This window comes from Niallia sp. MER 6 (assembly GCF_023714395.1).
Taxonomy (GTDB): Bacteria; Bacillota; Bacilli; order Bacillales; family Cytobacillaceae; genus Niallia.
In genome coordinates this window covers 115344-173014 of the sequence record NZ_JAMAUK010000001.1, presented here as the reverse complement: position 1 = coordinate 173014, position 57671 = coordinate 115344, and the positions used below count along the sequence as shown (strand labels likewise).

Genomic DNA, 57671 nt, shown 5'->3' with positions numbered 1-57671 from the left:
ATAGAGGCGAGTTTGTCGATGACTTATTTCAAGTTGGTTGTATCGGTCTAATGAAATCTATTGATAATTTTGATTTAAGTCAAAACGTAAAGTTTTCCACCTATGCTGTCCCGATGATAATTGGTGAAATTCGCCGTTACTTGCGTGACAATAACCCGATAAGGGTGTCCAGGTCCTTAAGGGATATAGCTTATAAAGCATTGCAAGTCAGAGAGCGATTAATGAGCAAGACATCAAAGGAACCAACAGCTGAGGAAATTGCAAAAGAGCTTGATATTCCCCATGAGGATATCGTCTTCGCATTGGATGCAATTCAAGATCCAGTCTCTCTTTTTGAGCCGATCTATAATGACGGTGGCGATCCAATCTATGTGATGGATCAATTGAGTGATGAGAAGAACAAGGATATACAGTGGGTGGAAGAACTCGCCCTCAAAGAAGGAATGCGAAGATTGAACGATCGGGAAAAACTTATTTTAAGAAAGCGTTTTTTTCAAGGGAAAACGCAAATGGAAGTTGCTGATGAAATAGGTATCTCCCAAGCTCAAGTATCAAGACTGGAAAAGGCTGCTATTAAACAAATGAATAAAAATATCCAAAGCTAGTAGTGAGCTTGTACATGAGAACTGCCGAAAAAATGTTTCGGCAGTTTTTTTATGGGCAATTATCTCCCTGACGTACGAGAATTTGTACTAATTATCGTAATTGGCAACATATATTTTTATAAAGGCTATCCTTGCATTCAGTGATTATTATATAGGAGTGGGAGCAATGCTTAAAATTTCTGATTTTCAAATAAAAGATGTCGTCAATGTAGCGAATGGGAAAAAGCTTGGTAATATTGGAGATATAGATATTAATTTGCAGACAGGAAAGATTGAATCGATTATTATTGGCGGGCCAGGAAAGGTATTAGGATTCTTCAATAGAGAAGCAGATATTGTGATTCCATGGAGCAATATTTTAAAAATCGGAGAAGACGTAATCTTAGTTAAATATACAAAGTCGCTCGAGCTCACAGAAGTGGAAGAATAGGGCGAAATATTATTGGTTTTTTTATGACCAATGCACAAGTCTATGGTAAACTATAAAAAAAAGCTGAGGTTATAAAAAATGGAACCTTTCTTATTACATGAAAATGAATATTTTACCATTCAATCATGGTGTAAAGACTACCCGCAATTAGCAGCAGGATTCACTACAAAAAACGGCGGCACAAGCATTGGCCATCATAAAGGTTTAAATATGGCCTATCATGTTAATGATTCAAATGAGAAGGTAACAGCAAATCGCCAAATTGTCGCAAATAAACTCCATTTCCCGTTGAGAAATTGGGTTGGTTCTGAACAAACCCATAAGAACAACATTTGGGAAGTGACAAAAGCAGATGTAGGTAAAGGGGCGTGCGACTATGAAAGTGCATTGCCAGATACAGATGGCTTATTTACAATGGATGAAGGCATTTTATTGACCCTTTGCTATGCTGACTGTGTTCCGCTGTATTTCATCCACAGGAAAACGAAGGCGATTGGCATTGCCCATGCCGGCTGGCAAGGTACTGTTAAGAAAATTGCCAACAAAATGGTCGAGGTGTTCAAATCACACGGAATTGATTCGAGTGAAATTGAAGTAGCCATCGGTCCATCCATAACTGACGAACAATACATAGTAGACGGGCGTGTCATAAACAGAGTTGAAGATGCGTTAGATAAAGATGATGATAAGCCATATGTGCTTGTCTCCCCGAATCAATATTCATTGAGTTTACAAAAGCTGAACAAACAGCTGTTAATAAAGGCAGGTATTCAGGAATCCAACATTTTGGTGACTGGCCTTTGCACAAGTGTTCAGGAGTCATACTTTTATTCCCACAGGCGAGATCAAGGGAAAACAGGAAGAATGATGAGCTTTATTGGCTGGAGAGAGGATGTTTAAAGTAAGATGCAAGTAAAGGTTAATTTGCAAGAAATTAGGGAAAAGATGAAATTGGCTTGTGAAAAAGTCAATAGATCTGTTGAAGATATCACCATTATCGCAGTGACAAAATATGTTACAATAGAAAGGGCAAAAGAGGCAGTAGAGGCAGGTGTGACCAATCTTGGCGAAAACCGGGAAGAAGGCTTGCTTGCCAAGCGTGAGGTGCTGATGGACGAGCCGGTTTGGCATTTTATCGGTTCCTTGCAAACGCGTAAGGTGAAGAGCATTATTGATCATGTGGATTATATCCATTCCTTGGACCGCTTATCCTTAGCCAAAGAAATTAATAAGCGTGCATCCAAAAAGATCAAGTGTTTTGTTCAGGTCAATGTATCGCAAGAAGAATCTAAGCACGGCATTGCCCCTGAGGAGACAATTGACTTCATCAAAAGCCTCGATGCATTTCCAAATATCGAAATAGTCGGCTTAATGACAATGGCGCCATTTACAGATAACGAAGAGTTTCTGCGCAGCTGCTTCCGTAACTTAAAAGCACTGCAAACAGAAGTTCAGAGCTTAAAAATCAGCAATGCCCCGTGCACGGAGCTTTCCATGGGAATGTCTAACGACTACTCGATTGCCATTGAAGAAGGTGCAACGATGATTCGTATCGGCACAGCACTCGTTGGCAGCGATAAATAGGAGGTTTAGAAATTGAGTATAAAGTCGAAAATAAAAACATTTTTTTTCTTAGAAGATGAAGATTATGAGGAAGAAGAGTATGAACAGGAGCAGGAGCCAGTGAGAAATCAACAGAGACAGCAGCCAACACAGTCCTATTTTCAACAGCAGCAACAACAGCAACAGCCTGTTCAGCAGCAAAAACAAAATGTTGTCAGCTTGCAAAGCGTGCAAAAGTCGTCCAAAGTATTTTTGGTTGAGCCAAGAGTTTATGCAGAAGCACAGGATATTGCGGACCAGTTAAAAAATAGACGTGCAGTTGTCGTGAACCTGCAAAGAATTGATAAAGAACAAGGAAAACGAATCGTCGATTTCTTAAGCGGAACTGTTTATGCAATCGGGGGAGACATCCAAAAAGTGGGTACAGATATCTTCCTATGCACACCGGATAATGTCGAAGTATCAGGGAACATCTCCCAAATACTTCAAGAAACTGAATTTGAAAATGCGAGGTGGTAATCTTAGATGGATTTGGTCTTTTTAATTATTTCAAGAGTACTAACTTATTACTCTTATGCGCTGATCATTTATATTTTCATGTCATGGATACCTAATGCAAGAGAAACTGGAATCGGAATCTTCCTTGCCCGTATTTGTGAACCGTATTTAGAGCAGTTCAGAAAGATAATTCCGCCAATCGGTATGATTGATATTTCTCCGATTGTGGCTATCTTTGTTTTGAATTTAGCAGGCAATGGTGTTAGACAGTTATTTCTATGGTTTTAAAATCAGGGCTTACATTAAGCCCTTTTTTCATGCAGTCATTTAGATACATCTATTAAAGGAGTTTGTAATATGTCGATATACCAGCATTTTCGGCCAGAGGAAAAGGAATTCATTGATCAAGTGCTTAATTGGCGTCAATATGTGGAGGATGCTTATGCGCCGAAACTGACAGATTTTTTAGATCCTCGCGAACAGAAGATTGTTAATACAATTATTGGACAAAATGCAGATGTTTTAGTATCGTTTTCTGGCGGGACGAGAGCTGCTGAAAGAAAACGGGCATTGCTGTATCCTTCCTACTATGAAGTAGAGCAAGCGGACTTTCAGCTGTCCTTACAAAATATCGAGTATGCGAAAAAGTTTGTTACGATTGAGCATCCGCAAGTGCTTGGTAGTATTATGTCATTAGGATTATCGCGCAGTAAGTTTGGGGATATTCTCATTAAGGACGGCGATGTTCAGCTGATTGTAGGTAAAGAAGTAGAAGACTACATCCGCTTGCAGCTTGACTCTATCGGAAAAGCAAAGGTATCGTTACATCCAATTCCTTGGGAGAGGGCAATTGCTATAGAGGAAGAATGGGTTGAAACAAGCACAACACTTACCTCATTAAGGCTTGATGCAACGATTGCTGCTATTTACAATATTTCGAGACAAAAGGCCCAAGGCTACATTGCAGCAAGTCATGTGAAAGTAAACTGGGGTACTGTGGAAAACATCTCTTTTACTTGTGAAGAAGGAGATGTTATTTCCGTCAGAGGACATGGCAGGTCAATCATTAAATCACTCGAAGGTAAAACAAAAAAAGATAAATGGCGGATTGTTATCGGCAAATTAAAATAATCAGTCATTTGTTTTACAAACACTAATAATTTTCATGTCATTCCAAAATTCCATAGTTATTTATATATTATCTATGTTACAATATTTTCAACAGTATAATTTGTCTCACTTCCTGTTTTTTTGGCGTTTTCTCTTTGGAAATGCAGGAATACTAAAAAAGCTGTCGAAAAAAATACATAAGAAATTGAAGTTTGGGAGGTGGCATTATGCCATTAACACCGTTGGATATTCACAATAAGGAATTCAGCAAAGGATTTCGCGGTTATGATGAAGATGAAGTAAATGAGTTTTTAGACCAAATAATCAAGGACTATGAAAATATAATTCGTGAGAAAAAAGAACTAGATGCAAGACTTAGTGAATTAGATGATCGCATCGGGCACTACAATAATATAGAAGAAACATTAAATAAATCAATCGTTGTTGCTCAAGAGGCAGCTGAGGAAGTAAAGCGAAACGCTCAAAAAGAAGCAAAGCTGATCATTAAAGAAGCAGAAAAAAATGCTGACCGCATTATCAATGAATCACTTTCTAAAGCAAGAAAAATAGCATTGGAAATTGAAGAGTTAAAAAAGCAGTCAAAAGTGTTCCGCACACGCTTCAAAATGCTGATCGAAGCGCAGCTTGATATGCTGAACAACGATGATTGGGATCATTTGCTTGAATATGAGCTTGATGCATCAGAGCTTAACTCAACGAAATAATTGCAGAGAGCTTGACGAAGCATCTGTTAATAGCCTATAATTTGTACACAAAACAATATTCATGCGTACGTTGATAGGGACAGTACAATTACTGTTGGCTTATTTTAAGCGAGCTGGGGACGGTGGAAGCCTGGCATAAGCGGGAATTGGAATATCACCCTTGAGTCCTTTTCTGAAAGGCTTTTTAGTAAGAAAAGGCGGTTCATAACCGTTAAAAAATGCTTAAGTGGATAGTCTAACTATCTATAAGGGTGGTACCGCGGGAGAATAAACCTTCTCGTCCCTTTTTGGGATGAGGGGTTTTTTTATTGTCTAAAAACCACAAGATACATCCCTAACGCATCAAAAAACCATGAATTTAGAACATTATTTGGAGGATTTTTAATGGAATATAAAGATACCTTGCTCATGCCGAAAACGGCTTTCCCGATGAGAGGAAACTTGCCAAACCGTGAGCCTGAAATTCAAGCAAAATGGAATGAAATGAATATTTATGAAAAAGTTCAAGAACGCACTAGCGGCCGTCCGCTTTATGTTTTGCATGACGGACCTCCTTATGCGAACGGAGATATCCATATTGGACATGCATTGAATAAAATTTTGAAGGATTTTATTGTGCGCTTTAAGTCGATGACTGGTTTCCAAGCACCATACGTTCCTGGCTGGGATACACATGGATTGCCGATTGAACAAGCTTTGACTAACAAAGGTGTTAAACGTAAGGAAATGACAATCGCTGAATTCCGTAAGCTGTGTGAAGAATACGCTCTTGGCCAAATTGACAGCCAAAGAGAGCAATTCAAACGCCTAGGTGTACGGGCTGATTGGGAAAATCCATACATCACATTAAAGCCTGCATACGAAGCACAACAAATTAAAGTGTTCGGGGAAATGGCGAAAAAAGGCTATATTTATAAAGGTAAAAAGCCGGTTTATTGGTCTCCTACAAGTGAATCTGCTTTGGCAGAAGCGGAAATTGAATACCAGGACAAACAATCTCCATCCATCTATGTTGGCTTTAAAGTAAAGGATGGCAAGAATGTGCTTAGTGAAGATGTACAAATTGTCATTTGGACAACAACACCATGGACAATTCCTGCAAACCTTGGTATTTCTGTTCACCCTGACTTGACATATGTTGTAGTGGAAGAAAAAGGTAACAAGTATTTAGTTGCTAAAGACTTGCTAGAAGCAGTTAAAACAGAAGTGGCATGGGAAGAAGCAGCTATCATCCAAGAGGTTCAAGGTTCTGAATTGGAATACATTAAAGCACTTCATCCACTATATGACCGTGAATCATTAGTAATGCTTGGCGAGCATGTAACAACAGATGCAGGTACTGGCTGTGTTCATACTGCACCAGGACATGGTGAGGATGACTTCATTGTTGGTCAAAAGTATAATCTCGAAGTTCTTTGTCCAGTTGATGACAAAGGTGTTATGACAGACGAGGCGCCAGGATTTGAAGGTTTATTCTATGATAAAGCTAACAAGCCGATCACAGAAGCATTAGAAGAAGCGGGAGCTTTATTGAAGCTGAAATTTATCACACACTCCTATCCGCATGACTGGAGAACGAAAAAACCGGTTATTTTCCGTGCGACAGCACAATGGTTTGCGTCTATTAAAGATTTCAGACAAGACTTGCTTAACGCAGTCCAAGAAACAAAATGGGTTCCGGCATGGGGAGAAACAAGATTATTCAATATGGTTCGCGACCGCGGTGACTGGTGTATTTCCAGACAGCGTGCATGGGGTGTTCCGATTCCGGTATTTTATGCTGAAAATGGTGACAGCATCATAACAGACGAAACAATTGAGCATATCTCTAACTTGTTTAGAGAGCATGGTTCAAATATCTGGTTTGAAAGAACTGCAAACGAACTTCTTCCAGAAGACTTCACACATCCTGGCAGCCCGAATGGAAACTTTACAAAAGAAACAGATATCATGGATGTTTGGTTCGATTCTGGTTCTTCTCATCAATCTGTACTAGAAGAAAGAGAAGAATTGCAAAGACCTGCAGACCTTTACTTGGAAGGTTCTGACCAATATCGCGGGTGGTTTAACTCCTCCCTATCTACAGCTGTAGCTGTAACAGGCAAAGCGCCATATAAAGGTGTATTAAGCCATGGCTTCGTTTTAGACGGTGAAGGCAGAAAAATGAGTAAGTCTCTTGGAAACGTTATGGTTCCTTCAAAAGTAATGAATCAGCTTGGTGCTGATATCTTGCGTTTATGGGTAGCTTCTGTTGATTTCCAAGCAGACGTGCGTGTATCTGATGCTATCTTGAAGCAAGTAACAGAAGGTTACCGCAAAATCAGAAACACATTCCGTTTCTTACTTGGAAACCTTGCTGACTTCAACCCAGCAGAAAATGCTGTTGCGTATGAAAACTTGCGTGAAGTAGATCAGTATATGTTAGTGAAGCTGAATAATCTAATCAAAAATGTTACAGTATCCTATGATAAATTTGAGTTCTCAACTATTTACTCAGATATCAACAATTTCTGTACATTAGACTTGAGCTCCTTCTACCTTGATTTCTCAAAAGATGTCCTTTATATTGAAGCGCCAGATAATCATGAAAGAAGAGCTATTCAAACTGTATTGTATGAAAGCTTGATTGCATTAGTGAAATTGATGGCGCCGATTCTTCCGCACACAGCAGAAGAAGTTTGGGAGCATATCACATCTGTTAAAGAAGAAAGTGTGCAGCTGACAGACTTCCCAGAATATGTGGAATATGACAACGCACAAGCTTTAACAGAAAAATGGAGCAAGTTCCTAAACTTGCGCGATGACGTGTTGAAAGCTTTAGAAGAAGCCCGCAATCAAAAAGTAATCGGTAAATCACTTGCGGCGAAAGTTTCCCTGTATGTACGTGAAGATGCGAAAGAATTGCTGGATTCCATCGAAGAGAACTTGAAGCAGCTGTTCATCGTGTCAGGCTTTGAAATTGCTGGTAAGTTTGAGGAAGCTCCAGACAATGCGCTGAAATTAGAAAATACTGCTATTGTCGTTGCAAAAGCAGAAGGAGAAACATGTGATAGATGCTGGACAGTAACACTTGATGTTGGAACTGTTGAAGAACATCCAACATTATGTGCTCGCTGTGCAACAGTAGTACAAGAAAATTATTAATATGTTAACATTCCGGCGAAAGCCGGAATGTTTTTTTTGGTCAGTTTTCCCTTCAGCTAAAAAAAATTCCACCTCCGTAAATTGTTGTTATGCCTGTTAAATCTTAAGCCGGTTTTTGAACATCAATTTGGAAAAGCTATCTGTAACAACATAGAAACGGAGGAATTTAGCCATGAACCTTGATGTTGAAAAGCTTTATACAGAACTCCGTATGACACAAATAGAACTACAAGCCACACTTAGAGTGAAAAGATCTTCAAAAATAAACCACTATATTGAGGCAGAGCTGCTGGATGTGGAAGAATCAATGCGCAGGCTGGAAAATGGCCAATTCGGAACATGTGAAATTTCAGGAGAATTAATGCCTGCAGAATTATTGCAGCTTGTGCCCACCATCAAATCAAAAAAAGATTTGGAACAAATGCAAACCTACTACAGAAAGTCCTTGCACTAAAGAAAACTTACATTATTTGAAGGAACCCTTAGAAAAATAAGCTTCAAGACGGCACAAGCTATCGTTTTTAAGTAGTTTATGCTAAAATGCTAAAGGAGACTCGAGAATTGGAGGAAACTTTAGTGTTTTATTACATAATTGCACTTATAATCATTGCATTGGATCAATGGACAAAATGGCTTGTGGCAACGAAGATGGAACTTGGAGAAAGCATTACTGTCATTGAGAATTTCTTCTATATAACATCCCATCGCAACAGCGGTGCTGCTTGGGGGATTCTGGAAGGGCAAATGACATTCTTCTATATCATCACAGCAGTTGTTATTGTCGGCATCGTTTATTTCATCCAGAAAGGTGCAAAAGGCAAGTTGCTTTATGGAGTTTCCTTAGGCCTGATTCTTGGCGGGGCTATCGGAAACTTTATTGACCGCGTCAGACATCAGTATGTCGTGGACTTTGTAAATACGTATATCTTCAATTATGATTTTCCTATATTTAATATTGCAGACTCATCTTTAGTAATTGGTGTTATATTGCTTATCATTGTGATGCTAAAGGAGGAAAGAGAAGCAAAGAAGGAGAAAGAAAATGGAAAAAAGGGAACATATCATTCAGAGTGAACAAGTAAGTGAAAGAATAGATAAAATCGTTTCAACTATCAACAAAGAATGGTCGCGCACACAAGTGCAGCAATGGATTAAGGACGGCCATGTGACTGTGAACGGCAATGTGGTAAAGACAAAGTACAAAGGCATCTTGAATGATGTTGTTACAATTGAAATTCCAGAATTAACAGAGCTTGATGTTCTGCCAGAGGAAATGGATTTGGAAGTGTATTATGAGGACAGTGACGTCATTGTCGTCAACAAACCAAAAGGGATGGTTGTACATCCTGCCCCTGGTCATGTAACAGGAACACTTGTAAACGGCTTGATGGCCCATTGTAAAGATCTTTCTGGAATTAATGGTGTCATGCGTCCAGGGATTGTCCACCGCATTGACAAAGATACGTCCGGTCTATTAATGGTTGCCAAAAATGATGCAGCTCATGAAAGCCTTGTGAACCAGCTTGTTGCAAAAACAGTAACAAGAAAATATAAAGCACTTGTTCATGGAAGCATACCTCATGATTACGGAACAGTGGATGCACCGATTGGCAGAGACCCTAAAGACCGTCAAAAAATGGCAGTTGTTGATAACGGCAAGCATGCTGTCACTCATTTTCACGTATTAGAGCGCATCGGTGAGTATACATTCATTGAATGTCAGCTAGAAACAGGAAGAACGCACCAAATCCGCGTTCATATGAAATACATCGGTTTTCCGCTGGCAGGCGATCCTAAGTACGGACCGAAAAAAACGATCGACATCGGCGGCCAGGCGCTTCATGCTGGCATCCTTGGATTCGACCACCCAAGAACAGGTGAATATATTGAATTTGAAGCACCGCTTCCGAAAGATTTTGAAGAGTTGCTAGATAATATTAGAAATAATCGTTGACAAAATTCGAGCTTTATTATAAGATTAACTCAATTAAATAAGTCCTTTAAGTCAATCCTGTGAGGTTGAGAAGGTATCGGATTTGTTTCTTTAGATAGCCATGAACGGCTATCGGTCTGTCCTCTCACTTAATAGGTGGGAGGATTTTTATTTTAAGAAAAAGGTGATGCAGATGTCACGTAAGGCACAAGTCCTTGATGACCAAGCGATTCGAAGAGCATTAACGAGAGTTGCGCACGAAATCATTGAAAAGAATAAAGGTATTGAGAACTGCGTATTAGTCGGTATTCGCACGAGAGGAATTTATATCGCAAACCGCCTTGCAGAAAAAATCTCGCAAATTGAAGGCAAAAGCATAACGGTTGGAGAATTGGATATTACATTATACCGTGATGACTTAAGCAAAAAGACAGAGAATCAAGAGCCGCTTGTTAAAGGTTCAGATATCCCTACAAGCATTGAGGACCTTAAGGTAATTCTTGTGGACGATGTCCTGTACACAGGAAGAACAGTCCGCGCAGCAATGGATGCCTTGATGGATGTGGGAAGACCTGGGTCGATACAGCTTGCAGTCCTTGTAGACAGAGGACACAGAGAGCTTCCGATTCGCGCTGATTATGTTGGCAAAAACATTCCGACTTCAAGCTCAGAAAAGATTGTAGTAGAGCTCGTAGAAGTTGATGGTCAAGATGAAGTAAATATATACGAAAATTAAATATAACCCTTTTTAAATGACAGTCCAGAGAGGCTTCAAAGGGGGAAATGGAATACAGGTGTGTTTTCACCTGTCCAAAAACCCCTTTTTGCCATGCGAAAAGGGGTTTTTTATTGGAATTGCGTATACTAACAACATGAACTAAGTACATGCACCATAGATGGAAAGAGGGAAAAATATGAATCAAACAAAGCCAATACTCGGCATAAAAGATAAACCAAATGCATCCCAATGGATTACATTAAGCTTACAGCACTTATTCGCCATGTTTGGATCAACTGTGTTAGTACCATACTTAATCGGCTTGAGTCCAGCAATTGCATTGATTTCAAGCGGACTGGGAACACTAGCTTTCCTCCTCATTACGAGATTTAAAGTTCCTGCCTATCTAGGCTCATCCTTTGCCTTTATCGCTCCAATGATTGCGGCACAAGAGCTTGGCGGACCTGGAGCTGCGATGATTGGAACCTTCATAGCAGGTCTTGTATACGGAATAGTCGCATTGATTATTAAAAAAGGTGGCTATCGCTGGATTATGAACTTGCTGCCGCCAATCGTTGTCGGACCAGTAATCATGGTAATCGGGCTTGCACTTGCTGGAACAGCAGTCGGCCAGGCGATGTATGAAAATAACGGAACACCAGATCAAACTTACAGTCTCTTATATCTATCAGTAGCATTAGTAACATTGCTTGCGACGATATTATTCACGATTTTCGGTAAAGGAGTATTCAGCTTCATTCCGATTCTTGCAGGGATTATCGTTGGCTACGTTTACGCATTATTAGTAGGAGTTGTTGATTTCCAAGGTGTCATCGATGCTAAATGGCTTGCAATGCCAGAATTCATATTCCCATTCAGGGATTATGACCTTACGATAAACAGCGCCATCCTGGCATTGTTCGTGCCAGTCGCAGTTGTAACACTTGCAGAGCATATCGGTCATCAGCTTGTATTAAGCAAAGTTGTCGGTAAAGATTATATTAAAGACCCAGGACTTCACCGCAGTATTTTAGGTGATGGTACAGCAACCTTAATTTCCTCCTTAATGGGTGGACCGCCAAAAACAACTTACGGTGAAAACATCGGAGTATTAGCAATAACAAGAGTATATAGTGTATATGTTCTTGCGGGAGCAGCAGTATTTGCCATCCTGTTCGGATTCATCGGGAAGATTACAGCACTTATCCAATCGATTCCAACACCTGTAATGGGGGGAGTATCCATTCTGTTATTCGGAATCATCGCATCCTCTGGATTGAGAATTTTGGTAGATGCAAAAATGGACTTCTCGAAAAACAGAAATCTTGTGATTGCATCAGTAATTTTGGTTACTGGAATCGGTGGAGCTTCCATTCATATCGGTACAGACTTTAAACTAGAAGGAATGGCACTTGCAGCAATTCTAGGCATCATCTTAAACTATGTGCTTCCAGGAAGAGAAAAGTCCACAGGCGACTTGTTCGAAGAAGAAGCAGTAAAAGAAACTAAATAGTTACACCTTTTAAACAAGTACAGAGAGACTTATAAGGGTGTTGAAGGTTAGGCGAAGGAATCCGCTTATTTAAGCAGGCTTAAATAAGGATCTTTAGCCAAGAACATTCAACTTTTAGCACCCATTTTTCAAAGATGGGTGCTTTTTTTGCCCGAAAAACATTGACGATAGCAGAAAAAGTCCATGAAGGAGGCAATAAATAATGGAAAACTTATTAACAACCTCGGAACTGACAGTGCTTGAAATAAAAGAAATACTGGAGGAAGCACAAGCCTTTGCAGAAGGGAAGGAGTGGAAGCCAGCCAAGCAGTTATTTTTAGCAAACCTGTTCTTTGAGCCTAGCACAAGAACGAAGTGCAGCTTTGAAGTAGCAGAAAGAAAGCTGGGTCTTGAAGTCATTCCTTTTGAAACGACTACTTCTAGCGTTGTTAAGGGAGAAACATTATATGATACCGTCCGGACATTGGAAAGCATCGGTGTGAACGGTGTTGTTATCCGCCATAACGAGGATAATTACTTTCAGGAACTAATCGGGAAAGTTAAGATTCCTGTTATCAATGCGGGAGACGGTTGCGGGAATCATCCGACACAATCCTTGCTTGATCTTCTGACAATCAAACAGGAATTTAAATCTTTCCATGGTTTGAAAATCAGCATCATCGGTGATATTCGCCACAGCCGTGTGGCTAGGTCGAATGCAGATGCGCTGACAAGGCTTGGTGCAAATGTAGTTTTCTCCGGGCCGAAAGAATGGTTTGATGACAGCATCCTGAAAGAAGCAAACTATGAGGATATTGATACTGCGATTGAAACCTCCGATGTTGTCATGCTGCTGCGTATTCAGCATGAACGGCATGAAAGCGGAGCCTCTTGGACAAAAGAAGATTATCATCAAATGTATGGTTTGACTACAGAAAGAGAAAGACGCATGAAGCCAGGCAGCATTATTATGCACCCTGCTCCTGTTAACAGGGATGTAGAAATTGCAGATGAGTTAGTAGAATGCGACCGGTCCAGAATTTTTAAACAAATGGAAAATGGAGTATTCATCCGCATGGCAGTATTAAAAAGATCTTTACAATCAGTTGAGGGAGGAAATGTACATGTCAATGATTATCAAAAATGGCCAGTTGCTTAATGAAAAAGGGGAACTTATTACACAGGATATTCTCATTCAAGACGGAGTCATCGCTGAAATCGCTCCACAGATTAATACAGCAGCCGAAGAAGTGATTGATGCTAAGGGCAAGCTGGTAGCACCAGGTTTCATTGATGTCCATGTGCATTTGCGCGAGCCTGGCGGAGAGAAGAAGGAAACAATTGCGACCGGAACAATGGCTGCTGCTAGAGGCGGATTCACAACAATCGCCAATATGCCTAATACTCGTCCAGTCCCGGATACAGTCGAGAACTTTCAAAATTTAATGAATCGCATTAACGAAACAGCAAATGTTCATGTTCGTCCGTATGCATCCATTACAATCAGACAATTAGGTGCAGAGCTGACAGATTTTAAAGCTTTAAAGGAATTAGGAGCATTTGCATTCACAGATGATGGTGTTGGTATTCAAGAAGCAGGAAAAATGCTTGAAGCGATGAAGCTTGCAGCAAGCCTTGATATGGCCATTGTAGCTCATTGCGAAGACAACAGCCTTATAAATAAAGGGTCAGTTCATGAAGGGAAGTTTTCTAAAGAGAACAACCTAAATGGCATTCCATCTGTCTGTGAATCTGTACATATAGCAAGGGATATCTTGCTTGCAGAGGCAGCAGATTGTCACTACCACGTTTGCCATATCAGCACAAAGGAATCTGTCCGCGTAGTAAGAGACGCGAAGCGAGCAGGCATTAACGTAACAGCAGAAGTGTCACCGCATCATTTATTACTATGTGACGAGGACATCCCTAGCATCGACACAAACTATAAAATGAACCCGCCTTTAAGAGGAAAAGCAGACAGAGAAGCATTAATAGAAGGCTTGCTAGATGGAACAATAGATTTCATTGCAACAGATCATGCTCCGCATACAGCAGAAGAAAAAGCACAGCCAATTGAGTTAGCTCCATTTGGAATTGTCGGCTTGGAAACAGCATTTCCGCTTTTATATACACACTTTGTAAAAGAAGGCATCATGACCTTGCAGCAACTAGTCAGCTTTTTGACAAATAAACCGGCAGAAACATTTAAGCTGGAAGCAGGAACAATTGCAGTCGGCAAAACTGCAGATATTGTCATCGTAGATTTAGAAGATAAGGAGACTATCAATCCAGAAAACTTCTTATCTAAAGGGAAAAATACCCCGTTTGCAGGATGGGTTTGTCAAGGATGGCCTGAAACAACGATTGTGGCCGGAAAAATCGCTTGGAGAAAGGAAAGTGTACACGCATGAAAAAACAGCTGATTCTCGAAGATGGTACCGTATTTATCGGGCAAGGTTTTGGAGCAGATACTAATACTATTGGGGAGGTAGTCTTCAATACAGGTATGACAGGGTATCAGGAAATTTTGTCAGATCCATCATACTGCGGTCAAATTGTAACTTTAACATATCCATTAGTAGGCAACTATGGAATTAACCGAGATGATTTTGAATCAATCGCACCAGCAATTAACGGATTTATTGTGAAGGAAGTTTGTGATGCTCCGTCTAACTGGAGAAATGAGCTGTCATTGGATGAGTTTTTTAAACAAAAGAACATACCAGGACTTGCTGGGATTGATACAAGAAAATTAACAAGAATCATTCGTAAATACGGTACATTAAAAGGAGCAATCTGCAGCATGGAAGAGAATGTAGAAGATGTTATTAGACAGCTGCAATCTTCCGAGCTGCCGACAGACCAAGTACAGCAAGTGTCAACTAAAAAAGCATATCCAAGTCCAGGCAGAGGAAGCCGGGTCGTGCTAGTTGATTACGGCATGAAACATGGAATCTTAAGAGAGCTGAATCAGCGTGACTGTGATGTCATTGTTGTGCCTTATAATGCGACAGCTGAAGAAATTCTGTCTTTAAGTCCAGATGGTGTCATGCTGTCAAATGGACCTGGAGATCCAAAGGATGTTCCAGAGGCGATTGAAGCGATTAAGGGCATTATCGGCAAGGTTCCACTATTCGGTATATGCTTAGGCCATCAACTGTTTGCATTAGCAAGCGGCGCAAACACAGAGAAAATGAAGTTCGGACACAGAGGCTCTAACCACCCTGTAAAAGATTTGCTGACAGGCAAGGTTTCCTTAACTTCCCAAAACCACGGCTACACAGTGAATGAAGAATCTATTGAACAAACAGACTTAGAAATTACTCATTTAGCACTAAATGACGGGACGATTGAAGGATTGCAGCATAAACAGTATCCAGCATTCACCGTGCAATACCACCCAGAAGCTTCACCAGGACCAGAAGATGCGAACTATTTATTCGATCGATTCATGTCCATGATACTAACACAGAAAAAGGATGGTGCCGCATATGTCAAAGCGTAAAGATATTAACAGCATACTAGTTATAGGATCAGGTCCAATCATCATTGGTCAGGCAGCAGAATTTGACTATGCAGGAACACAAGCATGTATGGCCTTGAAAGAAGAAGGATATCGTGTCATCCTGGTCAATTCCAATCCGGCAACAATCATGACAGATACAGAAATGGCAGACAGTGTCTATATTGAACCACTGACACTAGAATTCGTAAGCAGAATTATCCGCAAGGAAAGACCTGATGCGATTCTGCCGACACTTGGCGGTCAAACAGGCTTAAATCTCGCTGTCGAACTATCAGAGGCTGGAGTTCTTGAAGAATGCGGCGTGGAAGTTCTCGGAACGAAGCTTTCTGCCATTCAGCAGGCAGAGGATAGAGACTTATTCCGCAACTTAATGAATGAACTTGGTGAGCCAGTTCCTGACAGTGAAATTATTCATAACATGGATGAAGCTAAAGCGTTTGTGGAACAAATCGGTTATCCAGTTATCGTTCGTCCTGCCTTTACATTAGGAGGAACTGGAGGCGGCATCTGTCATAATGATGATGACCTGAACGAAATCGTGACAAGCGGTTTGAAAAACAGCCCGGTTACACAATGTCTGTTGGAAAAAAGCATTGCCGGATTTAAGGAAATCGAATATGAAGTAATGCGCGACAGTAATGATAATGCAATCGTAGTCTGCAACATGGAAAATATTGATCCTGTCGGCATTCATACTGGGGATAGCATCGTAGTTGCACCAAGCCAAACATTAAGCGATAGAGAATACCAGATGCTGCGAAATACATCATTAAAGATTATTCGTGCACTAAAAATCGAGGGTGGATGTAATGTGCAGCTGGCACTGGATCCAGACAGCTTCCAGTACTATATTATCGAGGTAAATCCAAGGGTAAGCCGTTCGTCCGCTCTTGCCAGCAAAGCAACCGGCTATCCAATCGCGAAGCTTGCTGCTAAAATCGCTGTTGGCTTAACATTGGATGAGATGATGAACCCAGTAACAGGAAAAACATATGCAAGCTTTGAGCCTGCACTCGACTATGTAGTAAGCAAAATCCCTCGCTTCCCGTTTGATAAATTTGAATCTGCTAAAAGAAATCTAGGCACGCAAATGAAAGCGACTGGCGAGGTTATGGCGATTGGCAGAACATTTGAGGAATCGCTTCTAAAAGCAATCCGTTCATTGGAAGCAAAGGTTTACCACTTTGCATTGAATTCTGGCGAAAAAGTTAGTGATGAACTTCTGGAAAAAAGAATTCGAGTTGCAGGTGATGAAAGATTATTCTATGTAGCAGAAGCATTAAACAGAGGCGTTTCCATTGAAACAATCCATGACTGGAGCAAAATAGACTTATTCTTCCTGCATAAATTAGAAGGTATTATCAAGTTGGAAAGACAGCTTGCAGAACATCCGTTTGATTTGGAATATGCAAAAATCGCTAAAGAAAAGGGCTTTGCTGATATACAGCTTGCAAAATTATGGAATACGACTGAACTTGAGGTGTACAACTGGAGAAAAGACAACAAGCTTGTGCCAGTTTACAAGATGGTTGATACATGTGCAGCTGAATTTGAATCCGAAACACCATACTACTATGGCACCTATGAGGATGAGAATGAATCTGTCGTAACAAACAAAAAAAGCATCGTCGTATTAGGATCTGGTCCAATCCGAATCGGACAAGGAATCGAGTTCGACTATGCAACAGTCCATTCTGTCTGGGCAATCAAAGAAGCAGGCTATGAAGCGATTATTATCAATAATAACCCAGAAACTGTGTCTACAGATTTCAGCGTTTCTGACAAACTGTATTTTGAGCCACTGACAATTGAAGATGTTATGCATATCATCGACTTAGAAAAACCAGAAGGTGTAGTTGTGCAATTCGGCGGACAAACAGCAATCAACTTAGCTTCAGAGCTGGCAAACAGAGGAGTTAAGATTCTTGGAACTTCCTTAGAAGATTTAGATAGAGCAGAAGACAGAGATAAATTCGAATCCAGCCTGCACGCATTAGGCATTCCACAGCCTGAAGGAAAAACGGCATTGACAGTAGAGGAAGCAGTAAAAGTAGCAGACTCTATCGGGTATCCGGTGCTTGTGCGCCCATCCTATGTGCTGGGTGGAAGAGCAATGCAGATTGTATATAAAGAAGAAGAGCTGATTCCATATATGGAAAAAGCGGTAGAGGCAAGTCCAGGACAGCCGATTTTGATTGACCGCTACCTAACTGGTAAGGAGATTGAAGTAGATGCAATCTGTGATGGGGAAGATGTAGTGATTCCAGGCATCATGGAGCATATTGAAAGAGCAGGGGTTCACTCAGGTGATTCTATCGCGGTCTATCCGCCGCAAAGCTTATCAGCGGAAATTAAACAAACATTGATTGAGTATACAACGAAACTAGCAAAAGGATTAAATATCGTAGGGCTTTTAAATATCCAGTATGTTGTTTCAAAAGGCGAAGTGTTTGTACTGGAAGTTAACCCGCGCTCAAGCAGAACGGTTCCTTTCTTGAGCAAAATCACAAATGTGCCAATGGCAAAAATCGCTACAAAGGTGATTCTGGGCAACAGCTTGAAAGCGCAAGGTTATACATCCGGGCTTGTTGAAGAAAAGCAGGGCGTATTTGTTAAAGTTCCAGTCTTCTCGTTTGCGAAGCTGCGCCGTGTGGACATAACGCTTGGACCTGAAATGAAATCAACTGGAGAAGTAATGGGTAAAGACATTACTTTGGAGAAAGCTTTATATAAAGGATTGATTGCTTCTGGCATGAAAATCCAGACATTTGGAACAGTTTTGCTTACAATCGGTGATAAGGACAAGGAAGAAGCATTGCTGCTTGCGAAGCGTTTCGTCAATATTGGATACAGCTTAATGGCAACTAGCGGAACAGCAGAGTTTTTGCAGGACAATAATATTCCAGTCAAAGTGGTGGATAAAATCGGCGGCGAAGGCACGACATTGATTGATGTCATCCGCGATGGACAGGCGCAATTTGTGATCAACACATTCTCTAAAGGAAGCCAGCCAGCTCGCGATGGTTTCAGAATAAGAAGGGAATCAGTTGAAAATGGAATTCCATGCCTAACCTCTCTTGATACAGCAGAAGCAATTCTGCGAGTTGTAGAATCAATGACATTCTCTGCTGAAGCGATGACACCAGCAGGCAAGCAATGGGAGGCGGTCCTTGCATGATCAAAAATGAAAAATGCACCGTGATTTCACACAAGGAAATAGCAGAAAACATTATGGAGCTCACCTTAAAAGGTGAGCTTGTTCATGAAATGAGCGCGCCAGGCCAGTTTGTACACATTAAGGTCGCAGACGGCTTTGATCCTTTATTAAGAAGACCTATAAGCATATGTAATATCAATCACGAAGAGAATACCTTCACAATGATATACAGAGCGGAAGGAAAGGGGACGAAGCTGCTTGCACAAAGAAAAGAGCAGGAGCTGATCGATGTCCTTGGCCCTCTTGGGAATGGCTTTCCTGTAGATGGAGCTAAACGAGGAGAAACCGCTTTGCTTGTTGGAGGCGGAATCGGTGTTCCGCCATTATACGAGCTTGCCCAACAATTGACAGCAAAAGGAGTAAATGTCGTCATTGTCCTTGGATTCCAAACAGCTTCAGCAGCTTTCTATGAACAGAAATTTGCTGCAATGGGAGCGACTTTTGTAGCAACAGTGGACGGAACAATGGGTGTAAAAGGGTTTGTTACAGATGTAATTACACAAGAAGATATCCAGTATGATGTTCTTTATTCATGCGGGCCGACACCAATGCTAAGAAATCTGGAGAAAAACTTTGCTAAAGAAAGAGCCTATATTTCTTTAGAAGAACGAATGGGCTGCGGCATTGGCGCATGCTTTGCATGTGTGTGTCATACGAAAGAAGACCCAACAGGCATCTCCTACAAAAAGATTTGCACAGACGGACCAGTATTCAAAGCAGGGGAGGTAGTAATATGAACAGATTGAATGTCGAGCTTCCAGGCTTGAGTTTAAAAAATCCAATTATGCCTGCATCAGGCTGCTTCGGATTCGGGCGGGAATACAGCAATCTTTATGACCTGAGCAAATTAGGCGCAATAATGATTAAGGCGACAACGGTAGAGCCAAGATTCGGAAATCCGACACCGCGTGTTGCAGAAACTAACTCTGGAATGCTGAATGCGATCGGTCTGCAAAACCCTGGCTTAAAAAAGGTAATGGGCGAAGAGCTGCCGTGGTTAAGTGGCTATGATGTGCCGATTATCGCAAATGTGGCAGGATCGTCTGAAGAGGATTATATAGAGGTCGCAAGAGAAATATCAAAGGCGCCAAATGTGGCAGCATTGGAGCTTAATATATCTTGTCCAAATGTTAAGACTGGGGGCATTGCCTTTGGTACCATTCCAGAAGTGGCAAAAAGCTTGACGAAAAAGGTGAAGGAAGTTTCGGGAAAACCTGTTTACGTAAAGCTGTCGCCTAACGTCACTAATATAGTGGAAATGGCAAAAGCGGTAGAAATGGGCGGTGCAGACGGCCTGACTATGATTAACACATTGCTAGGAATGCGCCTTGATTTAAAGACAGGCAATCCTATCCTTGCCAATAAATCAGGAGGATTATCAGGACCTGCCATTAAGCCTGTTGCTATTCGCATGATTTATGAAGTGAGCCAGCATGTAAAGCTCCCGATTATCGGCATGGGCGGGGTTTCCAGTGCAGAAGATGTCCTTGAATTCTTCTATGCTGGCGCAAGTGCTGTTGCAGTCGGCACAGCAAACTTTGTAGACCCATTCATCTGTCCTAATATCATTGAGGACCTGCCGGCATTACTGGACAAATACGGAATAGACCACATCTCAGAATGTACAGGAAGGAGCTGGGGAAAGAATGAACAACTCACTTATCATCGCGCTTGATTTTCCCGACAAAACAGAGGTTTTCCGCTTTTTAGACCGCTTTAACGAGGAAAAGCTGTTTGTTAAAGTAGGCATGGAGCTTTTCTATCAAGAAGGCCCGAATATCGTACGAGAATTAAAGGAACAAGGCCATCAAGTGTTCCTTGACTTAAAACTCCATGATATACCAAATACAGTGAAGAGCGCGATGCGCAATATCGCAGGACTGGGTGCAGATCTTGTCAATGTCCATGCAGCAGGAGGAATCCGCATGATGGAAAGCGCTCTTGAAGGCCTCGAGGCTGGAACAACTGCAGGACAAAAAAGACCATACGCAATAGCTGTAACACAACTCACAAGTACTTCACAGGAAGAAATGCAAACATGGCAGCAAATAAAGCTTCCATTGCATGAATCTGTTGCTCAATATGCGGCGATTACAAAACAAGCAGGCATGGACGGTGTCGTTTGTTCGCCCCTTGAAGCGAGCATGATCAGAGAACAACTTGGAGCAGACTTTTTGACAGTAACACCAGGCATCCGATTGGCACAAGCTGATGTTCAAGACCAGGTGCGTGTGGCCACACCACACTCAGCTAAAGAATCAGGGGTATCGGCCATTGTTGTCGGCAGACCAATTACACGCGCACAAGATCCGTATGCAAGCTATCAATTGTTCAAAACAGAATGGGAAGGTGTAACATTATGAAAGAAAGAATTGCAGAACAGCTACTAAAAATAAAAGCGGTATTTTTACAGCCCAATGATCCATTTACATGGTCTTCAGGATTAAAATCACCAATTTATTGTGATAACCGTTTAACATTGTCTTATCCAGAAGTACGTAAAGAAATCGCTCAAGGATTGGCAGACTTAATTAAAGAAAACTTCCCTGAAACAGAGATAGTGGCAGGAACAGCTACTGCTGGCATTCCTCATGCTGCATGGGTAAGTGATGTGCTTGATTTGCCAATGGCATACGTCCGTTCAAAGGCAAAGGAACATGGCAAAGGCAACCAAATTGAAGGAAAAGCGGAAAAAGGCCAAAAGGTCGTTGTGGTAGAAGACTTAATTTCGACAGGAGGCAGTGTAATTACTGCTGTAAACAGTCTGCGTGAGGCCGGCTGTGAGGTGCTCGGAGTTGTATCGATCTTTACATACGAGCTGCCAAAAGGAAAAGAACTGTTGAAGGATGCAAATATAGAAAGCCATTCTTTAACTGGTTATACAGCGCTTCTGCATGTGGCACAGCAACATGGCTACATTAAGGAAAGTGATGTTGCAAGCCTGCAGGCATGGAAGGAAAACCCTGCTGAATGGGGCAAGTAAACAAAAGGAGGATAATCCCGGCTTAACCCGGGATTATCCTCTTATTTTTTTAAGGAAATAACCGTTTCTTCGTCTGGTGTAACATAAACTGTCTGCTGATTATCGTAAATTACAAAGCCAGGCTTTGCCCCGCTTGGTTTTTTTACATGGCGGACTAGTGTATAGTCAACAGGAACGGAACTCGATTGTCTAGCCTTGCTGAAATAAGCAGCCAGTTTTGCCGCTTGCAAGATTGTTTCCTCTGAAGGGTTTTTGCTGCGGATAACCACATGACTGCCTGGTATATCCTTCGTATGCAGCCAAATTTCATCTCTTGCTGCGACTTTATTAGTTAAGTAATCATTTTGCTTATTATTTTTCCCTACTAATATTTCTGTTTCATCATAAGTATACTGGTCAAGAACAGGCTTCGCATTTTGCGGCTTTTTGGCTTGTTTTTTCTGTCTTTCTCTTAAATAGCCTTCCTCTATTAATTCCTCGCGTATTTCCTGGATATCTTTCGGAGAGGCAGTCAATATTTGGTGATACAAGGCCTCAAAATATTCTAGCTCCGTTTTTGCAATAGCAATCTGTTCCTTAATGATATCAATAGAGTTTTTCGCTTTTTGATAGCGAGTGAAATACTTTTGGGCATTCTCAGATGGTGATAGTCTTGGATTCAATTCAATATCCATGCTGCTTCCGTCAGGGTCGTAATAATTGATAACTTCAAGCTTTTCCATCCCTTTTTTAGCAGCATATAGATTGGCGGTCAGCAGTTCACCAATGAGCTGGTAATGATCAGCATTTTCTGCTTCAGATAAAGTTCTTTCCAGCTTGCTGATTTTTTTGCTGTTTTTATCCCGCTCATTTTGAATAAAACGCTCTAAATCATTGCTCTGCTGCTTAACACGATCTCTTTCGGCTTTCCCGAAATAGAAGCGGTCGAGCATTTCACTTAATGTAGAAAAGCTTTTTGCTTCACCGCCGACATGTTCAATCGGCACGAAATAAAAGTATTCCTTGTTTTCAGTCATCATGATTGCAGGCTCGAATTTTTCGGTTTTCACGATGGTCATCGCTGCTGCAAAGGCTGCGGGTAGAGTCGTTCTATTCGCTAGCCCTGCTTTGTATACGATCTCCTTAGCGATGAGCGGTGATAGGCCGGAAAAATGCTGAACAAGCTGCTTATCGAGCTTTCCGCTATTGAAATCAACCTTTTTGAGTACATCTTCTTCCGTTGCTTCAAGAGGGTTGCTTTTTTCTTGAGCTGGCGGTGAGATATATTCATAACCAGGCAAAATGGCCCGATGGCTGTTAACCGCATAGGAGACATGCTTAATGCTGTCCAAAATTGTTTTTTTCTCTTGATCCACTAAGATGATGTTGCTGTGTCTTCCCATGATCTCAATGATCAGCTTTTTATAGGAGATATCACCGATTTCATTGCGTCCTTTTACTTCAAGGACAATGATCCGTTCATTTTCGACTTGATATATATTTTCGATAAAGTAGCCTTCTAAATGCTTGCGCAGAAGCATACAGAACATAGGCGGTTCTTTAGGATTTTCATATGATTCTTGAGTGAGCTGAATTCTTGCATAGCTTGGATGAACGGAAAGAAGCAGCTTTTGGTTTTTGCCGTTTGCCCGGACAATTAAGACAATTTCATTCGTAAAAGGCTGCTGAACCTTATTAATTCTTCCCCCTTTAAGATTTTGCGATATTTCCGAAGCCATCGCTCTAGTAAATAAACCATCAAATGACATAATAAACATTCCTTTTCTTTACGAGTAAAAACATAAGTACCTTCTATTAATGTACATGAAATCTCTTTTATTATAAAGCATCAGCCTCTATTAGGGAATTTACGGCTTGTGAGGGGCTTTTTATGCTTTTCCAATTATTAATAGCATTATTTCACAAATGCATGAATATGATTTCTTATATAGTGGTGTGGGACAACTATGTAGGTTTGGCAGGTGTTCGAACGACTATAATTTCTTCGCCTTTTTAAGTGGCGAGCCTGATTTTAGAAAAGGGGGAAGTGAGATGGCCGGATGAACTATCATGAAATGAATGAGAACGAAGTGGAAGAAGCATTGAATACCGATTTTTCGGCTGGATTGTCGGATGATGATGTCGGCAAGCGCGTAAAGCAATTCGGATCAAATGAGTTGGAGGAAGGAGAGAAGCAAAGTGCTTTGCTCTTATTCTTCAACCAGTTCAAGGATTTTATGGTTCTGGTGCTTTTAGCAGCAACGTTGATTTCAGGTTTATTAGGCGAATATATCGATGCGATTGCAATCATTGCAATCATCATTCTCAATAGTTTTCTTGGTTTTTTCCAGGAGAGAAGGGCTGAAAAATCACTTTCTGCATTGAAGGAGCTTTCGCAGCCGCAAGTCCAAGTGCGAAGAAATGGCGAATGGATAAAGGTGCTGTCAAGAGAGCTTGTGCCTGGAGATGTAATCAAGTTTTCCAGTGGTGACAGAATTGGTGCAGATGTTCGTGTTATCGAATCACGGAGCTTGGAAGTAGAAGAGTCAGCTTTGACAGGTGAGTCAGTGCCTGTGCAAAAAGTGACTAACTCTATAAAAAATCCCAATTTGACTTTGGGTGATATGGAAAACATGGGCTTCATGGGAACAATGGTCACAAGAGGAAGCGGCATGGGGGTTGTCATTGCTACAGGGATGAAAACGGCTATGGGCCAAATTGCAGATCTTTTGCAAAATGCAGAGTCACAAACGACACCGTTGCAGCGCAGACTTGAACAGCTCGGAAAAATCTTGATTGTCACAGCGTTGTTCTTAACGGTACTTGTTGTTGGTATTGGTGTGCTGCAAGGCAATGATCTGTATACAATGGTGCTTGCAGGTGTATCTTTAGCTGTTGCAGCTATCCCAGAGGGACTGCCAGCAATTGTAACTATCGCACTGAGCCTCGGTGTACAAAAAATGATTCGTAAAAATGCTGTTGTCCGGAAGCTTCCAGCTGTAGAGACGCTCGGCTGTGCTTCTATAATCTGTTCAGATAAAACAGGAACATTAACACAAAATAAGATGACAGTAACTAAGATTTGGAGCAGCGGGCGTACTTGGTCTGTGGACGGTGCAGGCTATGAACCGCAAGGGAATTATTATGAAAAAGATCAAGTTATTGATCCTAAAAACGAAAAAGGCCTGCAGCAGCTCCTCACATTCGGGATGCTCTGCAATCATGCAGAAATTGAACAAAAATCGGGTGAGTATGTTTTGAATGGTGACCCAACAGAAGGAGCGCTAATCGTTGCCGGGATGAAGGCCGGATTTACGAAAAGCCAGCTGTTGAGTCAATTCGAGATAGTAAAGGAATTCCCATTTGATTCAACAAGAAAGATGATGAGTGTCATTGTTAAGGATTCTACTGGAAGACAGTTTGTTGTAACAAAAGGCGCCCCAGATGTGTTAATTGGACAAAGTAAGACAATCTTGATGGGGAATAGAATGGAGAACATCGGCAGTCGGGAGAAGTCGGTCGTACAAGCTGCCATTGATGGACTTGCATCCCAAGCATTAAGAACAATTGCCATCGCTTTTAAAGAGATTTCTGCTAACACTATTATTTTGCATGAAAAAGAAGCAGAAAGCGAGCTTGTGTTTATTGGACTGCAAGGAATCATCGATCCTCCGCGTCCAGAAGTGAAACAGGCCGTAAAGGAATGTAAGGAAGCTGGAATTAAAACGGTTATGATTACAGGTGACCATGTGATTACAGCAAACGCCATTGCTAAACAGCTTGGCATTGCTAACAGCCAGTCAAAAGTGCTTGAAGGTAAAGAGCTTTCAAATATGAGTGTGGAAGAATTAGAGGATGTTGTAGAGGATGTTTCTGTGTTTGCTAGGGTTTCACCTGAGCATAAGCTGAAGATTGTTCAGGCCTTCCAAAACAGGGGTCATATCGTGGCAATGACAGGTGACGGAGTCAATGATGCTCCAGCTATTAAGACGGCTGATATCGGGATTGCGATGGGCATTACAGGCACAGATGTAGCCAAAGAAGCTTCTTCCCTTGTTTTAATGGATGACAACTTCGCTTCTATTAAAGCAGCGATTATAGAGGGAAGAAATATCTATGAAAATATCCGCAAATTTATCCGCTATTTGCTAGCATCCAATGTTGGTGAGATTCTAGTGATGCTTTTTGCAATGATATTAGGACTGCCCCTGCCGTTAGTGCCAATCCAGATTCTTTGGGTTAACCTAGTCACAGATGGTCTGCCAGCGATGGCGCTTGGATTAGACAGACCAGAAGATAATGTCATGAAGCGTGATCCGCGCAGTCCGAATGAAGGTGTATTTGCAAGGGGACTTGGCTGGAAGGTTATTTCCAGAGGTTTTCTAATCGGGTTATCAACTATCGCGGCCTTTATGTTCGCATATAATGAAAATCCTGATAATCTTGCATACGCCCAGACAATTGCCTTTGCTACATTAGTAATGGCACAGCTGATTCATGTTTTTGACTGCCGCAGTGAAAAATCAATCTTGTCCCGCAATCCATTTGGAAATATGTATTTAGTTTGGGCGGTTATTTCTTCCTTACTGTTAGTGCTTGTCGTTATTTACGTACCAGCATTGCAAAGCATTTTCCATACAGTAGCCATCGTTCCAAAGGATTGGCTAATGGTGATAGGTCTAGCTTCTGTTCCAACTTTTTTACTAGCAGGATCATTTTTGTTAAGTAAATCAAAATAAAATATGTTATAATCCAAAAGGTACTAGAGATAACTCTATGCCTTTTGTTTTTTTTTATGTGGATATCTCTTAATGAGCAAGTGATTAAATGGCAGCAGCAAAGCGAAATGCCAAAACATTTGGATGTGTTGATATATGGTGAAAAGCATGACGGGCTATGGGCTAGGTTCCCGAAACGGTGAGGGCATTACCATAACTGTCGAAATTAAGACTGTTAATCACCGCTTCTGTGAACAGACTGTCCGTATGCCGAAACAATATATACTATTGGAAGATGCAGTGAAAAAGACAATAGCAGCTTATATACATAGAGGAAGAGCAGAAATATTCATCACGATTGAAGGCGATAATGCCAAAAATCAAAAGATGGTCGTTGATTGGCAATTGCTTGATGAGTATTACCGAGTACTTGAAGAAATGAAAGCCAGGTATGGCATCAGCCAAGCGGTGTCGATTCATGAGCTGTTGCAAAACAAAGATTGCTTTAAAACATTGGACGATTCCATTAATGCTGCAGTACTGGAGCCGCTCCTATTGGATGCTGCAGGTGAAGCTGCACAGCATTTGTCTGTAATGAGACAAGCGGAAGGACGGTTGTTAAAGGCCAGCATAAGCATATTGCTCGAAAACGTCCGCCAAGTCACAGACCAGTTGAAGGAACTTGCGCCAAAAGTGGTTGAAAGCTACCGGGAGAGGCTCAAGGAAAAGCTGGAAAGCTATACAAATGGTCTTTTTGATGAGAGCAGGCTTTTGACAGAAGTTGCAATATTTGCTGACAAAGCCGATATTTATGAAGAATTGGTGCGCATGTATAGCCATATTCACCAATTTACTTCTATAATAGAGGAAACTGGACCTGTTGGCAGAAAGCTTGATTTTCTTTTACAAGAGATGAACAGGGAAGCGAATACCGTCGGCGCAAAAGGCAATGCGGCAGATATAGCCTCTGTTGTAGTGGAGCTGAAAAGTCTCTTAGAGAAAATAAAGGAGCAAGTCCAAAACATTGAATAAGGAACGTTTAGATTAAGTCTAACTCGTCAAAAATAATACAATATGATTGGGGTAGAATTATGTCCATCAAGCTAATTAACATTGGTTTCGGTAATATTGTTTCTGCAAACCGGATCATTTCGATCGTAAGTCCTGAATCAGCTCCAATTAAGCGAATTATTCAAGATGCTAGAGATCGAGGCTCACTTATTGATGCAACATATGGCCGGAGAACAAGAGCCGTAATTGTGATGGATAGCGATCATGTTATCCTGTCGGCTGTTCAGCCTGAAACAGTTGCACATCGATTAAATGACCGTGATGAAATTTTGGATGAAGGGTAGGAGAAAGATTTGGTAGATAAAGGGCTTTTGATTGTTTTGTCAGGACCTTCCGGAGTAGGTAAAGGAACGGTCCGCAAGGAGATTTTCTCTCAGGAAAATACTTCTTTTGAATATTCCATTTCCATGACAACAAGGCTTCCGCGTACTGGTGAAGTGGATGGAACTGATTATTTCTTTAAGACTAGAGAAGAATTTGAAGATTTAATCGAGCAAGGGAAGCTGCTGGAATATGCTGAGTTTGTCGGCAATTATTACGGCACGCCTGTCGACTATGTCAGAGAGACAACAGACAGAGGGAAAGATGTTTTCCTTGAAATAGAAGTGGAAGGTGCAAGGCAAGTAAGGGAGAAATTTCCTGATGGCCTGTTTATATTCTTAAGCCCGCCGAGTTTGTCCGAGTTGAAAAACCGCATTGTGACAAGAGGTACAGAAACAGAAGAAATCATTAATAACCGTATGAATGTGGCAAGAGAAGAAATTGAAATGATGCACTTGTATGACTATGTAGTTGAAAATGATACAGTTGAAAATGCATGTGAAAAAATAAAAGCAATTATTGTTGCAGAGCATTGCAGAAGAGAAAGAGTAGAACCAAAATATAAAAAAATGCTGGAGGCTAACTAATCTATGCTAAATCCATCTATTGATTCTTTATTAACTAAAATTGATTCAAAATATTCATTAGTGTCTGTTGCTGCTAAAAGAGCAAGAAAGCTTCAATTAAACGCAAAACCGCAATTGGATAAATATATTTCACACAAAAACGTAGGAAAAGCGCTAGAGGAAATCAATCATGATCAGCTGACATACCGTGTAAACGACCCAGCTGAAACAGAATGATCTATTAGATTCACGTTTAGAAGAGTGAATATCAACAAAAAAAGACTGGATCTTTCATCAGATCAGTCTTTTTTCATGGAGTGGACAAAGTTTGTAAACTCACGAGTTACCTCAGGTGAAAAATCTTTTAATTTCTTGCATAATAAGAAGTACTAAAGAAGAGAAAGAAGTGGATGCAAATTGTTACAAGGTAAAAAGATTCTATTATGTGTGACAGGGGGTATCGCTGTCTATAAGATGTGTGCGTTGACTAGCAAGCTTACCCAAAAAGGTGCAGAAGTCAAAGTAATCATGTCTGAATCGGCTATGCAATTTGTGTCCCCGCTCACATTTAAGGCGCTTTCGAAAAACGAGGTGTTCACAGATACTTTTGATGAAAAAGATCCAAAAGTCATCGCGCATATTGACCTTGCAGATTGGGCGGATTTGATTTTAGTCGGACCGGCAACCGCTAATATCATTGGGAAGTTGGCGAACGGAATTGCTGATAACATGATTTCCACAACACTGTTAGCGGCAACCGCTGAGGTGTGGATTGCTCCAGCAATGAATGTGCATATGTATGATCATCCAGCTGTGCAAAAAAATATAGCAGTATTGTATGATTACGGGTACCGTTTCATTAATCCAGGAGAAGGCTATTTAGCATGCGGCTATGTTGGAAAAGGCAGATTAGAAGAGCCGGAAAAAATCATTGAGCATATGGAGGCTCATTTTCAAGGGGAAAAGAAGCTGCTCGAGGGGCAAACGGTTTTGGTAACAGCAGGACCTACCCGGGAAAAAATTGACCCAGTGCGGTTTGTTTCCAACCATTCAACTGGAAAGATGGGTTACAGTATAGCGAAGCAGGCAATCAAAATGGGAGCAAAAGTAATTCTTGTTACAGGACCTACTCATTTGACACCTCCTAAAGAAGCGGAAGTATTTCCTGTCGAAAGTGCGGAGGAAATGTACGAGCGAGTTATGGAAAACAGCAATCATGCCGATATTATTGTGAAAACTGCTGCAGTCAGCGACTATAAGCCTGTCTTGGCACATGAGCATAAAGTTAAAAAGAAAGACGGCACAGAAATGATCGAGTTTACGAGAACAAAGGACATTTTGCTGGAGCTGGGAAAACGAAAAACCAATCAAGTGCTGGTCGGCTTTGCTGCTGAAACACAGAGCGTTGATGAATATGCCCGTGAAAAGCTCAACCGGAAAAATGCTGACATGATTGTAGCCAACAATATAACTGCTGCAGGAGCGGGGTTTGGCACAGATACAAATCTAGTGACCATCTATAAACGCAATGGCGAAAAGGATGAGCTGCCTCTTATGACAAAGGATGAGGTCGCAAAAAAGATTCTCGAGCAAGCTTATAAAATAAAGGAAGAGATTTAAAATGAGTGTTGCAAAGGTAATTGTGGACGTGCCTGCAAAGCAAACGGACAGGCCGTTTGACTATTTAATACCAGAGCACTTGGAAGAAGTCATTCAGCCAGGAATGCGGGTGATTGTGCCGTTTGGACCGAGAAAGGTGCAGGGATTTGTTGAATCCATAGAAGAGACATCATCCTTTAAGTCACTGAAAAAAGTGATTGAACCGATGGATGTTGTTCCAGTGTTAAATGAAGAGCTGCTATTGCTTGGGGACTGGCTTTCCAAAACAACATTATGCTATAAAATCTCTGCCTATCAGGTAATGCTGCCACCTGCATTAAAAGCGAAATACGAACGAAGCCTTAAACTTATAAAGGAAGACAGGGAACTTTTGCTGTCTGAAGGACTAAGACAGCTTTTTAAAAACGAAGAGACAGTGCTTTGGGAGGAAGCGATAAAGCATGTTTCCATTCCTGCGATTCAGAAGCTTGTTAAAGACAGTATTGTGGAAGTTCAATATAAAGTCCAATCAAGGGGAAAGCAGAAAAAAACAAAGCATATCATTCCACTGATGAGTGCAGATGAAATGCAAAGATATGCAGATTCTTTGTCTAAGCAAGCAAGTAAACAAAAGCAAGTGGTCGAGTTTTTTATTGAAAACAGAGATCCGATTGAACAAAAGCAATTGCTTGAAAGATTACAAATTTCAAGTTCTGCAGTAAAAGGCCTTGTGGAGAAGCAAGTCTTAGCTGAAAAAAACATGGAAATCTACCGTGATCCCTATGAGCAAAGGCAATTTGCCAAAACAGAGCCACTTACCTTAACAGCCGAGCAGGCAAAAGCAATCGAGCCAATCCATTCATCCATTAGGAATGATAAGCATGAAGTGTTTTTGCTGTATGGCGTTACAGGAAGCGGCAAAACAGAGGTTTATCTGCAGTCCATTCAAAATGTCCTTGAAAAAGGAGAAGAAGCCATTGTTCTCGTTCCAGAAATTGCTTTAACTCCGCAAATGGTTAATCGTTTTAAAGGACGGTTCGGCGACCAGGTAGCGGTCCTCCACAGCGGATTATCTGTCGGAGAAAAGTATGATGAGTGGAGAAAAATCCAACGTAAAGAAGTGAAGGTAGTAGTAGGTGCCAGATCCGCGATATTCGCTCCGTTTGAGAATCTTGGAATTATCATCATTGATGAGGAACATGAGATGACGTATAAGCAAGAAGAAAACCCAAGATATCATGCAAGAGATGCAGCGATTGAAAGAGGAAAACGTCATGGCTGTCCTGTTGTTCTTGGCAGTGCTACACCGTCACTGGAGAGCTTCGCCCGAGCGCAAAAGGGTGTCTACACCCAATTGTCCCTTCCGAGCAGAATGAATAACAGACCGCTGCCGCAAGTTGAAATTGTCGATATGCGGGAAGAGCTTAAAGAAGGAAACCGCTCCATGTTTTCACGGGTGCTGTTAGAAAAGCTTAAAGTGCGCATTGAAAAACAGGAACAGACTGTATTGTTCCTGAATAAACGGGGTCATTCTTCGTTTGTCATGTGTCGTGATTGTGGTTATGTGGTAAAATGTCCTCATTGTGATATCAGCTTAACTTATCATCGCTTTTCTAATCAGATGAAATGCCATTACTGTGGTTATGAAGACCAGACGCCGCTTCAATGTCCTGAGTGCAACAGCGAGCATATTCGCTATTTCGGCACAGGAACGCAAAAAGTTGAGGAAGAGCTCGTTAAAGTGCTGCCAGAAGCAAGAGTTATTCGCATGGATGTTGATACAACAAGTCGCAAAGGTTCACACGAGAAGCTTTTAAGAGAGTTTCAAGAGGGCAATGCAGACATATTGTTAGGAACACAGATGATTGCCAAAGGGCTGGATTTTCCGAAAATCACGTTAGTTGGAGTGCTTTCAGCAGACACGATGCTGCATTTGCCTGATTTTCGATCTTCAGAAAAGACATTCCAGCTTCTAACCCAGGTCAGCGGGCGGGCTGGCAGGCATGAATTGGCAGGGGAAGTAATCTTTCAGACATACACACCGGACCATTACAGTATTGAATTGGCAAGCCAGCAAGATTATGACAGCTTTTATCAGAGTGAGATGATGATAAGAAGAAACCACTCCTATCCTCCTTACTATTATATAACACTAATAACTGTCAGCCATGAGGAACTGATGAAAACAGTCGCCGTAACGGAACAAATTACGAAAGTCGTGCGACATAAGCTTTCTCCTAAGACGGTCGTATTAGGACCAGTTGCTTCCCCTATTTCCAGAATAAAAAATAGATATCGGTATCAGTGTCTGATAAAATACAAACAGGAACCAAACCTGAAAGAGGTATTGAAGTCGATTTTAGATCACTATCAAGGTGAAATGAGCACAAATGGTTTACAAATTTCGATAGATGTTAATCCTTATATACTAATGTGATAGCATTATTAAAATAAAAAAGTATTTTTAGATATAAAAGTTATTGGAGGAAAAGCAGTGTCTGTAAGAAAAATAGTGCTGTCTCCTGATCCGGTTTTAGAACAGCCGTGTACGGAAGTAACAGTTTTTGACAAAAAGTTAGCAAAATTACTAAATGATATGTATGATACAATGCTAGAATTTGACGGTGTTGGGCTAGCAGCTCCGCAAATTGGCATAGGAAAACGCATTGCAGTTGTTGATATTGACGATGGTTCTGGAACGATTGAACTTATTAATCCTGTGCTGCTGTCTGCAGACGGTGAACAAACTGGACCAGAAGGCTGCTTGAGCTTTCCAGGCCTTTTCGGTGAAGTAAGCAGACCATACTCCATTAAAGTCCAAGCACAAAATCGCAGAGGGAAATGGTTTACGATTGAAGCAGAGGACTTTTTGGCAAGAGCCATTTTACATGAGATGGATCATTTGGACGGAGTGTTATTTACTTCCAAAGTATCTAGATATTTAGAAGAAGATGAACTTGAAGGAGTGGAGAGCTGATGACGAAAATAGTATTTATGGGAACGCCTGACTTTTCCGTGCCGGTTTTGCAGCGCATCATTGGGGACGGTTATGAAGTTATTGCCGTTGTCACACAGCCTGATCGCCCTGTTGGCAGAAAAAAAGTGCTTACTCCTCCACCAGTAAAAGTTGAAGCATTAAAGCACGGTATACCTGTTTACCAGCCAGAGAAAATACGTCAATCTGAAGAATTAGCGCAAATAATCGCTTTGAATCCTGATTTAATTGTGACTGCTGCTTTCGGTCAAATTTTGCCGAAAGAGCTTCTTGATGCTCCGAAACTGGGCTGTATTAATGTCCATGCGTCTCTGTTGCCTGAACTTAGAGGCGGAGCGCCAATCCATTACAGCATTATTCAAGGGAAAGAGAAAACTGGTATTACCATCATGTACATGGCGGAAAAACTAGATGCGGGAGACATCCTGACTGTTGCAGAAGTGCCGATTGAGGAAGAAGATACAGTTGGTACATTGCATGATAAACTAAGTGAAACAGGCAGTGAGCTCCTGTCCAGCACCTTACCTAAGCTGATTGCCGGTGAATTAACACCGATTCCTCAAGATGACGAGAAGGCGACATTTGCACCAAATATAAAAAGATCTGATGAAAGAATCGACTGGTCGTCATCAGGAGAGCAGATATACAATAAAATTCGCGGCATGAATCCGTGGCCCGTTGCCTTTACAGAATACGAAAGTAAGCCGATGAAGATATGGGGAGCAAAAAAAATAGCTAGACAGACAGATGCTCTTCCAGGCACGATTGTAAGCATTGAGGAAGACGGTCTAATCGTAGCAACTGGCAGCGGTTCGTTCATAAAGATTACAGAACTTCAGCCAGCAGGCAAGAAAAAAATGACAGCTGACGTTTTCCTGCGTGGTGCAGGTGCGAAGCTTGCTGTCAAGGAAATATTAGGAGTTATCAATGAAAACTAAAAAGAAAAACGTCAGGGAAGCAGCACTCGAAATTTTAGAGAGCATTAACAGCAACCAGGCATACAGCAACCTGCTGTTGAACAGCAGCATTAAAAAAAATGAAATACCGCAAAAGGATATCGGGCTTTTGACAGAAATCGTCTACGGCACACTGCAGCGGAAAATGACCTTGGACTTTTACTTGGATACCTTTTTGACAAACAAGAAAAAGATGGAAAGCTGGGTCATTACACTTTTGCAAATGACTTTATATCAGCTCGTATTTCTGGATCGTATTCCAGATCATGCTGCTATCAATGAGGCAGTTGAGATTGCAAAAAGAAAAGGTCATAAAGGAATAGCAGGTCTTGTAAATGGTGTTCTTCGCAATATCCAAAGAAAAGGGCTTCCTGCCTTTGATTCCATTAAGGATCCAGCCGAAAGGCTTTCCATTGAGATGAGTCATCCTTTGTGGCTTGTTAAACGCTGGATAGATCAGCTTGGTTTTGAAGACACAAAAAAAATGTGCGAAATTAACTTAACTGCTCCTGTGCAGACAGCACGGGTCAATACAACCAAAACAACAGTCGGTGAATGTTTGCGTATGTTAGAGGAGGAAGGCTATCAAGTTGCAGCAAGCGACATTATTCCTGAAGGCATCCAAGGACTAAAAGGCAATCTCGCTAATTCTGACTGCTTTAAGCAAGGCTTGTTGACAATTCAGGACGAGAGTTCTATGATTGTTGCCTATGCTCTTAATGTGGATGGAGACGAAACTGTCCTGGATGCATGTGCTGCACCAGGAGGCAAATCAACTCATATAGCTGAAAAGCTTCAAAATGGTGGCAATGTGCTGTCTGTTGATTTGCATGAGCATAAAGTGAAACTTATTCAGCAAAATGCCCAAAGACTTCATTTGGATAATATTAACACAAAAGCGATGGACAGCCGTCGTTTGCCTGAAGTATTGGAGAAGGAATCCTTTGACAGAATTCTGCTTGACGCCCCTTGCTCCGGTTTTGGGGTAATGAGGAGAAAGCCTGATATTAAATACGCAAAAAAAGAAGAGGATGTCAGCCGTCTTCATACGATACAGCTTCAGCTCCTTGAATCATTATCTCCATTGTTAAAAAAGGGCGGTACAATGGTTTACAGCACTTGTACTGTTGATAAAGCGGAGAATGAAGCAGTGCTGGAACAATTTTTGCAAACAAATAACCAATTTGAAAAAGATACAAGTTTAGTGGAACGATTGCCCGCATCTATTCAGAAATATGCAAATGGGCATGAACTGCAGGTATTACCACAATATTTTGGCTCTGATGGCTTTTATATTGCGGCATTAAGAAAGAAGGTGCAATAAAATGGAACAAGTAAAATCATCAAGAAGAAAACAAACAGCAGAACCGACAATCCCATCCATCTACTCTTTGCAATTGGACGAGTTGAGAGAATGGTTAAAAGAGCATAATGAAAAAGCGTTTAGAGCAGAACAAATCTTTGAATGGCTTTATAAAAAAAGGGTTACTTCCTTTGAAGATATGTCTAACTTGTCGAAAAATCTCCGTTTGCTTTTAGAAGAGAATTTCACAATTACAACATTAAAAACGATTATTGAACAAACATCAAGTGATGGTACTATTAAATTTTTATTTGAACTTCATGATGGATATTCCATTGAAACAGTTTTAATGAGACATGATTATGGTAATTCTGTATGTGTAACGACACAAGTCGGCTGCCGTATCGGCTGTACATTCTGTGCTTCTACCCTTGGTGGATTAAAAAGAAACCTAGAAGCAGGAGAAATTGTTGCTCAAGTCGTAAAAGTACAGCAAGCCCTTGATAAATTGGATGAGCGTGTAAGCTCTGTCGTAATCATGGGAATTGGTGAGCCTTTTGATAACTTCAACAGCATGCTCAGCTTCTTAAAAATCATTAACCATGATAAAGCATTAAATATCGGTGCTAGACATATCACGGTTTCGACAAGTGGTATCATTCCGAAGATCTATGAATTTGCCGACCAGAACATGCAAATCAACTTTGCCGTTTCTCTGCATGCTCCAAATACGGAAATTAGAAGCAGACTTATGCCAATCAACAGAGCGTATAAGCTTCCTGAATTAATGGATGCTATCCGTTATTATATTAATAAAACAGGACGAAGAGTAAGCTTTGAGTATGGTTTATTCGGAAATGTTAATGACCAGGTAGAACATGCGGAAGAATTGGCTAAACTTGTAAAAGGGGTTAAATGCCACGTGAATCTAATACCTGTTAACTATGTTCCAGAACGCGATTATGTTCGCACACCAAGAGATCAAATTTTCTTGTTTGAGAAAACGTTAAAAGACCGTGGTGTAAATGTAACAATCCGCAGAGAACAAGGTTCAGACATTGATGCTGCTTGCGGCCAGCTTCGCGCGAAGGAGAGACAAGAAGAGACGAGGTGATAACTTTTGAGTCAAATATTCATGACAGATAAAGGGAAAGTCAGACAGCATAATGAAGATAGTGGAGCGATTTGCTTCAACAAAGCCGGACAGCGCCTTGCCATCGTAGCCGATGGTATGGGCGGCCACCGTGCTGGTGATGTTGCAAGCCGTTTAACTGTTGAAAATCTAGCTAACTTTTGGGAGAATGCGGAAGCAATCATAACAGCAGATGCAGCTGAAAACTGGTTAAAATCGCATATTCTTGAAGTCAACAAGATTGTTTTGCGTTATGCCCAAGAAAACCCGGAATGTGATGGGATGGGGACAACGATTATAGCTGTTATCAGTACAGACAGTTTTTCTACGATTGCCCATGTCGGCGACAGCCGCTGTTATCTCTATAACGAGGACGGCTTTAAGCAGCTTACAGAGGACCATTCCCTTGTGAATGAGCTAGTAAGGATGGGACAGATCACGAAGGAGGATGCTGAGCATCATCCGCGAAAAAATGTTGTGCTGCGGGCGCTAGGCACAGATGAGCAGCTTGACATAGACGTGATTACGATTGTTTTTGAACAGGGAGATGTTATTTTCATTTGTTCGGACGGCTTATCTAATAAAGTGGGAGACGAGGAGATTAAGGAAGTGCTTGGAGCTCCAGAAACTTTAGAACGAAAGGCTGAGTATTTAATTGAAACAGCCAATAAAAATGGCGGCGAAGATAATATAACAGTCATTATCCTTGAATTTTTTGACGGTAATAAAGCAGGTGAAGCAAGATGATGATAGGCAAAAGGATAAGTGGTCGCTATAAGATAATTGATATGATCGGCGGCGGGGGAATGGCCAATGTTTATCTTGCCCATGATATGATTCTTGACCGTGATGTAGCAGTGAAAATGCTGCGTCTGGATTTCGTCAATGATGAAGAATTTATCCGTCGTTTTCACAGAGAAGCACAATCGGCCACCAGTTTGGCTCATCCGAATATCGTCAATATTTATGATGTCGGCGAAGAAGGAAACATCTATTACATTGTCATGGAATATGTGGCAGGAGACACCTTAAAACAATACATACAAAAACATTCTCCCGTGCCTATTGAAACAGCATTAGATATCATGAGACAGCTGACATCCGGAATTTCTCATGCCCATCAAAACAATATTGTCCACAGGGATATAAAGCCCCATAATATTTTAATTGATAACCATGGCAATGTTAAAATCACAGATTTTGGCATAGCGATGGCATTGAGTGCAACGAGCATTACGCAGACAAACTCGGTACTCGGATCTGTCCATTATTTATCACCAGAACAGGCGCGAGGCGGGATGGCCAATAAAAAGTCGGATATATATTCACTGGGGATAGTCATGTTTGAGCTGCTGACAGGAAGACTGCCGTTTTCAGGCGAATCAGCAGTTTCCATCGCCTTGAAGCATCTCCAGTCAGAAACGCCGAGTGTCAGGAGATGGAACAGTGAGGTTCCGCAAAGTGTGGAGAACATTGTCTTAAAAGCAACTGCAAAAGATCCATTCCACCGCTACAGCAGCATGGAAGAAATGCAAGAGGATTTGCGGACAGCACTTGACCCGGAACGGATAAATGAACCGAAATTTCATGTCCCGGTGGATGATGAAGCAACGAAAGCTATTCCGATTATTACCGATGACCGCAGCTTTCCTAACTTAGACGAAACAATTGTACATGCGAAGGAAGAAAAGCATGCAAAGGAAGAACCGAAGGAGAAGGCAGGCAAAGAGAAAAAGCAAAAAAAGCCGAAAAAGAAAGGGAAAAAGCTGACGATTGCGTTAGTTTCTACATTTTTGGTTTTAGTTATTCTCGCCATACTGACAATCACACTTTTTCCGGCCATTTACATTCCTGAGGAAGTTGCGGTCCCTGATGTTGCAGGTTCGACAAAAGATGAAGCAATATCAGAACTCGAAGCAGCTGGTTTTAAAATCGGAGAAATCAAGACACTAAATGATGAAGAAGTGGATGCAGGTTCTATAATCCGCACAGCACCGAAAGCAGGCAATAATGCGAAACAAGGTGCATCAATCACCCTTTATGAAAGCTTAGGGAAAGAGAAGTATGAACTGGATGATTACGTCGGCAGGGAATATGAAGATGTTGTGAAGCTGTTGGAAAAGCAGGGCTTTAAGAACATCAGCAAAGTGGAGGAATTCGATGAATCACAGCCTTCTGGAACTATCCTTGAACAAGATTTTGAAAAAGGAGACGAAGTCGTTCCGGAAGATGCTGAGTTAGAATTTACGATCAGCAAAGGAGCACAGTTTATTAAACTGACAGATTTGGCTGGTTATACAAAAAAAGAAGTCAATGATTATATTGATGAACAAGATTTAGCGGTGACCTTCACGGAGGAATACAGCGACACCGTCGATGAAGGAAAAGTCATTTCTCAAACACCGGCAGCGGGTACAAATGTGCGGATTAGCGCACAAGTTTCTGTTGTGCTTTCAAAGGGTAAGGAAGAAGTGCCCCCTAAAGAAGTAACACAGGAAATCACGATACCATTTGAACCGACTGAAATGACAGAAGACGGACAGCCGAAAGCGCAAGAAGTAAAAATATATATTGGCGATTTGGAAAATAATATGACAGAGCCAATAGATACCTTTTCTATAACGGAAACGACAAAAAAGACAATTACACTAAGAATTCCAGAAGGCGGAAAGGGCTACTATCGCGTGTTTCGTGATCAAAGTGTCATCATTGATGAAGAAGTGCCATATCCAGGTTAAGGAGCGTTATAATCTATGCCAGAAGGCAAAATCATTAAAGCATTAAGCGGTTTTTATTATGTGATTAGCGATGGAGAGATTACACAGTGCCGAGGCAGGGGTGTATTCCGCAAGAATAAAATCACCCCATTAGTAGGCGACGAAGTAGTATTTCAGGCAGAGAATGTGACAGATGGTTATATTTTGGAGGTAAAGGAGCGCAAGAATGAACTGATTCGGCCCCCGATTACCAATGTTGATCAGGCAATACTTGTATTTTCCAGTGTGGAGCCTGATTTCAGCACTGCATTGCTGGATCGTTTTCTTGCATTAGTCGAATTCAACCGGATTGATCCTGTTATTTGTATCACAAAGATGGATTTGACGAGTGAGGAAGAAGCAAACAGGATGAAAGAATATGCTGCTTACTATGAGCAAGTCGGCTATAAGGTCATCCTTACTTCTTCTGAAACAGAGCAGGGTATTGAAACACTGCTCCCTGAACTAAGTGGAAAAATATCCGTATTTGCAGGCCAATCAGGTGTTGGCAAGTCGTCTCTTTTAAATGCAATCCGTCCAGATTTAAGTTTAAAAACAGATGAAATATCATCCCATTTAGGAAGGGGTAAACACACTACCCGCCATGTGGAGCTCATAACTGTCGGAGATGCTCTAGTAGCAGATACGCCGGGCTTTAGTTCCTTAGAGTTTGAGGATGAAATGGAGCTGGAGGATTTAAATTATTGTTTCCCTGAAATAGAAAGCACAAGCGCAGCTTGCAAGTTTAGAGGCTGCTTGCATCTGTCTGAGCCGAAATGTGCTGTTAAGGCGGCAGTCGACGCTGGTAATATTCAAGAGTACCGCTATGAGCATTATAAAGACTTCTTGCAAGAACTAAAAGACAGGAAGCCGAAATATTAATCAAATTAATAAAGAGCATGGATGTAATTCCCATGCTCTTTTTTTGCTAACTAAAGGGAGGAACTAACGTGAAAATTAATATTATGGCAGGCGGTCCAGCCGGTCTAATACCGTCATTGCCTGGATATATGGAAGATAACAGCAAATGGGTAGGTGTGGACAGGGGAGCTCTATATTTAGTGGAAAGAGATATTCCTATCTTTGCATCGTTTGGCGATTTTGACTCTGTAACAGATGCCGAAAGACAACGGATTAGCAGCCATTCACATGAGTTAAAAACCTTTAAGCCGGAAAAGGATGAAACAGATATGGAACTTGCAATCAACTGGGCTATAAGCTTCGGTGCGTCCACTATAAGGCTATTTGGAGCAACTGGAGGGAGATTAGACCATACGATTGCGAATCTCCAGTTATTGCTTAAGTATTTAACCGAGCATCCTGATGTAACGATTGAAATAATAGATAAGAAAAATATCGTCACAATAGTCAATGCAGGCACTTATAAATTAAAAAGAGAGGAAAGCCGCCGCTATGTGTCTTTTTTTCCGTACGGATCTGAAATAACTGGTCTAACTTTACAAGGCTTCAAATATCCTTTAAATGATAGGGATCTTCCTGTCAGCAGCACATTGTGTATCAGCAATGAAATTATTGAGGATTATGGTACTTTTTCATTTGCGAGCGGCATATTAATGGTGGTAAGGAGTCATGATTAATGATGGAAAAAATATGTACTCATTTTGGATTTTTTGAATAGCATGTAGTGTGTTGTAGCGAGTTTGCGGTTTTTTGCTAATGTTGAAGGAGGGACGGTATTCATGAGATTTTATACCATTAAATTGCCTAAGTTTTTAGGCGGGCTTGTCCGTGCAATGTTAGGAACATTCAAAAAAGAATAAACACCAGTATGGGAAGCATTTCTTTTTTGTACAGACAACCTTTCATTTTTAGATTAGTGTTGTCTGTACAAAATAGACCGACTTCATTTGAAAATTTAGACAAAAATAAAAAAGGACAGCAATGTGTCCTTTTTTATTTTCGCATTATACGCGTTCAACTTTACCAGATTTAAGAGCTCTAGCAGAAACCCAAACACGTTTAGGTTTACCGTCTACTAAAATACGAACCTTTTGAAGGTTTGCTCCCCAAGTACGCTTGTTAGCATTCATCGCATGGGAACGAGCATTACCTGTAGTTGTTTTTTTACCAGTTACAACACATTTACGTGGCATGTATATTTCCCTCCTTATAACCAAAACTCATCATAAACGAGCTTTAAAAATTCATAGATAGCATTAATCTTGAGAAATATCCTAAATAGTCCTCACAAAGATACTTTAATAATTTATCATACAACGGACATGAATGCAATAGCTGTGATGGAAGGTTTCAAGAAAATTTCCTTGACATGTTTTTTACAGGGAGAAAAAAGCAGTGTGTATATTGTTGTAATCTAGTGAAACAATAGAAGAAAAAAATATAATTGGAGAGCGCGAAATCAGATTAAACAGACAAAAAAACGCTAAGTCTGTTGCATTAATTTCCAAATAGTAAAAGGCTGGAAAGCTTTTTATAGCCAGAAATAAAAGGTTTTCAACAATAGCTTTCAAAAAGCAGTGTGTTATAGTAAAATGTCATTAGTCAAGGAGCAATTCCAAAGGGGGAACACTCATGTCCATTGAACTAAAAACAAATTTCGGACAAATTGATATTTCAACAGAAGTAATCGCAACAATCGCAGGAGGAGCTGCTGTTGATTGTTATGGCATTGTTGGGATGGCATCAAAAAATCAAATTAAAGATGGATTAACAGATATTTTGCGAAAAGAAAACTTCACTCGCGGAGTTATGGTTCGAAAAGTAGATGATGAAGTGCATATTGATATGTATATAATTGTAAGTTACGGAACGAAAATTTCCGAGGTTGCGCACAATGTTCAATCTAAAGTGAAATATACACTCAATAAAACAGTTGGACTTGCCGTTGACTCGGTTAATATTTACGTTCAGGGAGTTCGTGTCACGAACCCGTAGTGAGGAGGAAATCTTAGTGACAATTACAGTCTTAGAAGGAAAGCGATTTGCCGAAATGGTAATCCAGGGAGCAAACCATTTATCCTCTAATGCTAATTATGTAGATGCGTTAAATGTTTTCCCAGTGCCCGATGGAGATACAGGAACAAATATGAACCTGTCGATGACATCTGGTGCAAAGGAAGTTCAAAATAATATTCAGTCCCACATCGGCAAAGTCGGAGTATCCCTTTCAAAGGGACTGCTTATGGGAGCCAGAGGGAATTCTGGTGTTATTCTTTCCCAATTATTCCGCGGCTTCTCAAAATCAATTGAACAAAAAGAGAGCATCACTGCGCAAGAGTTCGCAAATGCCCTCCAGTTCGGCGTGGAAACCGCTTATAAAGCAGTAATGAAGCCGGTTGAAGGAACGATTTTGACTGTTGCAAAAGATGCGGCGAAAAAAGCAGTTAAATCAGCAGAAAAGACAGATGATATCACAGAAGTTTTGACAGATGTTGTTACAGAAGCAAAAGCGTCTTTAAACAGAACACCTGAACTGCTGCCTGTGCTGAAAGAAGTTGGCGTTGTGGACAGCGGTGGCCAAGGTCTTGTTTTTGTCTATGAAGGCTTCTTGTCTGTCCTGACTGGAGAAGAGCTGCCAGAGACAGTACAGCAAACAGTTTCTATGAACGATCTTGTTAACGCTGAGCACCATAAAAATGTTCATGGCTTCATGAATACAGAAGATATCGAGTTTGGATACTGTACGGAATTCATGGTGCGTCTTGAAGAAGATAAACTGGAAGGCAAGCCGTTCTCAGAGGATCAATTCAGACAGGATTTAAGCAAATACGGCGATTCATTGCTAGTCATTGCAGATGATGAAGTTGTTAAGATACATATCCACTCCAATCTGCCAGGTGAAGTTCTAACGTTTGGGCAAAAATATGGAAATCTTATTAAGATGAAAATTGAGAACATGCGTGAACAGCACAGCAGCTTGGTTGAAGGATCAAAGGAATCCTTTGATGCTCCAACCCAAAAGCGTGAGGAGCTAAAAGAATACGGTATTGTTACTGTGTCTATGGGAAGCGGTATTGCTGACATGTTCCGCAGCATCGGGGCACATAGTGTCATTGAAGGCGGACAAACGATGAACCCGAGCACAGAAGATATTGTCAATGCTGTGAAAAAGGTTCATGCTAAAAAAGTGTTCATTCTGCCTAATAACAAAAATATCATCATGGCAGCAGAACAGGCAGCACAGGTTTTAGAGGAAGATGTTGCAGTTATTCCGTCTAAAACAGTGCCGCAAGGAATGTCCGCATTGCTTGCATTCAATCCGACAAGTGATATGGAGTCAAATAAAAAAGGTATGATTGCTGCGTTAGAGCATGTGAAAACAGGTCAAATAACGTATGCAGTCAGAGATACAACAATTGACGGACTTCAAATAGAAACAGGGGACTTCATGGGAATAGCAGATGGAAAGATTGTGGCTAAAGGCAAGGATAAAGCACAATCTGCTAAAGAGCTGCTTAGTACGATGATTGACGAAGATTCAGAAATACTGACAATCATCAAAGGGGAAGATGCCCTTGATGAAGAGTTAGAAGCAATCGTATCCTTTGTAGAAGATAAGTTTGAAGATGTAGAAGTGGAAATTCATGACGGTAAACAGCCGCTGTATTCCTTCATTTTCTCAGTCGAATAAACAAAAAAATAAAATCATGGTGATTTTTTCCACTGTTTAAAACAGTGGTTTTTTTGTGTTTAACGAATGAAATGGAAAAAGAAGAAATATCGGCGTAACTTGCATAACCTATGTTATTATATTAAAAGAATTTACGTTTTTTCGCGTTTGAATAATATAGATTGTTTGTTTTGTGTTCACGAGTCAGTTTAAGGGAGAGTTATTTATATGAAATATAAAAGCGTTTTTGATATTATTGGACCAGTAATGATCGGCCCGTCCAGTTCCCATACAGCAGGCGCGGCAAGAATTGGCCGGGTGGCAAGAAGCTTGTTTGAAAGACAGCCGAAATGGGTTGATGTACATCTGTATGGATCATTTGCTGAAACCTATAAGGGCCATGGAACAGACGTTGCCATCGTGGGAGGTATTCTTGATTTTGATACTTTTGATGAAAGAATAAAATCATCCCTTGAGTTGGCTGAGCAAAGGGGAATGAAGGTTCAGTTTCATGTAGAAGAGGCCATTCCGGAACATCCTAACACCGCAAGAATTCGTGTAGGCGATAATGACGGTGAACTGGAACTTGTCGGAATTTCAATCGGTGGTGGAAAGATTGAAATCACAGAACTTAATGGTTTTCAACTCAAGCTATCCGGGCATCATCCAGCCATTCTTGTTGTTCATAATGACAGGTTTGGTGCGATTGCTAAAGTGTCTAATGTTTTGGCAAAATATGAAATTAACATTGGGCATATGGAAGTAAGCCGGAAAGAAAAAGGAAAACTTGCCTTAATGACGATTGAGGTAGACCAAAATATAGAAGAAAAAATTCTGAAAGAAATAGAAGACCTTGAAGGAATGGAAAAGGTTACAAGAATTGTTGATTAAGCTAGGGGGAAGAACGATGTTTCGAAATGTAGCGGAACTTGTAGAGATGGCAAACACGCAAAATAAGCCCATCTCAGAAATAATGATTGAGCAAGAGATAGAAATTACAGGAAAAACAAGGGAACAAGTTATTGCCCAAATGGATACAAATTTAACAGTGATGGAGCAGGCAGTTGAACGAGGGCTTAACGGTGTTGTTTCCCATTCAGGCTTAACTGGCGGAGACGCAGTGCTTATGCAAGAGTATATAAATAAGGGCAACTTCCTGTCAGGTGAAGTAATCCTTGATGCTGTCAGCAAAGCGGTTGCAACAAATGAAGTGAACGCGGCAATGGGAATGATTTGTGCGACTCCGACAGCAGGCTCTGCTGGCGTTGTTCCAGGAACATTATTTGCAGTGAAAAACAAACTGAATCCAACTAGGGAGCAAATGCTTAACTTTTTATTTACATCAGGAGCATTCGGGTTTGTTGTTGCAAACAATGCGTCTATCTCTGGTGCAGCTGGAGGCTGCCAAGCGGAAGTCGGATCAGCTGCAGGTATGGCAGCGGCAGCTATTGTAGAAATGGCAGGAGGCACGCCAGAACAAAGCGCTAATGCGATGGCAATCACGTTAAAAAATATGCTTGGACTAGTATGTGACCCAGTTGCTGGACTAGTGGAAGTTCCATGTGTGAAAAGAAATGCAATGGGAGCAGCAAATGCGATGATAGCAGCAGATATGGCGCTTGCAGGAATTACAAGCAGAATTCCGTGTGATGAAGTTATCGATGCTATGTACCGCATTGGTCTAAGTATGCCGTCAAGCTTAAGAGAAACAGCGCAAGGAGGGTTGGCAGCAACACCAACTGGCCGGAGACTGGAAGCAGAAATCTTCGGTAATGCTGCAGCAGGAAAGTGAATAAAAATTTAAATCTTCCATTGGACCAGCTAAAAGGCGTCGGACCTGAGACAAGAAAACAGTTAGAAGACATGCGAATTCATACGATTTATGATTTGCTTGAATATTTCCCTTATCGTTATGAAGATTTTCGTGTCCGTAATCCAGAAGATATGAAGCATGAAGAAAAGGTGACAGTAGAAGGGAAGGTCCATAGTGAACCTTCCCTAATCTTTCACGGACGCAAAAAATCCCGATTAACGGTGAAAGTGCTAATAGGCAATGTTTTAATTAGTGCTGTCTTTTTTAACCAGCATTATTTAAAAAACAAGCTGGCTCTAGGAGAGCTGATTACCGTTACAGGTAAATGGGATCAGCACCGGCAAACAATAACGGCAACACATCTGCAAGTCGGCAGTAACCAAAAAGCCCAAGACTTTGAGCCTGTTTATACGGTAAGAGGAAGTATAACGGTTAAAGCTTTAAGGAAATACATTTCAGCAGCGCTCACTCAATTCGAGCAGGAAATAGAAGAAATTTTTCCAGATTCACTTTTAGCGAAATATAAGCTGATGAGAAGAAGTGACGCACAGCGAATCATCCACTTTCCGCCTAGTAGAGAAGAGTTAAAGCTTGCTAGAAGGCGGTTTGTTTACGAAGAATTCTTGCTGTTTCAATTAAAAATGCAGGCGTTGCGGAAGCACGAGCGCGAAAACTCGCAAGGAATGAAGCAGGAATATAAGCTTGATATGCTGATGGATTTCATTAACGGTCTGCCGTTTCCCCTTACGAGCGCACAAAAAAGGGTTGTAAATGAGATATTAAAAGATATGAAAAGTCATTACCGTATGAATCGGCTTTTACAGGGAGATGTAGGCTCTGGGAAGACGGTTGTAGCTGCCATCGTTTTGTATGCAACCATTCTTGCAGGTCATCAAGGTGCTTTAATGGTTCCAACTGAAATTTTGGCAGAGCAGCATGCAGAATCACTTACGTCCATGTTTTCAAAAGTAGGAATCCGAGTTGCTTTGCTGACAAGCTCTGTCAAAGGAAAAAAAAGACGAGAACTTTTAAGCGAGCTGAAAGAAGGAAATATACACATCTTAGTCGGCACGCATGCCCTTATACAAGACGATGTCGAATTTCAATCACTTGGTCTTGTTATTACAGATGAGCAGCATCGCTTCGGTGTTGAACAGCGCAGAGTGCTGAGAGAGAAAGGGTCAAGTCCAGATGTTCTCTTTATGACAGCGACACCGATTCCAAGAACGCTTGCGATTACAGCTTTTGGAGAAATGGATGTAAGTATTATTGATGAGATGCCGGCAGGGCGAAAAGCGATTGAAACATACTGGGTGAAACATGATATGCTGACACGAATACTGCAATTCATGGAGAAAGAGCTCTCCCAAGGAAGACAAGCATATGTCATTTGTCCGCTGATAGAAGAATCAGAGAAGCTGGATGTGCAAAATGCAATCGATGTGCATACAACATTGGCGACCTTTTTCCAAGGCCGTTATAAGGTTGGACTCATGCACGGCAAGCTTCCTGCAGTTGAAAAGGATGCCATTATGAAGGAATTCAGCGAAAATGAAACACAGATTCTTGTCAGCACAACAGTAGTCGAGGTTGGTGTAAATGTTCCAAATGCTACATTCATGCTCATTTATGATGCAGAAAGATTCGGTCTGTCACAGCTGCACCAACTTAGAGGCCGTGTCGGCCGGGGCGATGCTCAATCATATTGTGTGCTAATAGCAGATCCGAAAACGGATGTTGGAAAAGAACGAATGAAAATTATGACGGAAACAAACGACGGGTTTGTTTTGAGCGAAAAAGACTTGGAGCTTAGAGGCCCAGGTGACTTTTTTGGCAGGAAGCAAAGCGGTGTGCCAGAATTTAAGATGGCAGATATGGTTCATGACTATCGAGTTCTTGAAACAGCCAGAAATGACGCCGCTGTTCTTGTCGACTCGAAGGCGTTTTGGGAGTCTGATGAATACCGCATTTTAAGGGAGATGCTCGAGCGAACGGGAGTAATGTCAGGAGAAAAACTGGATTAAAACGAGAATGGAAGAAAGGCAGATTGCAAAGTTACAGCTTGCAATCTGCCTTTTATTTATTATATACTACTATTAGTACCTAGTCTTAATAGCGCGGACGGTGTTGCAGATGAGAAGAAGCAAAAAAGAACGGCAATCATTGTTAGTACAAACAATTAAAGAAACACCTTTCATTACAGATGAAGAATTGGCGGAAAAATTTTCGGTTAGTGTGCAGACAATCAGATTAGATCGTTTAGAATTATCCATTCCTGAGCTGAGGGAAAGGATAAAAACGGTTGCGACGAAGACACTAGAGGATGAAGTGAAATCATTGCCGATTGAAGAGGTAATCGGAGAAATTATAGATGTCGAATTAGACAGCAACGCTATATCTATGCTAGAAATCATGCCAGAGCATGTTTTCAAGCGGAACGGTATTGCCAGAGGGCATCATTTGTTTGCACAGGCGAATTCTTTAGCTGTTGCTTTAATAGATGATGACTTGGCTCTTACTGCTAAAGCTAATATCCACTTTACATCTTCTGTCAATTTAGGAGAACGTATCATCGCAAAAGCAAAAGTAACAAATATTGACGAGAAAAGTGGCAGAACAACAGTCGAAGTAAACAGTTATGTGCAGTCTGAACTTGTTTTTAAAGGTCATTTTGAAATGTACCGGTCAAAAAATAAATAACTGGGAGAAATTATTATGAGAATTGCGTTAGATGCAATGGGCGGAGATAACGCACCAAAGGAAATTGTCGCTGGTGCTATAAAAGCTGTTCAAGCTTTTCCAGATATCGAAATTCTGCTTGTTGGTGACGAAAAACAAATTAATCCCTTCTTGACGGAGAAAGAAAGAATATCTATTTTACATACGGAAGAACAAATACTTGCTACAGATGAACCTGCACGGGCAGTGCGAAGAAAGAAAAATGCCAGCATGGTTTTATGTGCAAATGAAGTAAAGGAACAAAAAGCCGATGCTTTTATTTCAGCAGGAAATACAGGCGCATTGATGGCAACAGGCCTTTTTGTCGTTGGCAGAATAAATGGCATTGAAAGACCAGCTTTAGCACCGACACTCCCAACGATAGGCGGAGATGGCTTTTTGCTACTTGACGTTGGTGCAAATGTAGATGCTAAACCGGAGCATCTTGTGCAATACGGGATAATGGGAAGTATCTATATGGAGAAAGCCCTTGGAATTGCCGAGCCGCGAGTTGGGCTTTTAAATATCGGAACAGAAGAGAAAAAAGGAAATGACTTAACGAAGAAAACCTTTGAAGAGTTAAAAAATGCCCCTATCAACTTTATCGGGAATGTTGAAGCAAGAGATTTGCTTGACGGTGTCTGTGATGTTGTTGTAACAGACGGATTTACTGGGAATATGGTCCTTAAGACTATTGAAGGAACAGCATTGTCCATGTTTAAGATGCTTAAAGAAGTAATGACAAGCAGTTTAAAGACAAAGCTTGCAGCAGGTGCAATGAAACCGGAGCTAAGGGGCTTGAAGAACAAGCTTGACTACTCTGAGTATGGCGGTGCAGCATTGTTTGGTCTTAACGCCCCTGTTATTAAAGCTCACGGATCTTCTGACAGCAACGCGATATACAACGCCATCAGACAGACAAGAGATGTTGTAAAGTCTGAAGTAATCGGCACTATCAAGACAACGATTGAAAATGAAGGGTAATGCTAAAACAAGCAAACCAGCATAGAAAGGAAAGATGGTAATGAGTAAAATAGCTTTTATGTTTCCAGGCCAAGGCTCCCAATCTGTTGGAATGGGCAAGGATTTAGCGGCAAATTTTGAACCTGCCGGTGAAATTTTTAAAAAAGCAGATGAAAGATTAGGTTTTTCTTTATCTTCCATTATCTTTGAAGGCCCTAAAGAAGAGCTGACATTAACACAAAATACACAGCCTGCATTGCTTACAGCAAGTACAGCACTGCTTGAGCACTTTAAAAAGCATGGAATTCAAGCAGATTTTGTAGCAGGTCACAGCCTAGGTGAATATTCTGCTTTAGTGGCTGCTAATGTTCTATCCTTTGAGGATGCAGTTTATGCTGTCCGCAAAAGAGGGGAATACATGCAGGAAGCAGTCCCGGCAGGACAAGGGGCAATGGCTGCAGTCTTGGGACTTGAGCGCGGTAAGTTAACAGAGGTTACAGAGGCTGTTTCAAGTGAAGGAAACGCAGTACAGCTTGCTAACCTGAATTGTCCAGGTCAAATCGTTATTTCTGGAACAGTTAAAGGTGTTGAGCTTGCTTCTGAACAAGCAAAAGCAGCTGGCGCAAAACGGGCGATACCGTTGGAAGTAAGCGGGCCTTTCCATTCTGAGTTAATGAAGCCTGCTGCGGAAAGATTCGCATCCGTCCTTGATGAACTGTCTATGAACGACGCAGAGATTCCTGTAATTGCAAACGTAACAGCAGCACCACTTTCCGCAAAAACAGAAATCAAAGAAAAATTAATCGAACAGCTTTATTCCTCTGTTCTATGGGAGGATTCTATCCAAAAAATGATAGAATTAGGTGTTGATACATTTATCGAGATTGGACCTGGGAAAGTGTTGGCAGGTTTAGTGAAGAAAATTGACCGGAATGTGCGCATTTATTCTGTGTATGATGAAGAAACTAGCAACAGTGTTGCAGCAGCGTTAAAAGGAGACGAATAATATGAAACTAGATGGTAAAACAGCGTTAGTAACAGGCGGGTCTAGAGGAATCGGCCGTGCGATTGCTTTAAAACTTGCGAAAGAAGGAGCTAACGTAGCTGTCAATTACGCAGGAAGTGCAGCTCTTGCTAATGAAGTTGTTGAGGAAATCAAACAGCTTGGCAAAGATGCGATTGCAATCCAATGCGATGTTTCAAACGGCGAATCTGTAGCTGAGATGATAAAAGAAACAATTGCTCACTTTGGAAGCCTGGACATTCTTGTGAACAATGCTGGTATTACAAGAGATAACCTTTTGATGCGCATGAAAGAATCAGAGTGGGATGATGTTATCAACACGAATTTGAAGGGCGTCTTCCATTGCACGAAGGGTGTTACAAGACAAATGATGAAGCAAAGAAAAGGAAGAATTATTAACATTACTTCCATTGTCGGTGTAACAGGTAATCCCGGGCAAGCAAACTACGTAGCAGCAAAAGCAGGAGTTATCGGCTTAACGAAAACAACTGCTAAAGAGCTTGCAGCACGAAATATTACTGTAAATGCAGTTGCACCTGGGTTCATCACAACAGATATGACGGATAAACTGCCAGAAGATGTGAAAAATGCGATGCTTTCGCAAATTCCCCTTGCGAAATTCGGCGATCCGGATGATATCGCAAATGCAGTTGTATTTTTAGCTTCTGATGAGAGCGGCTATATTACAGGGCAAACAATCCACATTGATGGCGGTATGTATATGTAATAAATTTGAAATATGCTGATATTAATAAAAATGATGCAATCAAGAAATACTTTAACGTAAAGCTTATTTCAGCATATTTTTCATTTGTAATAAAAAGAGCATTTATTATTTGCTCGAAATGCTCTATAATCATTGAGGGGAGGTGACTAGAATGTCAGATGTATTAGAACGCGTAACGAAAATCGTTGTTGATCGTCTTGGAGTTGAAGAGTCAGAAGTTAAGCCTGAAGCTTCTTTCAAAGATGACCTAGGAGCAGATTCTCTAGATGTAGTAGAACTTGTTATGGAACTTGAAGATGAGTTCGACATGGAGATTTCTGACGACGATGCTGAAAAGATTGTAACAGTAGGAGATGCTGTTAATTACATAGGTAATCGTTAATCCAACCAATAAAAGCTCCGTTAAATAGCGGGGCTTTTAGATTGCAAAAAAATAGGGAAACTAATGCTGTCGAAGTTTATTAAAATGTACAGCGCACTTTTGCATGGAACCTTATACAAGCCTCTGTTAGAAAAATGCTGGCAAATGGCTGAAAGTTAGTTTAAAATAATAAGGATTTCAAAAGCAAAAAGCGCATATAAAAGACAGCCTATCTGAAAGGAACGGCTTGGAGAGAAAAAACTTTCCAAGTTTCTTTGCGTTTTTTATCTGTTTTACTTAAACTTATTATTGATATGTAAACTTAGTGCTAAGGTGGAGGCAAAATGCGAGGCAACGGAAAAGATAAGAGACATACACGTCCAAATGATAAAAAATTAAAAGAATTGCAAGAAAATCTGGGCATCCAGTTTGAAAACGAAAAATTGTTAAAACAAGCATTTACTCATTCATCATATGTGAATGAGCATCGCAGAAAGCCTCATGAAGACAATGAAAGACTCGAATTTCTAGGAGATGCAGTATTAGAACTTACCGTTTCTCAATTCCTCTTTAAGAAATTCCCGATGATGAGCGAAGGTGAGCTGACGAAGCTGCGGGCAGCAATTGTTTGTGAACCGTCACTTGTTTCTTTTGCTAATGATCAATCGTTCGGCAAGTTTGTCTTGCTTGGCAAGGGAGAGGAAATGACAGGAGGGCGAGCTCGTCCAGCTCTTCTAGCGGATGTTTTTGAGGCATTTATCGGAGCTCTTTACCTGGATCAAGGACTGGAGCAGGTTGTTGTCTTCCTTGAGAAAGTCGTGTTTCCGAAGATTAATTCCGGTGCTTTTTCTCATGTGATGGATTTTAAGAGTCAGCTTCAGGAATTTGTTCAACGAGACGCAGTTGGGACTATTTCCTATCGAATTCTGCAAGAAAAAGGTCCTGCTCATAACAGGGAGTTCGTATCCCAAGTGTTCTTAAATGATATGGAGTTAGGAACTGGAACAGGACGCTCTAAAAAAGAAGCAGAACAGCATGCAGCACAGATGTCGTTAACTATGCTGAAGACAAAAGATGCTAAGACAGATAAAAACTGATAAAAGCACCTATAAGAAGAAAGCGAAATCACTGTTGATTCTTTGCTTTCTTAATAACCAAAGACAACTAGAGATGATGCAAAAAAGTAAAGGGGTTTAGGAGGTGAGGTAAGTGTTTTTAAAACGGTTGGATGTTGTTGGTTTTAAATCATTTGCTGATCGAATTGCAGTGGATTTTGTGCCAGGTGTGACCGCAGTGGTGGGACCAAATGGAAGCGGTAAAAGCAATATAACAGATGCAATTCGCTGGGTATTAGGAGAACAATCTGCCAAAAGCCTCAGAGGAAGTAAGATGGAAGATGTCATATTCTCGGGCAGTGATTCCAGAAAGGCAGTTAATTTTGCGGAAGTAACCTTAACACTTGAAAATGATGATCAGTTTCTCCCGCTAGACTATCACGAGGTGAGTGTAACCAGAAGGGTTTATCGCTCAGGGGAAAGCGAATATTTAATCAATAAGCAGTCCTGCAGGCTGAAAGATATTATTGAGTTATTTATGGACTCAGGGCTTGGAAGAGAAGCTTTTTCGATTATCAGCCAAGGGAAAGTGGAAGAAATCCTTAACAGCAAGGCAGAGGATCGCCGCTCCATCTTTGAAGAAGCTGCTGGTGTGCTTAAATATAAGACAAGAAAAAAGAAAGCAGAAGGCAAGCTTGTAGAAACACAAGAGAATCTAAACAGGGTGAATGATATTCTCCACGAGCTGGAAGGGCAAGTCGAGCCGCTGAAGATTCAAAGCTCTATGGCTAAGGAGTATCTTGACCATAAGGAAAATCTTGAACAAATTGAAGTAGCGCTAATGGTTCATGATATAGAGGAAGCTCATCAAAAGTTCGAAGCTATTTCAGCACAGCTTGAAGGATACAAGGAAAAAGAGCTCCAACTTCTTTCTATGCTGCAAAGCAAGGAAGCTAAGATGGAAGAATGGAAGAACGACGTTTCTGCATTGGATGAATCCATCAATGACCTTCAGCAAGTGCTGCTCCTTGTAAGTGAAGAACTGGAAAAGCTTGAAGGCAGAAAAGAAGTACTGAAAGAACGGAAAAAGAACGCTGCACAAAACAGAGGACAACTTGAAAAAAGCAAGGCAGAGCTGGAAGAGAAAGTATCTTTATTAAAGCAGCAAAAAGAGGAGCATCTTCTTTCAGTGACTCAGCTTAAGAGCGAAGCAACCCAGATTGAGGAAGAGCTAAAAGTCAACGAAAAGAAAATGCAGCTTTATAATGTTAATCTTGAAGAAAAAATTGAATCCTTGAAAAGTGATTATATCGAGTTGCTGAATGAACAAGCTGCCTCAAAAAACGAAAGCAGCTATATCACCCAGCAGCTGGAATCACAAACTCGGAAAACCTCTCTTCTAGATGAAGATAATGCAAAATTCACGTCGGAAAGAGCACGGATTGTGGCAGAGAAAGCCCGCATTACGGCAAGATTGGCTGAATTAGAAGCAGAATTGGCAAACAGTGCTGCTGGATACGAGCAAAAACAGCTAGCAGTGGATGAAATGAAGGCAAAAGTCCAAAAAATTGAAAAATCGCTGTATCAATCATACCAGTTCATTCAACAGGCGAAATCAAGAAAAGAGATGCTTGAGGAGCTTGAGGACGACTATGCTGGGTTTTTCCAAGGTGTTAAGGAAGTTCTTAAGGCAAGAGACAAGGCGCTTACTGGGATACATGGTGCTGTTGCAGAATTAATGAACGTTCCGAAAGAGTATAATGTCAGCATAGAAATTGCTTTAGGCGGTAGCATGCAGCATCTAGTTGTGGAAGCAGAACAGCATGCACGCCAGGCAATCGCCTATTTAAAGAAAAACGGCTACGGCAGAGCAACGTTTTTGCCAATGAGCATTATTAAGGGCAAAAAGCTGTCTGAATCTCAGCTTCGGTTAGTACAAGGCCATTCCTCCTTTATCGGAGTTGCAGCTGACTTAATTTCCTATGATTCAAAGTACCAAGACATTATGGGGAATTTATTAGGAAATGTCATTATCACAAAAGACTTAAAAGGCGCTAATGAAATGGCAAAGGCACTGCAATATAGGTCAAGATTTGTCACGCTAGAAGGGGAAATCGTTAATCCTGGGGGCTCCATGACAGGAGGAGCCATCAAGCAAAAGTCAGCGAGCATTCTTACACGTAAAGGTGAATTGGAAGACTTGAAGACAAAAATCTTTGAGATGGAAAAGACATCTTTAAAGTTGGAGGACCAGCTTAAAAAAGGGAAAAACACCACGCAAGAAGAAAGCGCAGCGTTAGAAGAACTGCGATTAAAGCAAGAGGATATCCGTTTCTCCATTCAATCCATTAAAGATGAACAGAGAGAGATTGAATTCGAAGAAAGAACAATGAATGAGAAGCTGTCCCAATATGATCGTAATAAGGCAGATTACCTTGATGAACAGCAAGCTTTAAAGGACAGGAAAATGCTTCTGAACGAAAAGCTTGGCGAGTTTGTGCAAAACATTCAAGCACTTGAGCAGGAGATTGCTCAATTGACCGAACAGAAAAATCAACAAAGCCAATCAAGAGAACAAGTTGCAGAGTCTATTGGCGAGTTGAGAGTAGCCTTCGCTGCAAAAAAAGAACAGCTTTCCAACGCAACAGAAAAGCTGGCTACGGTAACTTCTGATTTAGAAGAGTCAGAAGCTAAATGGCAGCTTGTGAAGGAAGACCTCGAGCTGCTGACATCTGAAATGACAGACAGTCATTCAGGTGAAGAGCATCTAGAGGATGCTGCTGAAAAAAAACAGCAGGAAAAGGCTGCTGCTATTCAGTTGATTGGCGAGCGCCGCGCAGAACGCCTGCAGCTCCAAATGCAGCTTGATGAACTCGATCTTGATGTAAAGGAAACACGCCGCATACACCGTGGTATGGTACAAGCTCTTAAAGACGAGGAAGTAAAATTAAACAGAATTGATGTAGAACTTGATTCAAGACTCACTAACTTAAGAGAAGAATACATGATGACATTTGAGGGAGCGAAGGAAGAGTATCCTCTAACAATGGAATTAGAAGATGCCCGTAAAAAAGTGAAGCTGATAAAGCTGGCTATGGAAGAGCTTGGAACAGTTAACCTTGGGGCGATAGAGGAATATGAAAGAATATCTGAAAGATATGATTTTCTTCTTGAGCAAAAGACCGACCTGGAAGAGGCAAAAGATACCCTTTACCAAGTAATTGACGAAATGGATGACGAAATGAAAAAACGGTTCCAGCAAACGTTCGAAGGAATTCAAGGCCATTTTGAAGGCGTGTTCCAGCGGTTGTTTGGCGGCGGTCATGCAGCATTGCGTTTGACAAATCCAGACGATTTACTGAACACAGGTGTAGAGATTGTCGCACAGCCTCCAGGGAAAAAATTGCAGAACTTAAGCTTGCTATCAGGCGGAGAAAGAGCCTTGACTGCAATTGCCTTGTTGTTTGCGATATTAAAGGTTCGTCCCGTGCCGTTTTGCATACTTGATGAAGTGGAAGCGGCCCTTGATGAAGCAAATGTATTCAGATTCAGTTCTTATCTGAAGTCTTACAGCAGTGAAACGCAATTCATTGTTATTACACACCGAAAAGGGACAATGGAAGAAGCAGATGTCCTATATGGTGTGACAATGCAAGAATCAGGCGTATCAAAGCTTGTTTCTGTTCGCTTAAGTGAAACAAGTGAGCTTGTTGCAACATAATCAATCAACTTTAAATGAGAAAGTGGGAATCAAATGAGTTTCTTCAAAAAGCTAAAAGAAAAAATGTCTCTGCAGACAAATACGGTTACGGAAAAATTCAAAGATGGACTAGCAAAAACTAGAAGTAATTTCTCCGATAAAGTGAATGATTTAGTGTCCAGATACCGCAAAGTGGATGAGGACTTTTTTGAAGAATTAGAAGAAATTCTTATCGGAGCAGATGTCGGCTTTGAGACAGTAATGGAATTAATCGACGAACTGAAGAGCGAAGTGAAAAAAAGGAATATACAAGATCCGAGAGAAGTACAATCCGTTATTTCAGAGAAGCTAGTAGCTATCTATCAAAATGGTGAGGAAGAAACTTCTGCCATAAATGTTCAGCAAGACGGGTTGACTGTAATTCTTTTTGTTGGTGTAAATGGAGTCGGTAAGACGACAACTATCGGCAAGCTCGCCCACCGATATAAATCAGAAGGCAAAAAGGTTGTACTTGCAGCAGGAGATACGTTCCGTGCAGGTGCCATTGAACAGCTTGAAGTATGGGGAGAGCGTGCTGGAGTGGATGTTATTAAGCAAGCTGCCGGCTCCGATCCTGCAGCGGTTATGTACGATGCTGTGCAGGCTGCAAAATCAAGAAATGCAGATATCCTCCTTTGTGATACGGCTGGAAGACTGCAAAACAAAGTTAACCTTATGAATGAATTAGAAAAAGTAAAACGCGTAATTGAAAGAGAAATCCCTGGTGCTCCACATGAAGTGCTTCTAGTGCTTGATGCAACAACAGGACAAAATGCACTTATTCAAGCGAAGACTTTCAAAGAAGCGACTAACGTAAGCGGAATCGTGCTTACTAAGCTTGATGGCACAGCAAAAGGTGGAATTGTGCTAGCTATCCGCAATGAGCTGCAAATACCAGTTAAATTAGTCGGACTTGGTGAAAAGATGGACGACTTACAAAACTTTGACGCAGAAAAATACGTATACGGCTTATTTTCCAATTTGGTTGAAGCGGAGGAAGAATAAGCAAAAGCTGTGCAGACATCCCGTTACTGTGATATCTGCACAGCTTTTTTTGTGTTATAAAAACAACAGCAAGGCAGATAATAAGACTGTGCAAAATATGATAAGAAAGCAAGGAGGAACATAATGTGTTCATACAGCTGATTCTCATAACTATCATGTTGTTTGGAGCGTTTCTGTCTATTAAAGGCCGACTTGTTCAACGCAGTTCCGTATGGCATCTTGGCAATATGCTAGGACAAAAAGGGCTGCTAGAGGAAGAAGCGTATCCAATAACATTAGAAGAGGAAAATCTATTTTTGCGCAGCCTTTCTGGAATACGGATGAAAATAATCGGT

The 57671-nt window shown here is 41.1% G+C and carries 54 protein-coding genes and 1 other annotated feature (2 of these 55 cut by a window edge); of the genes, 52 read left to right on the top strand and 2 right to left on the bottom strand.

Annotated features, from left to right (window positions below; all coding sequences use genetic code 11):
- The 22 genes from sigG to pyrE form a co-directional block, all read left to right on the top strand.
- On the top strand, window positions 1-605 hold the 3' portion of the coding sequence (gene sigG, locus M3600_RS00860) for an RNA polymerase sporulation sigma factor SigG (protein ID WP_233314485.1). The gene continues 175 nt to the left of window position 1, outside the view; 605 of the gene's 780 nt are visible here — the last part of the coding sequence; the start codon falls outside the window, past its left edge; the stop codon is at window positions 603-605.
- Window positions 606-771: 166 nt separating this feature from the next.
- Window positions 772-1035, top strand: a complete 264-nt coding sequence (locus M3600_RS00855; RefSeq protein WP_233314484.1) for a YlmC/YmxH family sporulation protein — start codon at window positions 772-774, stop codon at window positions 1033-1035.
- 78 nt (window positions 1036-1113) lie between these two features.
- Complete coding sequence (pgeF, locus tag M3600_RS00850; protein WP_233314483.1) at window positions 1114-1935, top strand: peptidoglycan editing factor PgeF; 822 nt, start codon at window positions 1114-1116, stop codon at window positions 1933-1935.
- A 6-nt stretch (window positions 1936-1941) separates the two neighbouring features.
- Window positions 1942-2619 (top strand): YggS family pyridoxal phosphate-dependent enzyme, encoded by a 678-nt coding sequence (locus tag M3600_RS00845; protein ID WP_233314482.1) that lies wholly within the window; start codon window positions 1942-1944, stop codon window positions 2617-2619.
- 12 nt (window positions 2620-2631) lie between these two features.
- Window positions 2632-3117, top strand: a complete 486-nt coding sequence (locus M3600_RS00840; RefSeq protein ID WP_233314480.1) for a cell division protein SepF — start codon at window positions 2632-2634, stop codon at window positions 3115-3117.
- Window positions 3118-3123: 6 nt separating this feature from the next.
- Window positions 3124-3384 carry a YggT family protein gene (locus M3600_RS00835; RefSeq protein ID WP_233314478.1) on the top strand — a complete coding sequence of 87 codons (261 nt, stop codon included), beginning with the start codon at window positions 3124-3126 and terminating at the stop codon, window positions 3382-3384.
- A gap of 69 nt (window positions 3385-3453) precedes the next feature.
- Entirely contained in the window at window positions 3454-4227 is a 774-nt protein-coding gene (locus M3600_RS00830) for a YlmH family RNA-binding protein (RefSeq protein WP_251644599.1), read from the top strand.
- Between the two features lie 206 nt (window positions 4228-4433).
- The gene (locus M3600_RS00825) at window positions 4434-4931 is read left to right on the top strand and encodes a DivIVA domain-containing protein (protein ID WP_233314473.1); all 498 of its coding nucleotides are present in this window, start codon (window positions 4434-4436) and stop codon (window positions 4929-4931) included.
- Between the two features lie 61 nt (window positions 4932-4992).
- Window positions 4993-5219, top strand: a binding site (T-box leader).
- A 96-nt stretch (window positions 5220-5315) separates the two neighbouring features.
- Window positions 5316-8075: an isoleucine--tRNA ligase gene (ileS, locus tag M3600_RS00820; RefSeq protein ID WP_251644598.1), complete on the top strand. Its 2760-nt coding sequence runs from the start codon at window positions 5316-5318 to the stop codon at window positions 8073-8075.
- Window positions 8076-8247: 172 nt separating this feature from the next.
- Window positions 8248-8529, top strand: a complete 282-nt coding sequence (locus tag M3600_RS00815; protein ID WP_233314471.1) for a hypothetical protein — start codon at window positions 8248-8250, stop codon at window positions 8527-8529.
- A gap of 86 nt (window positions 8530-8615) precedes the next feature.
- Window positions 8616-9149 carry a signal peptidase II gene (gene lspA, locus M3600_RS00810; protein ID WP_245399854.1) on the top strand — a complete coding sequence of 178 codons (534 nt, stop codon included), beginning with the start codon at window positions 8616-8618 and terminating at the stop codon, window positions 9147-9149.
- Window positions 9118-10029 carry an RluA family pseudouridine synthase gene (locus M3600_RS00805; protein WP_233314470.1) on the top strand — a complete coding sequence of 304 codons (912 nt, stop codon included), beginning with the start codon at window positions 9118-9120 and terminating at the stop codon, window positions 10027-10029. Before lspA ends, M3600_RS00805 begins: the two co-directional genes overlap by 32 nt.
- Window positions 10030-10201: 172 nt before the next feature.
- On the top strand, window positions 10202-10744 hold the full coding sequence (gene pyrR / locus M3600_RS00800; RefSeq protein ID WP_233314469.1) for a bifunctional pyr operon transcriptional regulator/uracil phosphoribosyltransferase PyrR: 543 nt from the start codon (window positions 10202-10204) through the stop codon (window positions 10742-10744).
- Between the two features lie 178 nt (window positions 10745-10922).
- The gene (locus M3600_RS00795) at window positions 10923-12239 is read left to right on the top strand and encodes a solute carrier family 23 protein (protein WP_251644597.1); all 1317 of its coding nucleotides are present in this window, start codon (window positions 10923-10925) and stop codon (window positions 12237-12239) included.
- A gap of 202 nt (window positions 12240-12441) precedes the next feature.
- Window positions 12442-13377, top strand: a complete 936-nt coding sequence (locus M3600_RS00790; RefSeq protein WP_233314466.1) for an aspartate carbamoyltransferase catalytic subunit — start codon at window positions 12442-12444, stop codon at window positions 13375-13377.
- Window positions 13343-14629, top strand: coding sequence for a dihydroorotase (locus M3600_RS00785; RefSeq protein ID WP_251644596.1), 1287 nt, complete (start codon window positions 13343-13345; stop codon window positions 14627-14629). The genes M3600_RS00790 and M3600_RS00785 overlap by 35 nt, the downstream gene beginning before the upstream one ends.
- Window positions 14626-15723 (top strand): carbamoyl phosphate synthase small subunit, encoded by a 1098-nt coding sequence (locus tag M3600_RS00780; protein ID WP_233314464.1) that lies wholly within the window; start codon window positions 14626-14628, stop codon window positions 15721-15723. The genes M3600_RS00785 and M3600_RS00780 overlap by 4 nt, the downstream gene beginning before the upstream one ends.
- Entirely contained in the window at window positions 15710-18922 is a 3213-nt protein-coding gene (carB, locus tag M3600_RS00775) for a carbamoyl-phosphate synthase large subunit (protein WP_233314463.1), read from the top strand. Before M3600_RS00780 ends, carB begins: the two co-directional genes overlap by 14 nt.
- Window positions 18919-19698, top strand: coding sequence for a dihydroorotate dehydrogenase electron transfer subunit (locus M3600_RS00770; RefSeq protein WP_233314454.1), 780 nt, complete (start codon window positions 18919-18921; stop codon window positions 19696-19698). The genes carB and M3600_RS00770 overlap by 4 nt, the downstream gene beginning before the upstream one ends.
- Window positions 19695-20636 carry a dihydroorotate dehydrogenase gene (locus M3600_RS00765; protein ID WP_233314453.1) on the top strand — a complete coding sequence of 314 codons (942 nt, stop codon included), beginning with the start codon at window positions 19695-19697 and terminating at the stop codon, window positions 20634-20636. Before M3600_RS00770 ends, M3600_RS00765 begins: the two co-directional genes overlap by 4 nt.
- Window positions 20608-21324 carry an orotidine-5'-phosphate decarboxylase gene (pyrF, locus tag M3600_RS00760; RefSeq protein WP_233314452.1) on the top strand — a complete coding sequence of 239 codons (717 nt, stop codon included), beginning with the start codon at window positions 20608-20610 and terminating at the stop codon, window positions 21322-21324. The genes M3600_RS00765 and pyrF overlap by 29 nt, the downstream gene beginning before the upstream one ends.
- On the top strand, window positions 21321-21944 hold the full coding sequence (gene pyrE, locus M3600_RS00755; protein ID WP_233314451.1) for an orotate phosphoribosyltransferase: 624 nt from the start codon (window positions 21321-21323) through the stop codon (window positions 21942-21944). The genes pyrF and pyrE overlap by 4 nt, the downstream gene beginning before the upstream one ends.
- A gap of 41 nt (window positions 21945-21985) precedes the next feature.
- On the opposite strand, the gene M3600_RS00750 is transcribed toward pyrE, so the two are convergent.
- Complete coding sequence (locus M3600_RS00750) at window positions 21986-23692, bottom strand: Rqc2 family fibronectin-binding protein (protein ID WP_251644595.1); 1707 nt, start codon at window positions 23690-23692, stop codon at window positions 21986-21988.
- Between the two features lie 291 nt (window positions 23693-23983).
- Here M3600_RS00750 and M3600_RS00745 point away from each other — a divergent pair, with 291 nt between their 5' ends.
- The 16 genes from M3600_RS00745 to spoVM all read left to right on the top strand — a co-directional run bounded on the left by M3600_RS00745 (window position 23984) and on the right by spoVM (window position 41121).
- The gene (locus M3600_RS00745) at window positions 23984-26662 is read left to right on the top strand and encodes a calcium-translocating P-type ATPase, SERCA-type (RefSeq protein WP_233314449.1); all 2679 of its coding nucleotides are present in this window, start codon (window positions 23984-23986) and stop codon (window positions 26660-26662) included.
- A 135-nt stretch (window positions 26663-26797) separates the two neighbouring features.
- Window positions 26798-27673 (top strand): YicC/YloC family endoribonuclease, encoded by an 876-nt coding sequence (locus tag M3600_RS00740; RefSeq protein WP_251644594.1) that lies wholly within the window; start codon window positions 26798-26800, stop codon window positions 27671-27673.
- A gap of 59 nt (window positions 27674-27732) precedes the next feature.
- Complete coding sequence (gene remA / locus M3600_RS00735; protein ID WP_101576563.1) at window positions 27733-27996, top strand: extracellular matrix/biofilm regulator RemA; 264 nt, start codon at window positions 27733-27735, stop codon at window positions 27994-27996.
- 9 nt (window positions 27997-28005) lie between these two features.
- Window positions 28006-28620: a guanylate kinase gene (gene gmk, locus M3600_RS00730; protein WP_233314447.1), complete on the top strand. Its 615-nt coding sequence runs from the start codon at window positions 28006-28008 to the stop codon at window positions 28618-28620.
- Between the two features lie 3 nt (window positions 28621-28623).
- Window positions 28624-28836, top strand: a complete 213-nt coding sequence (gene rpoZ / locus M3600_RS00725; RefSeq protein ID WP_233314446.1) for a DNA-directed RNA polymerase subunit omega — start codon at window positions 28624-28626, stop codon at window positions 28834-28836.
- 180 nt (window positions 28837-29016) lie between these two features.
- Window positions 29017-30219 carry a bifunctional phosphopantothenoylcysteine decarboxylase/phosphopantothenate--cysteine ligase CoaBC gene (coaBC, locus tag M3600_RS00720; protein WP_233314445.1) on the top strand — a complete coding sequence of 401 codons (1203 nt, stop codon included), beginning with the start codon at window positions 29017-29019 and terminating at the stop codon, window positions 30217-30219.
- A gap of 1 nt (window position 30220) precedes the next feature.
- Window positions 30221-32635 (top strand): primosomal protein N', encoded by a 2415-nt coding sequence (gene priA, locus M3600_RS00715; protein ID WP_251644593.1) that lies wholly within the window; start codon window positions 30221-30223, stop codon window positions 32633-32635.
- A gap of 57 nt (window positions 32636-32692) precedes the next feature.
- Window positions 32693-33175: a peptide deformylase gene (gene def / locus M3600_RS00710; protein ID WP_233314443.1), complete on the top strand. Its 483-nt coding sequence runs from the start codon at window positions 32693-32695 to the stop codon at window positions 33173-33175.
- Window positions 33175-34131: a methionyl-tRNA formyltransferase gene (fmt, locus tag M3600_RS00705; RefSeq protein WP_237941170.1), complete on the top strand. Its 957-nt coding sequence runs from the start codon at window positions 33175-33177 to the stop codon at window positions 34129-34131. Before def ends, fmt begins: the two co-directional genes overlap by 1 nt.
- Window positions 34121-35473 (top strand): 16S rRNA (cytosine(967)-C(5))-methyltransferase RsmB, encoded by a 1353-nt coding sequence (gene rsmB, locus M3600_RS00700; RefSeq protein ID WP_237941171.1) that lies wholly within the window; start codon window positions 34121-34123, stop codon window positions 35471-35473. The genes fmt and rsmB overlap by 11 nt, the downstream gene beginning before the upstream one ends.
- Before the next feature lies 1 nt (window position 35474).
- Window positions 35475-36566 carry a dual-specificity RNA methyltransferase RlmN gene (gene rlmN / locus M3600_RS00695; RefSeq protein ID WP_233314440.1) on the top strand — a complete coding sequence of 364 codons (1092 nt, stop codon included), beginning with the start codon at window positions 35475-35477 and terminating at the stop codon, window positions 36564-36566.
- A gap of 6 nt (window positions 36567-36572) precedes the next feature.
- Window positions 36573-37331, top strand: coding sequence for a Stp1/IreP family PP2C-type Ser/Thr phosphatase (locus M3600_RS00690; protein ID WP_282581425.1), 759 nt, complete (start codon window positions 36573-36575; stop codon window positions 37329-37331).
- Window positions 37328-39322 carry a Stk1 family PASTA domain-containing Ser/Thr kinase gene (gene pknB / locus M3600_RS00685; protein WP_233314439.1) on the top strand — a complete coding sequence of 665 codons (1995 nt, stop codon included), beginning with the start codon at window positions 37328-37330 and terminating at the stop codon, window positions 39320-39322. Before M3600_RS00690 ends, pknB begins: the two co-directional genes overlap by 4 nt.
- A 15-nt stretch (window positions 39323-39337) precedes the next feature.
- A complete protein-coding gene (gene rsgA, locus M3600_RS00680) occupies window positions 39338-40222 on the top strand; it encodes a ribosome small subunit-dependent GTPase A (protein WP_233314438.1) in 885 nt (294 codons plus the stop codon).
- Between the two features lie 68 nt (window positions 40223-40290).
- Window positions 40291-40938 carry a thiamine diphosphokinase gene (locus M3600_RS00675; protein ID WP_233314437.1) on the top strand — a complete coding sequence of 216 codons (648 nt, stop codon included), beginning with the start codon at window positions 40291-40293 and terminating at the stop codon, window positions 40936-40938.
- Window positions 40939-41040: 102 nt separating this feature from the next.
- Window positions 41041-41121: a stage V sporulation protein SpoVM gene (gene spoVM, locus M3600_RS00670; RefSeq protein WP_032088878.1), complete on the top strand. Its 81-nt coding sequence runs from the start codon at window positions 41041-41043 to the stop codon at window positions 41119-41121.
- 144 nt (window positions 41122-41265) lie between these two features.
- Here the strand turns inward: spoVM and rpmB are convergent, their stop codons facing one another.
- A complete protein-coding gene (gene rpmB / locus M3600_RS00665) occupies window positions 41266-41454 on the bottom strand; it encodes a 50S ribosomal protein L28 (RefSeq protein ID WP_066393509.1) in 189 nt (62 codons plus the stop codon).
- 439 nt (window positions 41455-41893) lie between these two features.
- Here rpmB and M3600_RS00660 point away from each other — a divergent pair, with 439 nt between their 5' ends.
- The 14 genes from M3600_RS00660 to M3600_RS00595 form a co-directional block, all read left to right on the top strand.
- Window positions 41894-42256 carry an Asp23/Gls24 family envelope stress response protein gene (locus M3600_RS00660; RefSeq protein WP_233314436.1) on the top strand — a complete coding sequence of 121 codons (363 nt, stop codon included), beginning with the start codon at window positions 41894-41896 and terminating at the stop codon, window positions 42254-42256.
- 16 nt (window positions 42257-42272) lie between these two features.
- Window positions 42273-43952, top strand: a complete 1680-nt coding sequence (locus tag M3600_RS00655) for a DAK2 domain-containing protein (RefSeq protein ID WP_233314435.1) — start codon at window positions 42273-42275, stop codon at window positions 43950-43952.
- Between the two features lie 207 nt (window positions 43953-44159).
- The gene (sdaAB, locus tag M3600_RS00650; RefSeq protein WP_251644592.1) at window positions 44160-44822 is read left to right on the top strand and encodes an L-serine ammonia-lyase, iron-sulfur-dependent subunit beta; all 663 of its coding nucleotides are present in this window, start codon (window positions 44160-44162) and stop codon (window positions 44820-44822) included.
- 16 nt (window positions 44823-44838) lie between these two features.
- Complete coding sequence (sdaAA, locus tag M3600_RS00645) at window positions 44839-45723, top strand: L-serine ammonia-lyase, iron-sulfur-dependent, subunit alpha (protein ID WP_233314433.1); 885 nt, start codon at window positions 44839-44841, stop codon at window positions 45721-45723.
- Window positions 45720-47768, top strand: a complete 2049-nt coding sequence (gene recG, locus M3600_RS00640; protein ID WP_251644591.1) for an ATP-dependent DNA helicase RecG — start codon at window positions 45720-45722, stop codon at window positions 47766-47768. Before sdaAA ends, recG begins: the two co-directional genes overlap by 4 nt.
- A 109-nt stretch (window positions 47769-47877) precedes the next feature.
- Window positions 47878-48444, top strand: a complete 567-nt coding sequence (gene fapR, locus M3600_RS00635; protein ID WP_233314431.1) for a transcription factor FapR — start codon at window positions 47878-47880, stop codon at window positions 48442-48444.
- A 15-nt stretch (window positions 48445-48459) separates the two neighbouring features.
- Window positions 48460-49446: a phosphate acyltransferase PlsX gene (gene plsX, locus M3600_RS00630; protein ID WP_233314430.1), complete on the top strand. Its 987-nt coding sequence runs from the start codon at window positions 48460-48462 to the stop codon at window positions 49444-49446.
- A gap of 40 nt (window positions 49447-49486) precedes the next feature.
- Window positions 49487-50431, top strand: coding sequence for an ACP S-malonyltransferase (fabD, locus tag M3600_RS00625; protein WP_233314429.1), 945 nt, complete (start codon window positions 49487-49489; stop codon window positions 50429-50431).
- A 1-nt stretch (window position 50432) separates the two neighbouring features.
- Complete coding sequence (fabG, locus tag M3600_RS00620; RefSeq protein ID WP_233314428.1) at window positions 50433-51176, top strand: 3-oxoacyl-[acyl-carrier-protein] reductase; 744 nt, start codon at window positions 50433-50435, stop codon at window positions 51174-51176.
- Between the two features lie 151 nt (window positions 51177-51327).
- Window positions 51328-51558 (top strand): acyl carrier protein, encoded by a 231-nt coding sequence (locus M3600_RS00615; protein WP_185766980.1) that lies wholly within the window; start codon window positions 51328-51330, stop codon window positions 51556-51558.
- A gap of 323 nt (window positions 51559-51881) precedes the next feature.
- Complete coding sequence (gene rnc, locus M3600_RS00610; protein ID WP_233314427.1) at window positions 51882-52634, top strand: ribonuclease III; 753 nt, start codon at window positions 51882-51884, stop codon at window positions 52632-52634.
- Between the two features lie 112 nt (window positions 52635-52746).
- Window positions 52747-56313, top strand: coding sequence for a chromosome segregation protein SMC (smc, locus tag M3600_RS00605; protein ID WP_233314426.1), 3567 nt, complete (start codon window positions 52747-52749; stop codon window positions 56311-56313).
- Window positions 56314-56346: 33 nt separating this feature from the next.
- Window positions 56347-57336, top strand: a complete 990-nt coding sequence (ftsY, locus tag M3600_RS00600) for a signal recognition particle-docking protein FtsY (protein WP_233314425.1) — start codon at window positions 56347-56349, stop codon at window positions 57334-57336.
- Between the two features lie 125 nt (window positions 57337-57461).
- Window positions 57462-57671: the 5' portion of a hypothetical protein gene (locus M3600_RS00595; RefSeq protein ID WP_233314424.1), read on the top strand. The gene runs 51 nt beyond the window's last position; 210 of the gene's 261 nt are visible here — the first part of the coding sequence; the start codon lies at window positions 57462-57464; its stop codon lies beyond the right edge, outside the window.

Bases quoted from the DNA above. Each gene is read 5' to 3' on its own strand.
- M3600_RS00855 (WP_233314484.1), top strand. From the start codon at position 772: ATGCTTAAAATTTCTGATTTTCAAATAAAAGATGTCGTCAATGTAGCG.
- pgeF (WP_233314483.1), top strand. From the start codon at position 1,114: ATGGAACCTTTCTTATTACATGAAAATGAATATTTTACCATTCAATCA.
- M3600_RS00845 (WP_233314482.1), top strand. From the start codon at position 1,942: ATGCAAGTAAAGGTTAATTTGCAAGAAATTAGGGAAAAGATGAAATTG.
- M3600_RS00835 (WP_233314478.1), top strand. From the start codon at position 3,124: ATGGATTTGGTCTTTTTAATTATTTCAAGAGTACTAACTTATTACTCT.
- M3600_RS00830 (WP_251644599.1), top strand. From the start codon at position 3,454: ATGTCGATATACCAGCATTTTCGGCCAGAGGAAAAGGAATTCATTGAT.
- M3600_RS00825 (WP_233314473.1), top strand. From the start codon at position 4,434: ATGCCATTAACACCGTTGGATATTCACAATAAGGAATTCAGCAAAGGA.
- ileS (WP_251644598.1), top strand. From the start codon at position 5,316: ATGGAATATAAAGATACCTTGCTCATGCCGAAAACGGCTTTCCCGATG.
- M3600_RS00815 (WP_233314471.1), top strand. From the start codon at position 8,248: ATGAACCTTGATGTTGAAAAGCTTTATACAGAACTCCGTATGACACAA.
- lspA (WP_245399854.1), top strand. From the start codon at position 8,616: ATGCTAAAGGAGACTCGAGAATTGGAGGAAACTTTAGTGTTTTATTAC.
- M3600_RS00805 (WP_233314470.1), top strand. From the start codon at position 9,118: ATGGAAAAAAGGGAACATATCATTCAGAGTGAACAAGTAAGTGAAAGA.
- pyrR (WP_233314469.1), top strand. From the start codon at position 10,202: ATGTCACGTAAGGCACAAGTCCTTGATGACCAAGCGATTCGAAGAGCA.
- M3600_RS00795 (WP_251644597.1), top strand. From the start codon at position 10,923: ATGAATCAAACAAAGCCAATACTCGGCATAAAAGATAAACCAAATGCA.
- M3600_RS00790 (WP_233314466.1), top strand. From the start codon at position 12,442: ATGGAAAACTTATTAACAACCTCGGAACTGACAGTGCTTGAAATAAAA.
- M3600_RS00785 (WP_251644596.1), top strand. From the start codon at position 13,343: ATGTCAATGATTATCAAAAATGGCCAGTTGCTTAATGAAAAAGGGGAA.
- M3600_RS00780 (WP_233314464.1), top strand. From the start codon at position 14,626: ATGAAAAAACAGCTGATTCTCGAAGATGGTACCGTATTTATCGGGCAA.
- carB (WP_233314463.1), top strand. From the start codon at position 15,710: ATGTCAAAGCGTAAAGATATTAACAGCATACTAGTTATAGGATCAGGT.
- M3600_RS00770 (WP_233314454.1), top strand. From the start codon at position 18,919: ATGATCAAAAATGAAAAATGCACCGTGATTTCACACAAGGAAATAGCA.
- M3600_RS00765 (WP_233314453.1), top strand. From the start codon at position 19,695: ATGAACAGATTGAATGTCGAGCTTCCAGGCTTGAGTTTAAAAAATCCA.
- pyrF (WP_233314452.1), top strand. From the start codon at position 20,608: ATGAACAACTCACTTATCATCGCGCTTGATTTTCCCGACAAAACAGAG.
- pyrE (WP_233314451.1), top strand. From the start codon at position 21,321: ATGAAAGAAAGAATTGCAGAACAGCTACTAAAAATAAAAGCGGTATTT.
- M3600_RS00750 (WP_251644595.1), bottom strand. From the start codon at position 23,692: ATGTCATTTGATGGTTTATTTACTAGAGCGATGGCTTCGGAAATATCG.
- M3600_RS00745 (WP_233314449.1), top strand. From the start codon at position 23,984: ATGAACTATCATGAAATGAATGAGAACGAAGTGGAAGAAGCATTGAAT.
- M3600_RS00740 (WP_251644594.1), top strand. From the start codon at position 26,798: ATGGTGAAAAGCATGACGGGCTATGGGCTAGGTTCCCGAAACGGTGAG.
- remA (WP_101576563.1), top strand. From the start codon at position 27,733: ATGTCCATCAAGCTAATTAACATTGGTTTCGGTAATATTGTTTCTGCA.
- rpoZ (WP_233314446.1), top strand. From the start codon at position 28,624: ATGCTAAATCCATCTATTGATTCTTTATTAACTAAAATTGATTCAAAA.
- priA (WP_251644593.1), top strand. From the start codon at position 30,221: ATGAGTGTTGCAAAGGTAATTGTGGACGTGCCTGCAAAGCAAACGGAC.
- fmt (WP_237941170.1), top strand. From the start codon at position 33,175: ATGACGAAAATAGTATTTATGGGAACGCCTGACTTTTCCGTGCCGGTT.
- rsmB (WP_237941171.1), top strand. From the start codon at position 34,121: ATGAAAACTAAAAAGAAAAACGTCAGGGAAGCAGCACTCGAAATTTTA.
- rlmN (WP_233314440.1), top strand. From the start codon at position 35,475: ATGGAACAAGTAAAATCATCAAGAAGAAAACAAACAGCAGAACCGACA.
- pknB (WP_233314439.1), top strand. From the start codon at position 37,328: ATGATGATAGGCAAAAGGATAAGTGGTCGCTATAAGATAATTGATATG.
- rsgA (WP_233314438.1), top strand. From the start codon at position 39,338: ATGCCAGAAGGCAAAATCATTAAAGCATTAAGCGGTTTTTATTATGTG.
- spoVM (WP_032088878.1), top strand. From the start codon at position 41,041: ATGAGATTTTATACCATTAAATTGCCTAAGTTTTTAGGCGGGCTTGTC.
- rpmB (WP_066393509.1), bottom strand. From the start codon at position 41,454: ATGCCACGTAAATGTGTTGTAACTGGTAAAAAAACAACTACAGGTAAT.
- M3600_RS00660 (WP_233314436.1), top strand. From the start codon at position 41,894: ATGTCCATTGAACTAAAAACAAATTTCGGACAAATTGATATTTCAACA.
- sdaAB (WP_251644592.1), top strand. From the start codon at position 44,160: ATGAAATATAAAAGCGTTTTTGATATTATTGGACCAGTAATGATCGGC.
- sdaAA (WP_233314433.1), top strand. From the start codon at position 44,839: ATGTTTCGAAATGTAGCGGAACTTGTAGAGATGGCAAACACGCAAAAT.
- fapR (WP_233314431.1), top strand. From the start codon at position 47,878: ATGAGAAGAAGCAAAAAAGAACGGCAATCATTGTTAGTACAAACAATT.
- plsX (WP_233314430.1), top strand. From the start codon at position 48,460: ATGAGAATTGCGTTAGATGCAATGGGCGGAGATAACGCACCAAAGGAA.
- fabD (WP_233314429.1), top strand. From the start codon at position 49,487: ATGAGTAAAATAGCTTTTATGTTTCCAGGCCAAGGCTCCCAATCTGTT.
- fabG (WP_233314428.1), top strand. From the start codon at position 50,433: ATGAAACTAGATGGTAAAACAGCGTTAGTAACAGGCGGGTCTAGAGGA.
- M3600_RS00615 (WP_185766980.1), top strand. From the start codon at position 51,328: ATGTCAGATGTATTAGAACGCGTAACGAAAATCGTTGTTGATCGTCTT.
- rnc (WP_233314427.1), top strand. From the start codon at position 51,882: ATGCGAGGCAACGGAAAAGATAAGAGACATACACGTCCAAATGATAAA.
- ftsY (WP_233314425.1), top strand. From the start codon at position 56,347: ATGAGTTTCTTCAAAAAGCTAAAAGAAAAAATGTCTCTGCAGACAAAT.